Source organism: Limosilactobacillus antri DSM 16041 (genome assembly GCF_000160835.1).
Lineage (GTDB): Bacteria > Bacillota > Bacilli > Lactobacillales > Lactobacillaceae > Limosilactobacillus > Limosilactobacillus antri.
Genome location: NZ_GG700733.1, coordinates 124,367 through 182,037, shown reverse-complemented (window position 1 = coordinate 182,037; position 57,671 = coordinate 124,367). Strand labels below are relative to the sequence as shown.

General features: G+C 53.7%; 53 protein-coding genes, 2 tRNA genes and 1 pseudogene (1 of these 56 cut by a window edge). 38 read left to right on the top strand and 18 right to left on the bottom strand.

Annotated elements, in window-relative coordinates:
• Nucleotides 1-1,241: the 5' portion of a tRNA uridine-5-carboxymethylaminomethyl(34) synthesis GTPase MnmE gene (mnmE, locus tag HMPREF0494_RS04425; protein WP_007123737.1), read on the bottom strand. 151 nt of this gene lie to the left of the window's left edge; 1,241 of the gene's 1,392 nt are visible here — the first part of the coding sequence; it begins with the start codon at nt 1,239-1,241; its stop codon lies beyond the left edge, outside the window.
• 145 nt (nt 1,242-1,386) lie between these two features.
• Nucleotides 1,387-2,181, bottom strand: a complete 795-nt coding sequence (gene jag, locus HMPREF0494_RS04420; protein WP_040458792.1) for an RNA-binding cell elongation regulator Jag/EloR — start codon at nt 2,179-2,181, stop codon at nt 1,387-1,389.
• A 154-nt stretch (nt 2,182-2,335) separates the two neighbouring features.
• Here jag and HMPREF0494_RS04415 point away from each other — a divergent pair, with 154 nt between their 5' ends.
• Nucleotides 2,336-3,061 carry a gamma-glutamyl-gamma-aminobutyrate hydrolase family protein gene (locus HMPREF0494_RS04415; RefSeq protein ID WP_007123735.1) on the top strand — a complete coding sequence of 242 codons (726 nt, stop codon included), beginning with the start codon at nt 2,336-2,338 and terminating at the stop codon, nt 3,059-3,061.
• 103 nt (nt 3,062-3,164) lie between these two features.
• On the opposite strand, the gene HMPREF0494_RS04410 is transcribed toward HMPREF0494_RS04415, so the two are convergent.
• The 4 genes from HMPREF0494_RS04410 to rpmH all read right to left on the bottom strand — a co-directional run bounded on the left by HMPREF0494_RS04410 (nt 3,165) and on the right by rpmH (nt 6,140).
• Nucleotides 3,165-4,505, bottom strand: a complete 1,341-nt coding sequence (locus tag HMPREF0494_RS04410) for a glutamate--cysteine ligase (protein ID WP_007123734.1) — start codon at nt 4,503-4,505, stop codon at nt 3,165-3,167.
• A 178-nt stretch (nt 4,506-4,683) separates the two neighbouring features.
• Nucleotides 4,684-5,463 carry a YidC/Oxa1 family membrane protein insertase gene (locus HMPREF0494_RS04405; RefSeq protein ID WP_050759651.1) on the bottom strand — a complete coding sequence of 260 codons (780 nt, stop codon included), beginning with the start codon at nt 5,461-5,463 and terminating at the stop codon, nt 4,684-4,686.
• A gap of 52 nt (nt 5,464-5,515) precedes the next feature.
• A complete protein-coding gene (rnpA, locus tag HMPREF0494_RS04400) occupies nt 5,516-5,872 on the bottom strand; it encodes a ribonuclease P protein component (protein ID WP_007123732.1) in 357 nt (118 codons plus the stop codon).
• A 133-nt stretch (nt 5,873-6,005) separates the two neighbouring features.
• The gene (gene rpmH / locus HMPREF0494_RS10960) at nt 6,006-6,140 is read right to left on the bottom strand and encodes a 50S ribosomal protein L34 (protein WP_003665227.1); all 135 of its coding nucleotides are present in this window, start codon (nt 6,138-6,140) and stop codon (nt 6,006-6,008) included.
• A gap of 478 nt (nt 6,141-6,618) precedes the next feature.
• On the opposite strand from rpmH, the gene dnaA reads away from it, so the two are divergent.
• From dnaA to aldA, 16 genes are all read left to right on the top strand, one after another.
• Nucleotides 6,619-7,926, top strand: coding sequence for a chromosomal replication initiator protein DnaA (gene dnaA, locus HMPREF0494_RS04395; RefSeq protein ID WP_007123731.1), 1,308 nt, complete (start codon nt 6,619-6,621; stop codon nt 7,924-7,926).
• Nucleotides 7,927-8,101: 175 nt separating this feature from the next.
• Nucleotides 8,102-9,244: a DNA polymerase III subunit beta gene (dnaN, locus tag HMPREF0494_RS04390; RefSeq protein ID WP_007123730.1), complete on the top strand. Its 1,143-nt coding sequence runs from the start codon at nt 8,102-8,104 to the stop codon at nt 9,242-9,244.
• Nucleotides 9,245-9,462: 218 nt separating this feature from the next.
• The gene (yaaA, locus tag HMPREF0494_RS04385) at nt 9,463-9,684 is read left to right on the top strand and encodes a S4 domain-containing protein YaaA (RefSeq protein ID WP_007123729.1); all 222 of its coding nucleotides are present in this window, start codon (nt 9,463-9,465) and stop codon (nt 9,682-9,684) included.
• 9 nt (nt 9,685-9,693) lie between these two features.
• Nucleotides 9,694-10,815, top strand: a complete 1,122-nt coding sequence (recF, locus tag HMPREF0494_RS04380) for a DNA replication/repair protein RecF (protein WP_007123728.1) — start codon at nt 9,694-9,696, stop codon at nt 10,813-10,815.
• Nucleotides 10,815-12,761 carry a DNA topoisomerase (ATP-hydrolyzing) subunit B gene (gene gyrB / locus HMPREF0494_RS04375; protein WP_007123727.1) on the top strand — a complete coding sequence of 649 codons (1,947 nt, stop codon included), beginning with the start codon at nt 10,815-10,817 and terminating at the stop codon, nt 12,759-12,761. The genes recF and gyrB overlap by 1 nt, the downstream gene beginning before the upstream one ends.
• Before the next feature lie 43 nt (nt 12,762-12,804).
• Nucleotides 12,805-15,312 carry a DNA gyrase subunit A gene (gyrA, locus tag HMPREF0494_RS04370; RefSeq protein WP_007123726.1) on the top strand — a complete coding sequence of 836 codons (2,508 nt, stop codon included), beginning with the start codon at nt 12,805-12,807 and terminating at the stop codon, nt 15,310-15,312.
• 193 nt (nt 15,313-15,505) lie between these two features.
• Nucleotides 15,506-15,802 carry a 30S ribosomal protein S6 gene (gene rpsF, locus HMPREF0494_RS04365; protein ID WP_007123725.1) on the top strand — a complete coding sequence of 99 codons (297 nt, stop codon included), beginning with the start codon at nt 15,506-15,508 and terminating at the stop codon, nt 15,800-15,802.
• Nucleotides 15,803-15,837: 35 nt separating this feature from the next.
• Nucleotides 15,838-16,413, top strand: a complete 576-nt coding sequence (ssb, locus tag HMPREF0494_RS04360; protein ID WP_007123724.1) for a single-stranded DNA-binding protein — start codon at nt 15,838-15,840, stop codon at nt 16,411-16,413.
• Between the two features lie 32 nt (nt 16,414-16,445).
• Nucleotides 16,446-16,682: a 30S ribosomal protein S18 gene (rpsR, locus tag HMPREF0494_RS04355; protein ID WP_003665240.1), complete on the top strand. Its 237-nt coding sequence runs from the start codon at nt 16,446-16,448 to the stop codon at nt 16,680-16,682.
• A gap of 226 nt (nt 16,683-16,908) precedes the next feature.
• Complete coding sequence (locus HMPREF0494_RS04350) at nt 16,909-18,930, top strand: DHH family phosphoesterase (protein ID WP_007123723.1); 2,022 nt, start codon at nt 16,909-16,911, stop codon at nt 18,928-18,930.
• Between the two features lie 5 nt (nt 18,931-18,935).
• A complete protein-coding gene (gene rplI, locus HMPREF0494_RS04345) occupies nt 18,936-19,388 on the top strand; it encodes a 50S ribosomal protein L9 (RefSeq protein WP_007123722.1) in 453 nt (150 codons plus the stop codon).
• 32 nt (nt 19,389-19,420) lie between these two features.
• Nucleotides 19,421-20,836, top strand: coding sequence for a replicative DNA helicase (dnaB, locus tag HMPREF0494_RS04340; RefSeq protein WP_007123721.1), 1,416 nt, complete (start codon nt 19,421-19,423; stop codon nt 20,834-20,836).
• 112 nt (nt 20,837-20,948) lie between these two features.
• Nucleotides 20,949-22,148 (top strand): MDR family MFS transporter, encoded by a 1,200-nt coding sequence (locus HMPREF0494_RS04335; RefSeq protein WP_007123720.1) that lies wholly within the window; start codon nt 20,949-20,951, stop codon nt 22,146-22,148.
• Between the two features lie 12 nt (nt 22,149-22,160).
• Nucleotides 22,161-22,469, top strand: a complete 309-nt coding sequence (locus HMPREF0494_RS04330; RefSeq protein ID WP_007123719.1) for a hypothetical protein — start codon at nt 22,161-22,163, stop codon at nt 22,467-22,469.
• Between the two features lie 261 nt (nt 22,470-22,730).
• Complete coding sequence (locus HMPREF0494_RS04325) at nt 22,731-23,852, top strand: NAD(P)-dependent alcohol dehydrogenase (protein ID WP_007123717.1); 1,122 nt, start codon at nt 22,731-22,733, stop codon at nt 23,850-23,852.
• A gap of 59 nt (nt 23,853-23,911) precedes the next feature.
• Nucleotides 23,912-25,363 carry an aldehyde dehydrogenase gene (gene aldA, locus HMPREF0494_RS04320; RefSeq protein ID WP_040458790.1) on the top strand — a complete coding sequence of 484 codons (1,452 nt, stop codon included), beginning with the start codon at nt 23,912-23,914 and terminating at the stop codon, nt 25,361-25,363.
• Nucleotides 25,364-25,503: 140 nt separating this feature from the next.
• Here the strand turns inward: aldA and HMPREF0494_RS04315 are convergent, their stop codons facing one another.
• On the bottom strand, nt 25,504-26,889 hold the full coding sequence (locus HMPREF0494_RS04315; protein WP_007123715.1) for a cation:dicarboxylate symporter family transporter: 1,386 nt from the start codon (nt 26,887-26,889) through the stop codon (nt 25,504-25,506).
• Nucleotides 26,890-27,260: 371 nt separating this feature from the next.
• On the opposite strand from HMPREF0494_RS04315, the gene HMPREF0494_RS04310 reads away from it, so the two are divergent.
• From HMPREF0494_RS04310 to HMPREF0494_RS04290, 5 genes are all read left to right on the top strand, one after another.
• Nucleotides 27,261-28,139, top strand: a complete 879-nt coding sequence (locus tag HMPREF0494_RS04310) for a PPK2 family polyphosphate kinase (protein ID WP_007123713.1) — start codon at nt 27,261-27,263, stop codon at nt 28,137-28,139.
• A 328-nt stretch (nt 28,140-28,467) separates the two neighbouring features.
• Nucleotides 28,468-29,601 (top strand): amidohydrolase, encoded by a 1,134-nt coding sequence (locus HMPREF0494_RS04305; protein ID WP_007123712.1) that lies wholly within the window; start codon nt 28,468-28,470, stop codon nt 29,599-29,601.
• Between the two features lie 11 nt (nt 29,602-29,612).
• Entirely contained in the window at nt 29,613-30,446 is an 834-nt protein-coding gene (locus HMPREF0494_RS04300; RefSeq protein ID WP_007123711.1) for a MetQ/NlpA family ABC transporter substrate-binding protein, read from the top strand.
• A 14-nt stretch (nt 30,447-30,460) separates the two neighbouring features.
• On the top strand, nt 30,461-31,504 hold the full coding sequence (locus HMPREF0494_RS04295) for a methionine ABC transporter ATP-binding protein (protein WP_007123710.1): 1,044 nt from the start codon (nt 30,461-30,463) through the stop codon (nt 31,502-31,504).
• Nucleotide 31,505: 1 nt separating this feature from the next.
• A complete protein-coding gene (locus HMPREF0494_RS04290; RefSeq protein WP_007123709.1) occupies nt 31,506-32,183 on the top strand; it encodes a methionine ABC transporter permease in 678 nt (225 codons plus the stop codon).
• A 61-nt stretch (nt 32,184-32,244) separates the two neighbouring features.
• Here the strand turns inward: HMPREF0494_RS04290 and HMPREF0494_RS04285 are convergent, their stop codons facing one another.
• From HMPREF0494_RS04285 to HMPREF0494_RS04255, 7 genes are all read right to left on the bottom strand, one after another.
• Nucleotides 32,245-32,469: a hypothetical protein gene (locus tag HMPREF0494_RS04285; protein WP_007123708.1), complete on the bottom strand. Its 225-nt coding sequence runs from the start codon at nt 32,467-32,469 to the stop codon at nt 32,245-32,247.
• 76 nt (nt 32,470-32,545) lie between these two features.
• Nucleotides 32,546-32,618, bottom strand: a tRNA-Lys gene (locus tag HMPREF0494_RS04280).
• Nucleotides 32,619-32,722: 104 nt separating this feature from the next.
• On the bottom strand, nt 32,723-33,436 hold the full coding sequence (locus HMPREF0494_RS04275; RefSeq protein ID WP_040458789.1) for a MerR family transcriptional regulator: 714 nt from the start codon (nt 33,434-33,436) through the stop codon (nt 32,723-32,725).
• Between the two features lie 315 nt (nt 33,437-33,751).
• A complete protein-coding gene (locus HMPREF0494_RS04270) occupies nt 33,752-34,744 on the bottom strand; it encodes an aldo/keto reductase (protein WP_007123706.1) in 993 nt (330 codons plus the stop codon).
• 12 nt (nt 34,745-34,756) lie between these two features.
• Entirely contained in the window at nt 34,757-35,710 is a 954-nt protein-coding gene (locus tag HMPREF0494_RS04265; RefSeq protein ID WP_007123705.1) for an aldo/keto reductase, read from the bottom strand.
• A gap of 98 nt (nt 35,711-35,808) precedes the next feature.
• Nucleotides 35,809-36,252 carry a winged helix-turn-helix transcriptional regulator gene (locus HMPREF0494_RS04260; RefSeq protein ID WP_007123704.1) on the bottom strand — a complete coding sequence of 148 codons (444 nt, stop codon included), beginning with the start codon at nt 36,250-36,252 and terminating at the stop codon, nt 35,809-35,811.
• A gap of 57 nt (nt 36,253-36,309) precedes the next feature.
• Nucleotides 36,310-36,382 (bottom strand) — tRNA-Lys (locus tag HMPREF0494_RS04255).
• 206 nt (nt 36,383-36,588) lie between these two features.
• On the opposite strand from HMPREF0494_RS04255, the gene yycF reads away from it, so the two are divergent.
• The 13 genes from yycF (at nt 36,589) to HMPREF0494_RS04190 (ending at nt 50,858) form a co-directional block, all read left to right on the top strand.
• Nucleotides 36,589-37,296 carry a response regulator YycF gene (gene yycF, locus HMPREF0494_RS04250; protein ID WP_003711451.1) on the top strand — a complete coding sequence of 236 codons (708 nt, stop codon included), beginning with the start codon at nt 36,589-36,591 and terminating at the stop codon, nt 37,294-37,296.
• 13 nt (nt 37,297-37,309) lie between these two features.
• Nucleotides 37,310-39,163, top strand: a complete 1,854-nt coding sequence (gene walK / locus HMPREF0494_RS04245) for a cell wall metabolism sensor histidine kinase WalK (protein WP_007123703.1) — start codon at nt 37,310-37,312, stop codon at nt 39,161-39,163.
• Nucleotides 39,156-40,445 carry a two-component system activity regulator YycH gene (gene yycH / locus HMPREF0494_RS04240; protein WP_040458788.1) on the top strand — a complete coding sequence of 430 codons (1,290 nt, stop codon included), beginning with the start codon at nt 39,156-39,158 and terminating at the stop codon, nt 40,443-40,445. Before walK ends, yycH begins: the two co-directional genes overlap by 8 nt.
• A 13-nt stretch (nt 40,446-40,458) precedes the next feature.
• Nucleotides 40,459-41,298, top strand: a complete 840-nt coding sequence (locus tag HMPREF0494_RS04235; protein ID WP_007123701.1) for a two-component system regulatory protein YycI — start codon at nt 40,459-40,461, stop codon at nt 41,296-41,298.
• Between the two features lie 16 nt (nt 41,299-41,314).
• Nucleotides 41,315-42,121, top strand: coding sequence for an MBL fold metallo-hydrolase (locus HMPREF0494_RS04230; protein ID WP_007123700.1), 807 nt, complete (start codon nt 41,315-41,317; stop codon nt 42,119-42,121).
• Between the two features lie 71 nt (nt 42,122-42,192).
• Nucleotides 42,193-43,467 carry a S1C family serine protease gene (locus HMPREF0494_RS04225; RefSeq protein WP_007123699.1) on the top strand — a complete coding sequence of 425 codons (1,275 nt, stop codon included), beginning with the start codon at nt 42,193-42,195 and terminating at the stop codon, nt 43,465-43,467.
• 110 nt (nt 43,468-43,577) lie between these two features.
• The gene (locus HMPREF0494_RS04220; protein WP_040458787.1) at nt 43,578-44,075 is read left to right on the top strand and encodes a phosphatidylglycerophosphatase A family protein; all 498 of its coding nucleotides are present in this window, start codon (nt 43,578-43,580) and stop codon (nt 44,073-44,075) included.
• Between the two features lie 590 nt (nt 44,076-44,665).
• Entirely contained in the window at nt 44,666-45,145 is a 480-nt protein-coding gene (gene rlmH / locus HMPREF0494_RS04215; RefSeq protein WP_007123697.1) for a 23S rRNA (pseudouridine(1915)-N(3))-methyltransferase RlmH, read from the top strand.
• Between the two features lie 293 nt (nt 45,146-45,438).
• Nucleotides 45,439-46,740 carry a YSIRK-type signal peptide-containing protein gene (locus HMPREF0494_RS04210; RefSeq protein ID WP_040458786.1) on the top strand — a complete coding sequence of 434 codons (1,302 nt, stop codon included), beginning with the start codon at nt 45,439-45,441 and terminating at the stop codon, nt 46,738-46,740.
• A 92-nt stretch (nt 46,741-46,832) separates the two neighbouring features.
• On the top strand, nt 46,833-47,390 hold the full coding sequence (locus tag HMPREF0494_RS04205; RefSeq protein WP_040458785.1) for an NADPH-dependent FMN reductase: 558 nt from the start codon (nt 46,833-46,835) through the stop codon (nt 47,388-47,390).
• Between the two features lie 137 nt (nt 47,391-47,527).
• Entirely contained in the window at nt 47,528-48,700 is a 1,173-nt protein-coding gene (locus HMPREF0494_RS04200; RefSeq protein ID WP_007123693.1) for an iron-containing alcohol dehydrogenase, read from the top strand.
• A gap of 145 nt (nt 48,701-48,845) precedes the next feature.
• Nucleotides 48,846-49,754, top strand: a complete 909-nt coding sequence (locus HMPREF0494_RS04195; protein ID WP_007123692.1) for an L-lactate dehydrogenase — start codon at nt 48,846-48,848, stop codon at nt 49,752-49,754.
• 144 nt (nt 49,755-49,898) lie between these two features.
• Complete coding sequence (locus tag HMPREF0494_RS04190; protein WP_040458784.1) at nt 49,899-50,858, top strand: DNA-methyltransferase; 960 nt, start codon at nt 49,899-49,901, stop codon at nt 50,856-50,858.
• 51 nt (nt 50,859-50,909) lie between these two features.
• Here the strand turns inward: HMPREF0494_RS04190 and HMPREF0494_RS04185 are convergent, their stop codons facing one another.
• Complete coding sequence (locus HMPREF0494_RS04185) at nt 50,910-51,332, bottom strand: OsmC family protein (RefSeq protein ID WP_007123690.1); 423 nt, start codon at nt 51,330-51,332, stop codon at nt 50,910-50,912.
• Nucleotides 51,333-51,477: 145 nt separating this feature from the next.
• Between HMPREF0494_RS04185 and HMPREF0494_RS04180 the strand changes: the two genes are divergently transcribed.
• A complete protein-coding gene (locus HMPREF0494_RS04180; RefSeq protein WP_007123689.1) occupies nt 51,478-51,909 on the top strand; it encodes an Rrf2 family transcriptional regulator in 432 nt (143 codons plus the stop codon).
• A gap of 64 nt (nt 51,910-51,973) precedes the next feature.
• Here HMPREF0494_RS04180 and HMPREF0494_RS04175 read toward each other — a convergent pair whose 3' ends face one another.
• From HMPREF0494_RS04175 to HMPREF0494_RS04165, 3 genes and pseudogenes are all read right to left on the bottom strand, one after another.
• Nucleotides 51,974-52,411: a GNAT family N-acetyltransferase gene (locus tag HMPREF0494_RS04175; RefSeq protein WP_007123688.1), complete on the bottom strand. Its 438-nt coding sequence runs from the start codon at nt 52,409-52,411 to the stop codon at nt 51,974-51,976.
• An 11-nt stretch (nt 52,412-52,422) separates the two neighbouring features.
• On the bottom strand, nt 52,423-53,415 hold the full coding sequence (locus HMPREF0494_RS04170; RefSeq protein WP_007123687.1) for a D-2-hydroxyacid dehydrogenase: 993 nt from the start codon (nt 53,413-53,415) through the stop codon (nt 52,423-52,425).
• Between the two features lie 3 nt (nt 53,416-53,418).
• Nucleotides 53,419-54,603, bottom strand: a pseudogene (locus HMPREF0494_RS04165) (aminotransferase class I/II-fold pyridoxal phosphate-dependent enzyme).
• Nucleotides 54,604-55,046: 443 nt separating this feature from the next.
• Between HMPREF0494_RS04165 and HMPREF0494_RS04160 the strand changes: the two are divergent.
• The gene (locus HMPREF0494_RS04160) at nt 55,047-55,289 is read left to right on the top strand and encodes a hypothetical protein (RefSeq protein ID WP_007123684.1); all 243 of its coding nucleotides are present in this window, start codon (nt 55,047-55,049) and stop codon (nt 55,287-55,289) included.
• Between the two features lie 84 nt (nt 55,290-55,373).
• Nucleotides 55,374-57,587, top strand: a complete 2,214-nt coding sequence (locus HMPREF0494_RS04155; RefSeq protein WP_007123683.1) for an ATP-dependent Clp protease ATP-binding subunit — start codon at nt 55,374-55,376, stop codon at nt 57,585-57,587.
• Nucleotides 57,588-57,671: the final 84 nt, after the last annotated feature.

Here is a 57,671-nt window from a genome sequence, read left to right as displayed (position 1 = left end):
TCGTTTAGGGCGGCGTTCGCCTGGTGAAGAAGGCCGATGTGGCGGGCGTTGGTGACCATCACGTTACTCTGACTGCTTTCGATGCCCTCATTAAAGAACATCTTGCTAATCCGCTGACCGAGCTGGTCCATCCCCTCGTGATTCACGATGGAGGTTTCAATTACCGTGTCGCCCGCCGTCAGCTGCTTTAGTTCCGCCAGGTCAACTTGGCGCGGCAGGTCGGTCTTATTGAGAATGACGATCCGCTGTTTCCCCTGGGTCACGGTCAAAAGCTCCCGGTCCTCCGCCGTCAGCGGCGCGGAGCTGTCAATCAGCAGGAGGATCAAGTCGGCGGCGTCGAGAGCCTTCTTGCTCCGCTCAACCCCGATTTTTTCGACCGTGTCATCGGTGTCCCGAATTCCGGCGGTATCAATCAGCTTGAGCGGCACCCCGTCAACGTTGACGTACTCCTCGATTACGTCCCGGGTGGTCCCGGCAACGTCGGTCACAATCGCCTTATCCTCATGCAGCAGGGTATTCAGCAAGCTGGACTTGCCGACGTTCGGCCGGCCAATAATTGCCGTCGCGAGCCCTTCCCGGAGCACCTTCCCTTGTTTGGCGGTCTTCAGGAGTGCCTGAATCCGCTGCCGAATGTCAACGGCCTTTTCCTTTAACATCTTAGTGGTCATTTCCTCCACCGCGTCGTATTCTGGGTAGTCAATATTAACCTCGACCTGGGCTAGGACGTCCAGAATATCTTTCCGCAAGCGGCGAATCAGCCGGGAGAGGTCCCCGTCCAGCTGGTTTAAGGCCACCTTCATCGACTTGTCGGTTTTGGCCCGGATCAGGTCCATCACCGCTTCCGACTGGGAGAGGTCAATCCGGCCGTTTAAGAAGGCCCGCTTGGTAAATTCCCCCGGTTCGGCCATCCGGGCCCCGTAGCTCAGGACCAGTTGTAAAATTCGGTTCGTCGCCAGCAGGCCACCGTGGCAGTTGATTTCAATCACGTCTTCGCAGGTGTAGGTATGCGGCGCCCGCATTACGGAAACCATCACTTCATCCACCTCGGTCCCCGTTTCGGGATCGACGATGTGACCGTAGTTGATCGTATGGCTGGCCACCCGGGCAAGGTCCTTACTGCCCCGGTACAGCTGCTTGGCCACCGCTACCGCGTCAGGACCACTAATTCGAATAATTGAAATGCCCCCCTCGCCAACCGGGGTCGAGATCGCCGCAATGGTGTCATTTTCACTATTCGCCACTGTCTTCTGCTCCTTTCACTAAAAAAAGTGCCAGTCCACGCCGCGAATTCCGCTAACATGGTCAAAGCACTTTCACTACTTTAACAACTCAATTTTTATAATCGCCCATATTCTACGGTCTTCACCGTCAATTGTCAATCAATAACTAATTTTTCGGTGCAATGACCACGCTACGGTAAGGCTCCCGGCCGTGCGAATAGGTCCGGACATGGTCATCGTTTTCCAGTTCCTTATGCAGCTGCTTGCGTTCCCGGGCCGGCATCGGGTCTAAGAAAACGGCCTTGCCACTCGCAACCACTTCCGTTGCCGCCCGCTCTGCAATTTGGTGGAGTGCTTCGCGGCGCCGCTGCCGGTAATTCGACGTATCCAAGACCACGCTCGTCTTCGGGGCACCATGGTAGTTCATAAAGGCCGCACTGATCTGTTCCAGTGCGTTGATCCGTGAGCCATGGCGGCCAATTACCCGACCGGAACTGGCCGTCTTGATGTTGACCGTGATTGCATGAGCCCCGACTTGGCTGAGCTGGGGCTCAGTTTCGATTCCCAAGTCCGCAAACACCTTTTTCAGGTAGGCCGTTAACTGCTGCCCGGCGTTGCGGGTGTGGCGGACGTTGGCTTCGTGACGCGCCTTGACCACCGCCGGATCCTGCTCATCCCCGTTCTCAAGCGGGTGGTGGGGGTGAACAACCATGGCAGCTGGTTGCTGAACCGGAGCTGCCGTTGGCTGAGCAGCTGGGGCGCTTTCCGCCGGTTGCGGGGCCGGGACGGCTTTCGGCGGTTTAATCGTTGCCTCAATCTTTGCCGGCCGGCGGCCAATACCTAAGAAGCCGCGGCGGGGCTGTTCTAGTATTTCAACCTTGAGCGCTGCCTCTGGCCGGTGCAGGGAACGGCTGGCCTGCTGAACCGCATCCTTTACTGTTTTGCCCGTATAGACTACCATGATGGTTCCTCCTGAATTTGACATTATTGTATTAAGAATACCACCCTTTTCGCCGGGATGCCTAGTCAGGGCCGCGGCAATATTTCTCCTTTGCACAAACGGGATTTTAATTTATAATATTGATTAAAATTTAATTAGAACAAGGAGGACTTTTATGCAACCCCGAATCGCTATCCCCGCTGATACCTTAACCGAGGCAACCAATATCATTAACGAACGTAACGCTGCCTTTGCACCCCGGCCGCTCATTGAGGCCGTTGTTAAATCCGGCGGTATTCCAGTAATCTTTCCCAGCGTCGCCCCAGAGCTGGCGGCCAATTACTTGGACCTTTTCGACGGGGTAATCTTTGCCGGCGGAACCGACGTTGACCCAACCTTCTTCAACGAGGAGCCCCACTTAAAACTGGGACCCACCTACTTAAAACGGGACCGGTTTGAAGTCGCGCTGCTTAAAGAAGCGGTGGCCGCCAACAAGGCAATCATGGGTATTTGTCGGGGAATGCAGCTGATTAACATCGCCCTCGGCGGTTCGGTCTACCAGGACCTCTCGGAGGATTCCCGGCAAACCTTAAAGCACTCGCAAGACGCACCCGGCAACCTGCCCTCCCACCACATTAACGCGGTGCCGGGGAGCCGCCTGTTCAAGCTGACCGGGAGCCGCGCCTACGTTAACTCGCGCCACCACCAGACCCTCCACCAGATTGCCCCCGGTCTGCAGGTTACCGCCAGTGCAGATGACCAGGTCCCAGAAGCGGTTGAATCCGTCAACTCCGACCAGATCCTTGCCGTCCAGTGGCACCCCGAAAATATGTTTAAGCACGATCAGGCATCCCAAAACCTCTTTGCCGACCTCCTCCAGCGCGCCGCGGCCCGTCAGTAAATAGACGCTACCCAACGCGGCTGCCGGTTTGCCTAAAAGACAACCACCCCCAATCAGCTTTCCAGCCGATTGGGGGTGGTTTTTTACTTCCTAAATATTTATTTTACCAGGCCAGGGCCGCCCGTAGTTCATCCGCCGTGTAAATCCGGCCATCTTCAAAGCCGCGGAAGGGGTGGAGCGTCTCTAAGGCAGCTTGCTGGTAGTGGCGCGCCCGCCGGAGGGCATATTCGGTTAGCGAACCATCCTTTACGTAAGCCAGCAGCCGGGCACTTGGCGTATTCGAGGGGTTCACAATCCGTTCCTCAAGGTCGTCGAGGACTTCAAGATATTCGGGGCCAAGCTGAATCTGGTTGGCGTAGTGGGCCAAGTGGCGGATTACCGCAAGGGCGGTCGTCTGGTACCGGCTCGGGGCCGTCGGGGCTTCTTCGGCAATCACCTGATTCATGTCATCGGCCCGGGTCAAAAGCGATTGGACTTCACCCTCTCGCATTGCCGGGTGCATGATGAAGTAGCTTGCCAAGAGCCGGATAAAGCGAACCGTCCCCGTCCGTATCCCCACCGCGCTGCTGGGATCGAGGTCGAGCATCCGCAGTTCTAGGTACTCAATTCCATTATTCGCCAGTTTCTTCAGGTCCGGATTTCCTTTAAAGCGGACGGGGCCGTGGAACTCATAATCGGAGGTTAAGATTCCCTGCTTGACCCCCTCCTCAATGCGGTTAATGTATGCCGGTAAACTGCGGTAATCACCGGTAAACTTCGTCCCGAACCCGTAGCGGCTCTGCCGGATACTGCGCACGGGGCGCGCCAGTTCGGCTCCCTGGTCAAAATAGCCGGCTTCCGCTACCGGGCTGGCTCCGAACAGGTAGGTAAGCAGCCAGCGATAGCGGACAAAGCCCTGAGCCACAACCGTATACAGGTGGTTGCGGACCGCCCGTTCGTCTTCAAACTGGTCGCTGAATTTGGCTAATACCAAATCGATCACGTGCTGGTCAATGCTTAAACTAATGTGGGCACCACAGGGCGTCCCCTGGGAATAGCCATGCCGCTTCGCCCATTCCTGCAGGTAAGCTTCCTTTTTGGGACCCATCTTGGCCAGAACCAGCTTTTTCTTATCCTTGGGGAGCCGGGGCGGCATCGATAACGGCCACAGCATTTCCCCCGGCGCCAGCGCGGACCGTAAACAGTTGTTTAGTCGGTACAAATAGTGCATGGCGTCCAGGGAATGGTTGGCCGACGGGGTCACCGTTTCCGACATGGTTTCCAAAAAATCATTGGTAATCCAGGGGTTGGTCCGCTCATCACCAATCCCCGCCGGGTAGGGCTCCTGGCTTAACCGCCCACTCCCGTCAATTCGCTGCATTTCAATCTCCAGTCCGACCGTAAAATCCGAGGTTTTAGCGACGGCCTCATTTTCGTAGATTGTCTGACCAATTCGGCTGAACATTTTCTCTTCCTCCCTGCAAATAATTAGAAAATCCTAATTTTATTTTAATACAATAGCGTGTTCGCCATTATTTGACAAGGGGCCGCCAATGTTCATTAAATAAAAAAATACCACCCGGTCCAATCACCAAGGTGGTAGTTTAAATACTTATTTAAATTAACTCAGCCACGGCCGCGGTTTACTTCCGCCGGCTTTGGTAAGCCCGCCGCTTGGCCTTTTCAATCTTCCGTTTCCGGGCTTTGGCAACCCGCTGCTTTTCTTCCCGTTCGCGCCGAATCTTAAACGGATTCTGCAACAGTAAAGTTTGAACAACTTGGAAGGCGTTTGAAACCACCCAGTACAGCGTGATTGCTGAGGAGAAGCCGAGGGCCATAAAGAAGATCATGATCGGCATAAACCAGGTCATCATCGTTGTCATACTATTCTTCTCTGGCATTGAGGCCATTGATAGCCAAGAACTAACGAAGGTGAAGACCGCCGCAAGAACCGGCAAGACGTAGTAGGGGTCGGTATGCCCCAGCTGCAGCCACAGGAAAGTCCCGTGCCGCAGTTCCGGCGTCCGCCAAATTGCCTGGTACAGCGCCCACATGATTGGCAGCTGGACGATCATTGGCAGCATCGAAGCCATCGGGTGGACCCCCGCTTCCTTATAGAGCTTCTGGGTCTCCTCCTGCATCTTCATCATCGAGTCCCGGTCCCGTGATGAATACTTCTTTTGAATTGCCTTTAGCTGCGGCGCCACTTCCTGCATCCGGACCATCGACTTCGTTTGGTAAAAGGCCAATGGCAAGAGCAATACCCGGATGATGATCGTAAAGATAATGATCCCCATCCCGTAGCCCCCGGTGTGGTTGGAGAGCCAAATAATAAACTGCGAGAAGTTATAAACGATGTAGTGGTCCCAGAAACCGGTACTGTGACTCGTCACGGGCTGATTGGAGCAAGCAGCCAGCAGCATCGTCAAACTGGCAATCGCCGCTAAGCTCAGGGCTTTTTTCTTCTTTTTCACGCTATTCTTCCTCACTTTTTTCCTTAAATAAGTTGGCCCGCTTGAGTGCGTGGACCAAGTTCTTCTTTACTTCTGCCATCTCGAGGCCGTCTGCTGCCGGACGAGCAATCACTAAAAAGTCAACATCCGACCGCAGCTGCGGCTTAACTTCTAACAGGCTTTGGCGAATCCGCCGCTTCACCCAATTCCGGTGGACAGCATTCCCGATTTTTTTCCCGACCGAGATCCCAACCCGAAAATGCTTCTGACCCGGCTTTGCCATCTGATAAATAATGAATTTATGGTTGGCAACAGAATTATGGGTTTCAAAAACCCGCTGAAATTCACTTTCCTTTTTTACTCGGTATGACTTTCTCATGATGTCTAATCTCCAGCCTTACTACGTTAGATATGAAAAAAGGCCCGGCAAACAACAACGCCAACGATCGTTGTTCGCTGAATTGTTTGCCCGCCCTATGCAATAAAAAAAGCCACTGTAAAAGTGGCCGTGGTTATGCAGATAATACTTTTCTGCCCTTTTGACGCCGACGTGCTAATACCTTACGGCCATTGCTGGTGCTCATGCGCTTACGGAAGCCATGGACACGTGCACGGTGACGCTTCTTTGGTTGAAACGTGCGCTTCATGCGTTTGCACCTCCTAGTTGATAGATCGGTTTGTTTCTATTCTTTCTTCAAACATACTTTGGAAGTATAACATACTTTTGCTGATTATTAAACGCCAAAAAAAGATTTAAATTTTTTAGTTATCCACAGAATGTGCAAATTAATCCACAATGTTGTGTAAATCATCCCCAGCAGCCCAGCTTATGCACAGGCTTTTTTCTACGCCATCCCCAAATTCACACCCTGTTATTAAAGTTATCCACAGCCTGGGGTTATCCTGTGCAAAAGTCTGCTATTCCCCGTTTTATCAACATTCAGTTATCCACAGTCACCTGTTAATAGCCTTATTTTAATCGGTGTTTTCCCCTGAATCCACACCGCAGCTGTTAAATTACACACAGAGTTGTGTAAATTTTTTTCGCTTGTCCACTCCCCTGTGGAAAACTAATATCGAGAATGATAGAATATCGGTTGGAATTAAATATTAGGAGGAATTATTTTGACTGAGCTCGATTCTCTGTGGGAAGCGATCCAAAATTCTTTTCGTCAATACACCGGCCAGGTGACCTTTGACAATTTTATTGCTCCGGCAAAACCGATTTCTCTCTCGCAAACACGTCTGGAAATTGAACTACCGACGCCCATGCATCGCGATTTCTGGAATAAAAACCTGACGGAAAAGCTCAAGGAGTACGTCCAGCGTGAACTGGGCCGTGCTGTTGAGCCGCTTTACGTTTTAACGGGAGAACAAAAATCACCAAAACCCCAAGCAACTGCGACCCCCACTTCCAACATCCCTTTAAATCCCTACTATAATTTTGAAACCTTCGTCGTCGGGGACGGGAATAAAATTGCCAACGCCGCGGCACTCAACGCTGCTGAGCGTCCGGGCTACATGAACCCCCTCTTCATCTACGGGGGCGTGGGGTTGGGCAAGACCCACCTGATGGAAGCCATCGGGAATTATATGTTAAAAATTAACCAAAACGCCCGGGTCAAGTACGTCACGAGTGAAGAGTTTACTAATGATTTCATCAACTCAATCCAGAAGCGGACGACCGAACAGTTTCGGGAAGAATACCGGAACCTTGACCTGCTCTTAATCGATGATATTCAATTTTTGGCAGATAAAGAGGGGACCCAGATTGAGTTCTTCAACACCTTTAACACCCTCTATGACCAGCAAAAACAGATTGTCCTGACCAGTGACCGAATGCCAAGGGAGATTCCAGAACTGCAAGACCGCCTGGTATCACGCTTCATGTGGGGAATGCCGGTTGAGATTACGCCGCCAGACCTGGAAACCCGGATCGCCATCCTGCGCAGCAAGGTGGAAGAGGACCATATCGATATCGGCAATGACACCCTCAACTACATCGCCGGTCAAATCGACACCAACGTCCGGGAACTGGAGGGTGCCTTGACCAAGGTTCAAGTCTATGCGGACCTCAATAACGAGATCATCACGCCCCACCTTGCTTCACGGGCACTGAAAGATTTTCGCCACTCCGCCAAACGGCAGATCACGGTTGAAGACATTCAAAAGCAGGTCGCCTCGTTCTATAACATCACGCAGGCCGATATTATTGGTAAAAAGCGGGTTAAGCAAATTGTCATGCCCCGCCAGATTGCCATGTACCTCACCCGGGAACTAACCGACTTCTCCCTGCCGAAAATCGGCAAGGAGTTTGGCGGCAAGGACCACACGACAGTCCTTCACGCAATCGACAAAATCGAAGCCTCGATTAAAGATGATTCGCAATTGCAAAAGGACATTCACAAGCTCAAGGACCAGCTCAACGCCTAGCTGTGGAAAAGTCCGTCGTTTGTCCCCAGAATCATCAACAAGTTATCCACAAGCAAAATGGTATGGTATGATTACCTTTAAGGACTTATCCACAGTTTTAACAGGGCCTATTACTACTACTATTTTAAAACTATAAAAGATCTTTATATATAAATCAGCAAAGGAGTATCATCCTATGAATTTCACAATCAATCGAACTGCGTTTATCAGTCAGCTAAACAACGTGCTTCGGGCTATCTCATCTAAGACGACGATTCCAATCTTGACGGGACTAAAGATGGTAGTTGACACTGACCGCATTGTCCTTACCGGGAGTAACTCCGACATTACAATTGAAAGTGTCATTGACGCAAACAATGAAGACTACGGCTTAACCGTCAAGGAAGCAGGGGCCATTGTGTTACCAGCTCGCTTCTTTAGCGAAATCGTCAAGAAGCTACCGGACAAGCAAGTAACCATTGAAGTTACAAACGGCTTTCAAGCGGAAATCACTTCTGGAACCGCGAAGTTCCAAATCAACGGCCAGGACGCCAGCAACTTCCCCCACCTGCCGGAGATTGAATCGGATAACACGATTACGCTGGCAACGGATGTCCTCAAAGAAGTCATCCGCCAGACGGTCATTGCCGTGTCGAAGCAGGAAAGCCGGCCCATCCTCGCCGGGGTTCACTTTACGCTCAAGGACGGGCTGCTGACGGCGGTCGCAACTGACAGTCACCGACTGGCACAACGGAAAGTGGCCTTGGAAAATGTTGATAACAGCATCAGCTTTGACATTATCATTCCGGGAAAGAGTTTAGATGAGCTTTCGGGAATGATGAGCGACGATAGCGAGGACGTTAAGGTGCAGGTGAGTGAAAACCAGGTGCTCTTTATCTTTGGCAACACCCATTTCTACTCCCGGCTGCTGGAGGGGAATTATCCGGAAACCAGCCAGCTGATTCCAACCACTTCCGATACCACGGTCGAGGTCGAAGCGGGGACCTTCCTGTCCTCAATTGACCGGGCCTCCCTGCTGTCTCACGAAAGCCGGAATGACGTTGTTAAGCTGACGATTCAACCGGCTAACCAGCGGGTCAAGATCAGCAGTGATTCTCCCGACATTGGGACCGTGGAAGAAGAGGTTGCGACCACCGCACTCGAGGGTCAGGATCTGGAGATCTCCTTTAACCCGAACTATATGAAGGACGCCCTGCGTTCCTTTGGGCAAAGCACGATCCGGATTTCCTTTACCTCCGCGCTGCGGCCGTTTACCCTGGTGCCGACGGAAGATACGGAAAACTTTGTCCACCTGATTACGCCGGTGCGGACATTCTAATTCGTGAAATATTGTCGACGGCCCTGGCCACGAAATGTGGTTAGGGCCGTTTTTTACTTGTTTAATCCTAATAAAAGGAATTTATTGGCAAATTGAGCCACTTTACCCCGTTTTTGATAAAAATGGCTCCCAAAGAAGAAAACGGCTGAGATGGCCTAATAAGGGAAAATAGCTTGTGATTGTGATATAATAGACGGAGTAAAGTAGGTGAATTATCAGTGGAAACGAAAAAGATTACGATTGACCGGCCATTCATTACCCTCGGTCAATTGTTAAAAGAAGAGGCCATCATTCCAACCGGCGGGGCAGCGAAGTGGTACCTCAAGGAAAATACTGTTTTGGTCAACGATGAAGCGGATGATCGCCGGGGGCGGAAATTGTATCCAGGCGACCTGGTTACACTACCGGACCACAGCCAGTTAACTATCGAAAGCAAGTAGTGATCATTAATGATTCTGTCGGAGCTACATTTACATCACTTTCGTAATTACGAAGACCAGACCGTTCACTTTGCTCCCGGAGTGAACGTTTTAATTGGTCATAACGCGCAGGGAAAGACCAATATGCTGGAAGCAATCTACGCCCTTTCGCTGACCCGGAGTCACCGGACCACGAATGACCGGGAGCTGATTAACTGGCGGGAAAAGTCCGCCTCGATCAGCGGGGTTGTCCAAAAGACCAGCGGGAAGGTCCCGCTGGAGCTGCAGTTTACCAAGGAAGGCAAGCGGGCTAAGGTCAACCACCTGGAGCAGGCCCGGCTTGCCCAGTACATTGGCCAGCTGAACGCGATTTTGTTTGCGCCGGAGGACTTGTCCCTGGTTAAGGGGGCACCAGCAGTCCGGCGCCGTTTTATGGACATGGAATTTAGCCAGATGAGCAGCAAGTACCTTTACAACGCCAGCCAGTACCGTTCCCTGCTCCGGCAACGCAATAAGTACCTAAAGCAGCTCAAGTATGGGCAGCAGCATGACCAGGTCCTGCTCGACGTCCTGTCAGACCAGCTGGCGGCCTATGGGGCCGAGCTGGTGGTGGCGCGCTTTCACTTCCTCCAGCAGCTGGAGAAGTGGGCGGCCGACCTGCACTACCAGATCTCTCTGAACGCGGAAAAGCTGCGCTTGGTGTACGCTACCCAGCTCAAGGTCACGGCGGAGACAACGGTAGACGATGCCTACCAGCAGCTGCTGACGATCTTTAAAGAAAACAAGGGGCGCGAAATTGACCAGGGGAGCACGATGTTTGGCCCCCAGCGTGACGACATTCGTTTCCTGGTCAATGGCAAAAACGTTCAGTCGTTTGGCTCGCAAGGGCAGCAGCGGACGACCGCCCTGGCGGTAAAGCTGGCCGAGATCGACCTGATGAAGGAACAGACGGGGGAGTACCCGCTGCTCCTCCTTGATGACGTTCTCTCAGAACTCGACACGGTTCGGCAGACGCACCTGCTGACGGCAATTCAAGACAAGGTCCAGACTTTTTTGACGACGACCAGTCTAAGCGACGTTGCCCGGCAGCTGATTAATGAACCCACGATTTTTAACATTAAGAATGGCACTTTGATTAAGGAGGAAGAATAGTGAGCGACGAACAAAAGGAAACCAAGGCGCAGCTTGCTAGTGAATACGACGCTAGTCAAATTCAGGTGTTAAAGGGACTCGACGCTGTCCGGAAGCGGCCCGGGATGTACATCGGTTCCACTTCGGCCCAGGGATTGCATCACCTGGTCTGGGAAATCGTCGACAACGGGATTGACGAAGCACTAGCGGGCTTTTGTACTGAGATTAACGTCGAGGTGAATCCGGATAACAGTATTACCGTCCGTGATAACGGTCGGGGAATCCCGGTTGATATTCAAGGGCAAACCGGCAAGCCGGCGCTTGAAACGGTCTTCACGATCCTCCATGCCGGGGGAAAGTTCGGCGGTGGCGGCTACAAGGTCTCCGGTGGTCTGCACGGGGTCGGGGCCTCAGTGGTCAATGCCCTTTCGACTGAGCTGGACGTAAAGGTTGCGCGCCAGGGGAAAGAATACTACATGGACTTCGACCACGGCCACGTCAAGACGGCGATGAAGGTCATCAACGACCACCTGCCGGAAGACGTCCACGGTACGACCGTTCACTTCAAGCCGGACCCAGCGATCTTCCGCGAAACGACGGTTTACAACATCAAGACCCTGACGAACCGGCTGCGAGAACTAGCCTTCTTGAACAAGGGCCTCAAGATTACCATTGAGGATAAGCGTGATGAGGATTCACAGCGCCAGGACTTCCACTATGAAGGCGGGATTCGCCATTACGTTGACTACCTGAACGAAGACAAGACGACCCTGTTTGAGCCGCCGATTTACGTGGAAGGGAAGGAAAACGGCATCACCGTGGAAGTGTCGCTCCAGTACACCGACTCTTACCGCAGCGAACTGCTGACCTTTACCAACAACATCCACACCTACGAAGGTGGGACCCACGAGACCGGCTTTAAGATGGCCCTGACCCGGGTGATTAACGACTACGGCCATAAGGCCAACATCCTGAAGAGCAACGAAACCCTGTCCGGGGATGACGTGCGGGAAGGGATGACGGCGGTCGTTTCGATCAAGCACCCCGACCCGCAGTTTGAGGGCCAGACCAAGACCAAGCTGGGCAATTCTGATGCCCGGACGGCCACGGACCACGTCTTTGCGGCGACCTTCAACCGCTTCCTGATGGAGCACCCCGAAGAAGCCCGGCAGATTATCGAAAAGGGACAGCTGGCCTCTAAGGCCCGGGTAGCAGCCAAGCGGGCCCGGGAAGTAACCCGGAAGAAGAGCGGGCTGGAAATTTCCAACCTGCCCGGCAAACTGGCCGACAATACCAGCAAGGACCCGAGCATTTCCGAATTGTTCATCGTCGAGGGTGACTCCGCTGGGGGGTCCGCTAAGCAGGGGCGGTCCCGGCTGACCCAGGCGATCCTGCCGATTCGGGGAAAGATCTTAAACGTTGAAAAGGCCACCCTGGACCGGGTGCTGGCCAACGAGGAAATTCGCTCCCTCTTCACCGCCTTGGGGACCGGCTTTGGTGAGGACTTTGACATTGAAAAGGCCAACTACCACAAGCTGATTATCATGACCGATGCCGATGTCGACGGGGCCCACATTCGGACCCTGCTTTTGACCTTGATTTACCGCTTCATGCGGCCAATGATTACCCATGGCTACGTCTACATTGCCCAGCCGCCGCTCTACCAAGTCCGGCAAGGCAAGTTCGTCCGCTACATCGAGTCTGACGAGGAGCTGGAACAGGTGGTCAGCTCGCTGCAGCCGAGCCCTAAGCCAGTAATCCAACGGTACAAGGGGCTTGGTGAAATGGACGCCGAACAGCTGTGGGAGACCACGATGGATCCGGAAAACCGGCACCTGCTCCGGGTACAGCTGGACGATGCCGAGCAGGCCAACGAAATTTTCCCAATGCTGATGGGCACCAAGGTTGGTCCGCGGCGGGACTTTATCGAGCAAAACGCCAAGTTTGTTGAGAACCTTGACTTGTAGTCGGGGCTGAGCGGAAAAAGGAGGAACGACATTGGCAGAAGATATGTCAAATCGGATTACGGACGTCAAGCTGACGAGCCAGATGAAAAACTCATTTCTGGACTACGCGATGAGTGTCATCGTTTCCCGGGCGCTGCCGGACGTTCGTGATGGGTTGAAGCCCGTCCAGCGGCGGATTTTGTACGGGATGAATGAGCTGGGGGTTACCCCTGACAAGCCCTACAAGAAGTCGGCCCGGATTGTCGGGGACGTCATGGGGAAGTTCCACCCCCATGGTGATTCCTCGATTTATGAAGGGCTGGTCCGGATGGCCCAAGACTTCAGCTACCGCTACATGCTGGTTGACGGGCACGGTAACTTCGGGTCCGTGGACGGCGATAGTGCCGCGGCCATGCGGTATACGGAAGCCCGGATGAGCAAAATCGCCTTGGAAATGCTGCGCGACATCAACAAGGACACCGTTGACTTCACCCCGAACTACGACGGGACGGAAAAGGAACCAGCCGTGCTGCCGGCCCGCTTCCCGAACCTACTGGTCAACGGGGCGTCGGGAATTGCGGTCGGGATGGCAACCAACATTCCGACCCACAACCTGGGAGAAGTCATCAGCGCCATTCACATGCTGATGAACAACCCGGACGTGACGATCCCCGAATTGATGAAGGCCTTGCCGGGGCCGGACTTTCCAACCGGCGGGGTCGTAATGGGTAAGGCGGGCATCCGCAAGGCCTACGAAACCGGCCGGGGCAGCATTATCGTGCGGGCCAAGGTTGACATTGAAGAGCAAAAGAACGGCAAGCAGCGGATTATCGTTCACGAAATCCCGTACATGGTCAATAAGGCCAACCTGATCAGCCGGATTGCCGACCTGGCCCGGAATAAGGAGATTGACGGTATCACCGACGTTAACGACGAAACCGACCGGGACGGGATGCGGATCGTAATTGACGTGCGCCGGGACGCTAGTGCCGAGGTGATCCTGAACAACCTGTACAAGATGACCCTGATGCAGACGACCTTCAATTTCAACATGCTGGCGATTGTCAACGGGGCACCGAAGATTTTAAGCCTCAAGCAGATCCTGCAATACTACCTGGAACACCAGGAAGACGTTGTCCGGCGGCGGACTGAATTTGACCTGAAGAAGGCCCAGAGCCGCCTGCACATCGTCGAGGGGCTGCGGATCGCCCTTGACCACATTGATGAAATTATCAACATCATCCGCCAGTCCCAGACGAGTGAGGTCGCCAAGGGTGAGCTGATGGGCAACTACGGCCTTTCCGATCGGCAGGCCCAGGCCATCCTCGATATGCGGCTGGTGCGGCTGACCGGCCTGGAACGGGAAAAGATCGAGGCTGAGTACCAGAAGCTGACCGAAGCCATCGCCGACTACAAGGACATCCTGGCCCACAAGGAACGGATTAACCAGATCATTTACGATGAGCTGATGGAAATCCAAAAGAAGTTTGGCGACAAGCGGCGGACGGAGCTGCAGGTCGGCGACATCACCAACATTGAAGACGAGGACCTGATTGAAGAGCAGGACATTATCGTCACGCTGACCCACAACGGCTACATTAAGCGGCTGCCGGTCGACGAGTTTAAGTCTCAGCACCGGGGCGGTCGTGGTGTTAAGGGGATGGGCGTTCACAATGACGACTTCATCGAACAGCTGATTTCCAGCTCGACCCACGACCTGCTGCTCTTCTTCACCAACTCCGGGAAGGTCTACTCGATGAAGGGCTATGAGGTGCCGGAATACGGCCGGTCGGCCCAGGGGATCCCGATTATTAACCTCCTGAACATCGACAGTCAGGAAAAGATCAGCGCGGTGATTAACGTTTCACATGAAACTAACGATGATGACAAGTTCCTCTTCTTTACCACCAAATACGGGACGGTTAAGCGGACGCCGGTTCCGGAGTTTAAGAACATCCGGAGCAACGGTTTAAAGGCCATCAACCTCCACGACGATGACGAACTGATGGACGTCGACGTGATTGAGGACCAGCAGACGATGATTATCGGGACGCGCAACGGCTACGCCCTGAGCTTCAACTCCGCAGTTGTCCGGTCAATGGGCCGGGGTGCGGCCGGGGTACGGGGAATCCGCCTGCGCGATCACGACTTCGTAATCGGCGCGGCACCTCTTCACCAGGACGACAACGTCCTCGTAATCAGCGAAAACGGCTTTGGCAAGCAAACGCCGGCCGCAGAGTACCCGATCAAGGGCCGGGGCGGTCTTGGGGTGAAAACCGTCAACGTGACGAAGAAGAACGGGCCGCTGGTCGGAATGACGACCGTTGCCGGGGATGAAGACATCATGCTGGTGACCGACCAAGGTGTGATTATCCGCTTTGGCATTGAGAGCGTTTCGCAGACCGGCCGTTCTGCCGTCGGTGTCCACCTGATCAAGATGGATGACGGGGCCAAGGTCGCAACGATGGCCAAGGTCGAAAAGGAAGACGACGGGGACGATGCCCCGGCCGCCGGTGAAGCAAGCACTGCTGAGCCAGCTAATGCGGAGCAATCCACGGAAAATCCAGAATAGTTAAGTGCAAAATCCTGTGGGGTGCGTATATATTAAGTAGCCGCAACCCGCAGGATTTCTCGTTATCTGTACCTTGTTTTAAAGCGTGCTTTATGCTATATTTTATATCTGTGAGTATACGTACAGACGTCTACTCTCCTTGTTCTTCTTCACTGGTAAGAAGAACCAGAGTCCATAAGGAGGTGTAACATTCATGGAAACACGTAAATATGAAATTACTTACATCATTCGTCCTGACATCGAAGAATCAGCAAAGAGCGAACTGGTAGAACGGTTCGACAAGGTTTTAACGGACAATGGTGCAGACATCGCTGAATCAAAGGACTGGTCGACTCGTCGTTTTGCTTACCCAATCGACAAGTACACTGAAGGTACTTACCACGTAGTTACTTTGACTACTGACACTGACGAAGCATTAAACGAATTTGACCGTCTTTCAAAGTTCAGTGACGATATCCTACGTCACATGATCGTTAAGCTTGATGCTTAATTAGATTGTCAATTTAATAGAGAGGAGAACGATCAATGATTAATCGTGCAGTCTTAACTGGGCGTTTAACGAGAGATCCTGAGTTGCGGTACACGACGAGCGGGACAGCGGTAGTGTCATTTACCCTGGCCGTTGACCGGCAATTCCGGAACCAGAATGGGGACCGGGACGCCGACTTTGTCAACTGCGTCATCTGGCGTAAGTCCGCGGAAAACTTCAGCAACTTTACCCACAAGGGTTCCCTGGTTGGCATTGAGGGCCGGATTCAAACCCGGAACTACGAAAACCAGCAGGGCAACCGGGTGTACGTCACTGAGGTTGTCGTTGATAACTTCGCATTGCTTGAACCCCGGCAAAATGGCGGGATGAACCAGGGCAGCCAGCAGCAACCATTTAACAATGGCAGCAATCAACCGTTTGCTGGTCAGTCCCAACAGCAATTCGGTGGTAATCAGCCACAGACTAACAATGCTCCTCAAGGGAATCCATCATCAAACAACGGCTTTGGTGGCAACACCCCTGCTAATAACGACGCGCCGTTCTCCGCCGGCAATAGCAATAATGACGGCGAACAAAAGATTGACGTGTCGGATGATGAATTGCCATTCTAACTAAATTTTTACCAAGATAGGAGGGTAATTTCATGGCACAACAACGTCGGGGCGGTCGTCGTCGTCGCAAGGTCGACTTCATCGCCGCTAACCACATCGAATACATCGATTACAAGGATACTGACTTATTACGGCGGTTCATTTCCGAACGGGGTAAGATTTTACCACGCCGGGTCACTGGTACCAGTGCTAAGAACCAACGTAAGTTAACTATCGCTATTAAGCGTGCACGGATTATGGGTCTTTTGCCATTCGTCGCTGAAGACTAGTTCGTGATTAAGGAGAGTGAAGCGGGGCCGCTATGGCCGACGCTTCACTCTTTTTTGTTTGCCTAATAACGGTCGAATTAATTCAGCGCTCCCGCGTGCAGTGCGCTGCCTTGTTGAAATCTGCCGGGTTGATTAGCGCTTTGGTAGGGCTTGTTGTCGCCGGATGTGATATGATAGGTTTATCCAAGAAAATTGGGAGAAACGATTCCCTTTTGGGAGGATTATTATGCACAAGTTTTTCAGTCGTGAAAACTGGCTGTTTTATTTTAAACACCCAGCGGTCCGCTGGAACGTCTGCTATTTGTTATTATTGACCATCCTGAGCCTGTGCTTTGCCTTCACTCTCAACTGGGTCGTGGGCATTGTCGTGCTGGTGATTGCCTTAATTGGCGGCTTCACCAGTGTTAAACAGCTGCGGCGGCTGGTCATCGACGCGAACGAGTACCTAAACCACCTGGTCTACCAGATTAAGCAGGGGCAGCAAGAGGCCCTCTTGGAAATGCCGGTGGGTTTAATCATGCTCAACCGGCACCAGGAAGTGGAGTGGATCAACCCCTACATGGCCCGGTATTTTCCTCTGAAGCGGGTCGTCGGCAAGTCGCTGGCGGAAGTTGATGAAGAATTAGCGCGGCTAGTCCAGCAGCATGCGGATGAAACGAAGCCTCAAGTAGTGACCTGGCGGGACCGGCAATTTGACTTCCTGGTGCAAAAGCAGCACCAGGTGATTTACTTGATGGACGTCACCAAGTATGAACAAATCAGCAAACGGTTTAAGCAGGAGCAGATCTTCCTCGGCAACATCTACCTGGATAACTATGACGAGCTGATCCAGGGGATGAACGATTCTGACGTTTCAAACCTGCACAACTACGTCACGTCGGAAATCAGCAAGTGGGCCCAGGAAAACCAGTTATTGATGAAGGTCATCGATGATGATAACTATCTGATCATCGGTCACCAGAGCGCACTCCAGGAGTTAGAGCAAAAGAAGTTCAAGATCCTGGATATTATTCGGGAGAATACCTCCCAGCAAAACTCCCCGGTCACCCTGAGTGTCGGGATTTCCTATGGGGAAAATAACCTGATTAAGCTGGCGGACACCGCCCAGGATAACCTTGACCTGGCATTAGGCCGGGGTGGCGACCAGGTCGTTGTCCGGGCCCAGGACCAGCCGGCTCGCTTCTACGGTGGGAAGACCAACCCGATGGAGAAACGGACCCGGGTGCGGGCTCGGATGATTAGCCAGGCCCTGAAGGAGTTGATTGACCAGGCGGACCAGCTCTTTGTTATGGGCCACAAAAAGCCCGACATGGATTCATTAGGGGCCTGCCTGGGGATTCGTCGGATCGCGGAGATGAACGGCAAGGAGTGCTGGATCGTCGTTGACGACGAGCACCAACATTCCGACATCCAGCGCCTGATGCGGGAAGTTGATAACTACCAGAGCATCAAGGACCACATCATTACCCCCAGCGCGGCCCTGGAAAAGGCGACTGACAACAGCCTCCTGGTGATGGTTGACCACGCCAAGGAGAGCATTACGATCTCGCCGGCCCTGTACGAAAAGCTGCAAAACCGGCTGGTCATCATTGACCACCACCGGCGGGGCGAGGAGTTCCCCGAAAATCCGCTGCTGGTCTACATTGAGCCGTATGCCTCGTCGACCTGTGAGCTAATTACCGAAATGTTTGAGTACCAGCCGCGGGAAGGCGAAGGGCTGAACAAGCTCGAAGCGACCACCATGCTGACGGGGATTCAGATCGATACCAAGTCCTTTACCAAGAGCGCGGGGACGCGGACCTTTGACGCGGCCAGCTATCTCCGGTCGGCCGGTGCTGACGGGATGCTGATCCAGTCCTTTATGAAGGAAGATTCGCAGAGCTTTATGCAGCGCAACCACCTGCTGGCCCGGGCGGAGATCAACGACCAGACCGCCATCTGTACCGGTGAAGAGGACCGCTACTATGATTCAGTCACGGCGGCCCAGGCGGCGGATATGCTCCTGCAGATTGCCAACGTTGACGCGTCGTTTGTGATTACCAAGCGCGCTGATGGCAAGGTCGGGGTTTCGGCCCGGTCGATGGGGGACCTTAACGTTCAAGTAATTATGGAAAAAATGGGTGGCGGTGGCCACTTAGCCAACGCCGCAACCCAGATTAGCGGGAAAACCGTTGCGGAGGTCAAGCAGGAACTGTTGGACCTGCTCCACCAGCGGGCCGCTAAGGATGACGAAAAGACAGAGGAGTGACAAGAATGAAAGTTATTTTTACTCAAGATGTTCGCGGACGCGGCAAGCGGGGTCAAGTGAAGGACGTTCCTGACGGTTACGCCCAAAACTACCTCATTAAGCGGGGCCTGGCCAAGCAGGCCACCAAATCAGCCATGAGCCAGCTGGCGGGCCAAAAGCGGGCCGAAGAAAAGCACGCCGAGGAAGAGTTGGCGGAGGCCCAGCAGGTCAAGAAGGTCTTGGAAAATGACAAGACCGTCGTTGAATTGAGCGGGAAGGCCGGAACTGATGGCCGGATGTTTGGCTCCATTTCCACCAAGCAAATCGCGACGGCCCTGGAAAAGCAGTACCAGGTCAAGATTGACAAGCGCAAGATTGAGTTGGCAGCACCAATCAAGGCCTTGGGCTACGTCAACGTGCCAATCAAGCTGCATCCCGAGGTCACGGCAGAAATCCGGGTACACATTGCGGAAAAGTAGTTTGCAATTAACGTCAAAGGAGCGGTATTGCTATGGATAATGCACCCATGCAAGAAGAGCCCCGCGATCTTGAAGCTGAAAAAGCAGTTCTGGGAGCTGCTTTTTTAAGTAAAAACGCGCTGGCCGATGCAATGGAATATTTGGAAGCCCCCGATTTTTACCGCCGGGCCCACCAAATTATTTTTGAAAAAATGGTCGACCTGTATGAGAACGACCAGCCAATTGATCCGATTACGATGAATAGTGCCCTGATGAAGGACAAGCAGTCGGAAAACGTCGGCGGCCCTGCCTACATCGCGGAGCTGGCCTCGTCAGTGCCGTCCGCGCGCGACGTCAGCTACTACGCCAAAATTGTTCATGATAAGGCGACCCGGCGCCGGCTGATTGAAGTGGCGACGAAGATTATCAACGATAGCTACGCTGACAACCAGCAGCTCGGCGACCTGCTTGATACGGCCGAGCGGGACGTGATGCAGGTATCTGAGGGGAGTAGTCAGACCTCCTTCAAGAAAATCAGCACGGTCCTGGATGAATCCCTAAGCCACATTGACGAGCTGTCCCAGCAGCAGAGCGACGTTACCGGCCTGAAAACCGGCTACCAGCAGCTGGACGAGATGACGACCGGCTTACATAAGGATGAGCTGGTCATCATCGCTGCCCGGCCGGCCGTGGGGAAGACCGCCTTCGCACTGAACATTGCCCAGAACGTCGCCACCCGGACCGAGGACGGCAAGCGAACCACGGTGGCAATCTTCAGCCTGGAAATGGGGGCGGAGTCACTGGTTAACCGGATGCTGTGTGCCGAGGGCAACATCAACGCCAACCACCTGCGGACGGGGCAGCTGACCCCGGAAGAGTGGGAGAGTATGTACATGGCGATGGGGACCCTGTCGAACGCCCAAATTTACATTGACGACACGCCCGGGGTAAAGGTGGCCGAAATCCGGGCCCGGTGCCGGCGCCTCGCCAAGGAAAAGGGTAACCTGGGCTTGATCGTGATCGACTACCTTCAGCTGATTGAAGGGAGCAACCCCGACAACCGTCAGCAGGAAGTTTCCGAGATTTCCCGGCAGCTCAAGAAGCTCGCTAAGGAATTGGAAGTACCGGTCATTGCCCTTTCCCAGCTTTCCCGGGGAGTCGAACAGCGACAGGACAAGCGGCCGGTGCTGTCCGACATTCGTGAATCCGGGTCGATCGAACAGGATGCCGATATTGTCAGCTTCCTCTACCGTGACGATTACTACGAGCACGAGGGGGATGATGACGAGGACCAGCAGGGCGGCAGTCCGGCCCAACAGGAGGACGATGCCGACGCGGCCAACGTCAGTGAAGTTGAAGTCATTATTGAAAAGAACCGTAGTGGCCCGCGGGGGACGGTCAAGCTCTTGTTTGCCAAGTCGTATAACAAGTTTGCGTCCGTCGCTTACGTCCCGGAGGACCACCAGTAGGGAAAAAACAAACTCTAAATTGACTAGCGGTTAGTCGATTTAGGGTTTATTTTCGCGGAATACAAATAACGCAAGTGCTTGTGGCGAAGAATCTATCCTGGAGGTGGCGAGGATGCAAACGCAGAACGCGGTGAAGTTAAAGTGGTTGTTAATCAGTATGTTTATCAGCAGTCTCGGCAACAGTTTTGTCTGGCCGCTGACCACTATTTACATGCACGAGCAGCTCCACGAAACACTGACGATGTCTGGAATCGTACTGCTCTGTTATTCCGGTGCGAACGTGGTCGGCAGCTATTTAAGCGGCAACCTCTTTGACCGGCATAACCCGCACTGGCTGCTGTTTGGCGGGACCGTCGTGGCGACCATCATTATCGCCCTGCTGATCTTTTTCAACGGCTGGCCGATCTACGCCATCTTACTGACGATGATTGGCTTCTTTAACGGTTGGATTATCACCATGATTAATTCCTACGCGACCAAGGTCGGCCGCGACGGCCGCTATGTTTTTAATATGCTGTACTTTGCCAGCAACCTGGGGATGGTGATTGGGACAACGATCGTGGGTCCGCTTTACCAGTACGCTCACGGCAGTGTGGGCCCGCTGTTTGCCTTTACCACGGTCTTCTATACGCTTCTGGCGGTAATTACCCTGACCTGCTTTGGCAACGGCAGCCCGGTCCCGGCAGGTACGCCTGCTGCGGCAGACAAGGAACCGACGGGCAAGGTCAGCATTCCCCGGGCCAACCTCTGGATCTGCTGGACCTTCTTTATCAGCCTGTGCGTGATCTGGACGATGTATGAGCAGTGGTCGAGCAACCTCTCCGTCTTCATGACCGAGCAGGGGATTTCGATGACTAAGTACAGCCTGTTGTGGACGATCAACGGGGTGCTGATTGTCGTGGCCCAGCTAGGACTGTCCTGGCTGGACCGCTGGCACCTTAGTCCCTACCTGCTGGTTTACGTGGGGACGCTGACGATTGCCCTATCCTTCGTCCTCCTGCTGGTGGCCAAGTCCTACGCCTGGTACATCCTGGCGATGGTCGTCCTGACAATTGGTGAGGCGACGGTGATTCCAACGATGCCGGCGATTGTCAACAGTCTCTCGCCGGCAGCCGTCAAGGGCAAGTACCAGGGGATTTTGAACGCCTACTCTTCGCTCGGCAAGGCCTTTGGACCGCTCTTTGGCGGGGTGGTAATCGGCTTGAGTTCGTACCAGGCGCTGTTTATTATCTGTGCGCTGGCAATTTTTGCCCTCGAACTGGTGATTTTCTTAGTAGTCCGGAGCAAGGGGCCGGCGACCAAGGAGTATTAGGAAGGCGGAATAATGTTTTACAATAACTTTGACAATGTTTATGGCGAGGACCGCTACGGCATGGTCGGCAAAACCGGGGATGGTTTTCGTGAGGACCGCCAGCTGGCAATTCCGTGCTACCGGTGCCACCGGGAGCCATTAATCATTGCGGAACGCAACTGGATGGACACCAACCGGGACGACTCCCAGCGCTACCAAATTATCGTCTGTTGCGCTCACTGCGGGGCAACTGACCAGTTTATCGTCAACGACGGCCGGGAAAAACAAATTGGCCGTTTGCGGCACGCCCACGTGCGGCCCAGTGAACAACAATTAGGTTAAATGAACTTCGGCAGCGGCCTTGATGGTCACCGCCGATTTTTTTGTGCGGTAAATTAGGCTTGCTAGACGGATATATGAAATGGTTAACATACGACAAGTAAAAAAGTTTCACAAAATTTTAGCGGCGGTCCAGTATACTCTAAGTAGGTGTGTAACAATTATCAGCAGTGAAGCGGTGCCAAAATCTTCTAACCATTCGCCAACTTTGTGATACTTTAAACATTGTAAAGCGATTGGATATTTCTAAGGAGATGGATTGTTATGAAAATCAAAGCTGCTGTTGTAGATAAGAAAGGCGCTAAGTTTGATATTCGTGACGACGTTGAATTGGCAGAGATGCAACCAGATGACCTCCAGGTTCACATGGTGGCCACTGGGATCTGCCACTCCGATGAAGCCCTGCGGAAGGGTGATGCTGAGATCGGCTACCCAATTATCTTGGGCCACGAAGGTTCCGGGATTGTTGAAAAGGTCGGCTCCGAAGTCAAGGACTTCAAGCCGGGTGACCACGTTATCCTGTCCTTCTACGGCTGTGGCAACTGTATCAACTGTTTGAAGGGGAAGCCAACCAAGTGCCTGAACTACGCTGCCAACAACCTCTCCGGGGTTCGTCCTGACGGCAGTGCCCACTTCACCGAAGATGGTCACCAGGTCGACGATATGTTTGACCAATCATCATTCACCACGACGACCGTGGTTCGGGAGCGGAACGCCGTTAAGGTTCCAAAAGACCTTGACCTGCGGAAGCTTGGACCCCTGGGCTGTGGTTACGTCACCGGTTCCGGGACCGTCTTCAACACCCTGAAGCCGGAACCAGGCTCGACCATCGCGGTTACTGGGACCGGTGCCGTTGGCCTGGCCGCCATGATGGCTGGTAAGATTTCCGGCTGCACCAAGGTGATTGCCATTGACCGGGTACCAGAACGGCTGGAACTGGCGAAGGAGTTAGGCGCGACGGACGCTATCAACACTAACGACCGGGATATGGTCAAGGCTGTCCAAGACTTGACCGACGGCAAGGGCGTTGACTACATCGTTGATACTACCGGTGTTACCAAGGTAATGGAAGACGCCATCCAAGCCTTGGCTCAAGGTGGGGTTCTGGCTGCGATTGCCGTTACTGCCCAGCACATTGACGTCAACACCTGGAACGATCTTTGCCCAGCCGACCGGACCATCGTTGGGGTCAACATGGGTGACTCGATTCCACAGGTTGACATTCCACGGCTGATTGAATTCTACAAGCTCGGTATGTTCGACTTTGACAAGACCGAAAAGTTCTACGACTTCGACCAGATCAACGAAGCCAACGCTGATTCAGTATCTGGCAAGACCATCAAGCCAGTGCTGATTATCGATAAGGACTACCAGCCCGGTGACTAATTAATTCTTGGTATGAAGAGAAGTTTGGTTTAGCAAGTGCTTGAAAGGAAGCAATAAAATTGGCTGCACCACACTACAAGATGTACATTAACGGCAAGTTTGTTGATACGGACTCTGGTGAAAAGATCACGGTCATCAGCCCAAACGATGAAGCGGTTCTCGGGACGGTTCCAAGCGCCACGGTTGAAGAAACGCGGGCGGCAATTGACGCCGCTACCGAAGCCGAAAAGTCCTGGCACCGGGTTCCCGCACCGACCCGGGGGATGTACCTCCACAAGCTGGCCGAGGAAATTCGCAAGGACCCCGAACCATGGATCAAGAATTTGCAGGTTGAACAAGGGAAGATTCGCTCCCTGGCCGAAACGGAAGTTAACTTCACGGCCGACTACTTTGACTACATGGCCGCCGCTGGCCGGACTTACAAGGGTGAAGTTATCCAATCCGACAACAAGGACGAGACGATCCTGCTCAAGCGGATGCCAATTGGGGTCATCGCCGGCATCCTGCCGTGGAACTTCCCATTCTTCCTGATTGCGCGGAAGATGGCGCCAGCTCTGGTTACTGGGAACACCATCGTCCTGAAGCCAAGTTCTGATACGCCAATTGGTGCCTTGGAATTTGCTAAACTCTGTGATAAAGTCGGCATCCCAGCCGGGGTTGTCAACTTCGTCACCGGACCGGGTTCCGTGGTCGGCAACGAATTGTCCAAGAACCCGAAGATCGGGATGGCGAGCCTGACCGGTTCCGTTAACGCCGGAAAGCGGATTATGTCCGCCGCTGCGGAACACGTTGGCGAAGTTTCCTTGGAATTAGGTGGGAACGCGCCAGCAATCGTTTGTGACGATGCCGACATCGACGAAGCCGTCAAGGACATCATCGGCTCGCGGTTCGACAACAACGGTGAGCTGTGCAACAACGTTCAGCGGGTTTACGTCCAGGAAGGCGTGGCTGACGAGTTCATGGAGAAGCTGACCGCGGGCGTTAAGGCCATTACTACCGGTGACACCGTTAAGAACCCGGACATCGGCATGGGCCCGCTGATTAACAAGGCGGCCCTCGAAAAGGTTGACAGTCAGGTCAAGCAGGCCGTCAAGGAAGGCGCCAAGGTCGTTGTTGGCGGGAAGCCAATGGACGGCAAGGGCTTCTTCTACGAACCAACCATTTTGACCAACGTCACTCAGGAAGGTTCCGCAATCCAAGACGAAATCTTCGGTCCGGTCCTGCCGGTCATGACTTTCAAGAACCTCAAGGATGCCGTTGAAATGTGCAACGACAGCACGATGGGTCTGACCTCCGGGATCTTCACCAAGAGCCTTGACCGGGCAGCCTACGCCATTAACGAAATTCAGGCCGGTGAAACCTACGTTAACCGGAACTACTTCGAGGCTATGCAGGGCTACCACGCCGGAGTTAAGGAATCCGGGATCGGTGGTTCTGACGGGATGCACGGCATTCTGGAATGCACTGACACCAAGGTTTGCTACATCCAGCGGCACCCAGAAGACATCTAATAACAAAACGCTAAGTATCTCCTAAAGAAGCGGGAGGATGGCAGAGCTCATCTTCACGCTTTTTCGGCATAAAAACGCCAGCTCGTAAGAAGGAACTTACGGCTGGCGTTTGTATACTGAATAAATGTTGTTAGGGTCAATTAAAGTTCGTTGGCAACAATGTTCTTACGGTCGCCGAGCTGCTCGTAGTCGAGTTCCCCCATGTTCTTGGCGGTCACCACGCCCGCAAGGATGGAATCGTTGACGTTGAGGGCGGTCCGGGCCATATCGATGATCGGGTCGATAGCGATCAGAACCCCCATAATGGCAACGGGCAGGTTTAAAGTGCCCAGCACCATCAAGGTAGTGAAGGTGGCCCCACCGCCGACGCCGGCCACCCCGAAGGAGGCGATCACGTCAATTGCCATCAGGGTCAGGATAAACTGCCAGGAGAGGACGTTAATTCCCACAGTTGGGGCGATAATCGCCGCCACCATTGATGGGTAGATTCCGGCACAGCCGTTCTGACCGATCGTCAGACCGAAGCTGGCGGCAAAGTTGGCGACGGGACTGCTTACTCCCAGGGAGTCACGCTGGATTTTGACGTTCAGCGGCAGGGTTCCGGCGCTGGTCCGGGAGGTGAAGGCGAAGACCAGTGCTGGCCAGGCCTTCTTGTAGTAGGTGACCGGGTTAATCCGGTTGGCCAGCAGGATCAGGGTGTGAACGATAAACATCGCGATGATGGCGACATAGGCGGCAATGATAAAGGTTCCCAGCTTTGCAATCGAGGCAAAGCTGCTCGTGGCGGTGGCCTTGACCATCAGGGCAAAGATACCGTAAGGGGTGAGTTCCAGGACCATCTTGACCAGGCGGCTGACGATTCCTTGCAGTGCCGCGATGCCCTTGGCAAAGATCCGGGCTTCTTCGGCCTGGTTGTCACGCAGCCAGAGGTAGGCAATCCCGACCATCAGGGAGAAGATCACCACGGCGATGGTGCTGGATGACCGGGTCCCGGCAAAGTCGGCGAAGATGTTGGTGGGCAGCAGGTTGGTGATTTGCTGCGGCAGGGTCAGATCCTTGAGCGTTTCCTGGTGGGTCTTGATCGCCTCAACCGCGGTCGAGTTGGCCGCCATCCCCTTGATAAAGCCGGCTCCCTGGAGGTTAAAGGCAATCACGCTCATGATGCCCAGGAAGGACGCGATGGCCGTGGTGGACAGCAGGATCCCCAGGACGTTGGCGGTCATCTTCTTTAAGTTGGTCTTCGCCTTGAGACGGGTAAAGGCACTGACCAGGGAAACGAAGACCAGCGGGATGACCAGCATTTGCAGCAGGGCGATGTAGCCGTTGCCGACGATGTTGATCCAATCAATCGCGTTTGTGACCGTCTTGCTGGTCGGCCCGTAAAGCAGTTGGATTGCGCTACCACCGATAATCCCCAGCGCGAGGGCCAGGAACACCAGCTTATTAAAGCCCCAGTGGCGGCGGTGCAGGTAAACCATGCCGGCCATAATAATGGCGGCGATGATGACAATGATGAATGTTTGCATTTTTAATGCTCTCTTTCTTTAGGTGGAATGATGGCAGTTTAGCAACAAAAAAAGAGTTCCCAGTGCGCGCACTCTGAGAACTCTTCCGTGGGTAGTAGATTTAAACCTGGTAAAGCTGCTAATCAGCTTTGCCGGCCCCGTGATGAGTAATCATAAGGTAACGCAAATAGCATGTTGGCGTTCGCACAACATGCACAACAAGCTGCTGAATTGGTAAAGATTGCGTTAGTCATTATGATTGCTCCTTTCGTTTCTAAGCTTGGCATAACTATACCGGCATTCTTACTTTTTGTCAACCCAGGAGTTTAAATTAACCATTTGCCGCGCTTTGGTATAGGATTGAAGTAATACCAAAAAGGAGGACTTCAGCAATGGACACGAAACAGTACCGGTATCGCGATGATAATTTTAAGATTAAGCAGGCGCCAACCTTTGTTCAGGATTCAAGTGATGAACTGAAGAAGATTAAAAAGCAGATCAAAAAGAACCTTAAACACATCCGAAAAGCGCAGAAGAAGATGTACGCCCGGCGCCATTACGGCGTGTTGGTGGTTTTTCAAGCGATGGATGCTGCGGGCAAGGACAGCATGATCGCGCACATCTTTTCCGGGGTCAACCCGGTGGGGTTCAAAGTTGCCAACTTTAAGCAGCCGACCTCCCAAGAGCTGCGGCACGACTACCTCTGGCGGATTAACAAGGAGCTGCCGTTGCGGGGCGACATCGGGGTGTTTAACCGTTCCTACTACGAAGACGTCCTGGTCTCCCGGGTCCACCCCGAACTAATCCTCAACAGCAACCTGCCGGAAATCAGCTCGCTGGCGGACGTCAATGACCACTTCTTTAAGAAGCGTTACCAGGATATTCGGGAATACGAGAAGTACCTGACCCGGAATGGCTACGTGGTGCTGAAGTTCTTCCTCCACATCTCCAAGGAAGAACAAAAACGCCGCTTCCTTGCCCGGATTGATACGCCAGAAAAGAATTGGAAGTTCTCCTCTGCCGACATTCGGGAACGGCAATACTGGGATCAGTACCAAACGGCTTACGAAAAGGCAATCAAAGCGACCGCCACGAAGGAAAACCCCTGGTACGTCATTCCGTCTGATGATAAGTGGTACTCGCGCCTGATTGTTTCCGATATTTTGACCAAGCGGCTGGAGAAATTACCACTGGCCTACCCAACGCTAAGCCCGGCCGAACAGGCCAAGCTGGGGGCGGCCCGTCAAGAATTGCTCAACGAAAATAAGTAAATTTGAAATTGCGGGTTGACAAAGGGCCCGCTTCCGCTTACTATTAGTCACAACTTGTAATTGCGAAAAGAAAGGAAGTGCTGTAACCATGTTGCGTTTGGATAAAACCCTTTGTTGTTGTACTCAAAAGACGAACCGAACTGACATGGGAGCAGTTGGGGCATTTTGAGTACCCGTTTTTCCTGAAATATTCACGGAGCGGCACTTAAAATTAGCGCCGCCGGTAGCAAAAGGGCTATCAACCATGTCGAGTGGTTGGTAGCCCTTTTTGCTGCTTAAATTACGGGTTGCCAGTGAAACAGAGCTTTGCAGAAAGGAAGTAAGTGTAATGACAACAGACTTCACGGCGGTGACGGACGAGGCAATTCAAATTCGTCACTACTTACACCAGCATCCAGAAGTGTCGGACCAGGAAGTAGCGACGAGTGCCTACCTCCGCGACCGCTTGCGCACGCTCGGCTACCGGATTATTACTCCGGCCAAACTTAAGACCGGGGTGGTGGCCGAACTTGGTCACGGTCACCCGGTCGTCGCGTTGCGGTCGGATATTGATGCCCTGCCAATTCATGAAGCCACCGGCCTGGCGTACGCCTCGGTTAACCCCGGAGTGATGCACGCCTGTGGTCACGACTTCCACATGGCATCACTGCTGGGAGCGGCCCAAGCGCTGAAGGATGCAGATTTTGCCGGGACGATCCGACTGATTTTCCAACCGGCGGAAGAAACCCACGTCGGCGCACAGGAAGTGATGGAAAGCGGCGGGGCCGAGGGTATCGACGCCATCATCGGTTTTCACAACAAACCCGACCTGGCTGCTGGCGAGGTGGGAATTCTGGAGGGTGGCCTGATGGCGGCAGTCGACCAGTTTAAGGTGATCCTTCACGGGAAGGGGACCCATGCCGCCAAGCCGGAACTAGGCCGGGACCCGATTGTGGCCCTGACCTCGCTGGTTAACAGCTTGCAAACGATCGTCAGCCGCAACGTCGACCCCCAGGCAGTGGTGGTCCTGTCGGTAACCCACATTAGCGGCGGCAACACCTGGAACGTGATTCCGGAAACCGCCAGCTTCGAGGGAACCGTGCGGAGCTTTAGCACGGCGGGCCGGAAGCTTGCCAAGCAGCGCTTTATGGAAGTTGTCAAAGCGGGCGCGGCGACCTTCGACGTGACCCCTGAGATTGAGTGGATCAAGGGCCCAGACGTGGTGAACAACGATGACCAGCTGACCCCGCTGGTGGCGGAAACCACCGCCAAGTTTGCCCGGGTCGTGCGGCCGGTACCGTCAACTACCGGTGAGGACTTCGCCTACTTTTCCCAGCGGATCCCGAGCGTGTTTGCCTTTGTCGGCAGTCACGGGACGTCTGACTGGCACCACCCCGACCTGAAACTTGATGACCAGGCCCTCACGACCGGGATTAAGTTTTTCTACTACAACGCCTTGAACTTACTAGCTAAATTACGATAGGAGACGAGATTATGAACTGGAAGAAGATTACTAAGACGATGGCCGTGGCTTTAGGAATTACCACTTTGGTTACCAGCAGCTTAGGGGCACTCCAGCCCGGCAAGGTTAAAGCGGCGGATAACAATAAGACGATCCGGCTGGCAACGTCCCCGGGCCCGTACAGCGACTTGTTTGAAAAGGGCGTGGCACCGATCCTGAAAAAAGAGGGCTACACGGTTAAGACCCAGTCCTTCTCCGACCTGAACCATGCTGACCAGGCGCTGAGCGAGGGCAGTGCGGATTTGAACGTCGAGCAGCACACGGCCTGGCTCAATAACTTTAACAAGCAGCGCCATGCGAACTTCGTCGGTTTGACGGCCATTCCAACGGTGCCGATGGGGATTTATCCGGGTTCATCCTCTTCGTTAAAGAACATTAAGCGCGGCGCCAAGGTTGCGATTCCCAACGACCCGTCCAACCGTTCCCGGGCGTACCAGCTGCTCCAGCAGGCGGGCTTGATTAAGCTGAGCAGTGAGGGAGCCACGATTACCCAAAAGGATGTCAGCCAAAATAAGCACCACCTGCAATTCGTCGAGATGAACTCTAGTCAAATCCCCCGCTCCATCAAGGACGTCAACTACGCGGTCCTGCCGGGGAGCATTTCTTACGGGGCGAAGATTCCGTTGACTAAGGCCCTGGTCAAGGAAAAGCTGCAAAAGCAGTACCTGCTCCAAGCCACGGTAAACAAGAAGGACGCCAACAAGCCATGGGCCAAGGCAGTTAAGAAGGCTTACCAATCACAAGAATTTCGTCAGTACCTGCAAAAGCACAATCACGATGGCTACTGGTACGACCCGAATAAGTAAGAGGAGGAATCACAATGAACGAGCGATCAGGGATGCTGGAATTAGAACAGGTTTCAGTCGATTTTCGCAATCGTAAGCAGACCATTGCTGCGGTCCGCGATGTCAATATCACCATTCCAACCGGGACCGTCTTTGGCCTGATTGGCTATTCTGGTGCTGGAAAAAGTACCCTTGCCCGGACGATTAACCTCCTGCAGCGGCCAACTAGCGGCAGCGTAAAGATCGCCGGGGTGGACATCACGACGCTGGGGCAGCGGGAATTGCGGCAGTGGCGGCGAAAAATCGGGATGATCTTCCAGCATTTTAACCTGATGGCGACGCGGACGGTCGAAGAAAACGTTATGCTGCCGCTCCTGCACAGTGGGCTTTCAAAGCAGGAAAAGCGGCAAAAGGCTGACCGGCTGCTCAAACTGGTGGACCTGGCGGACCGTAAGGATGCCTACCCCAGCCAGCTTTCTGGCGGGCAAAAGCAGCGGGTGGCAATTGCCCGGGCGCTGGCGAATGACCCGCAAATTCTCATTAGTGACGAAGCAACAAGTGCACTAGACCCTAAGACGACGCAAAATATTCTTCAATTACTGCAACGGCTCAATAAACAGCTCGGTTTGACGGTTATCCTGATTACGCACGAGATGGAAGTGGTCCGGGAGATTACGAACCAGGTGGCGGTAATGGACCACGGGCAGATTATCGAGCAGGGACCGACGACGCAGCTCTTCCTGAACCCGCAGCAGCCACTGACCCGGGAACTGCTGGTTGATGGCGACCAGGGAACGGAGGACATGGCGGCGCTGATTAAGCAGTACACCGCCGAGGAGCGCAGCTTGGTCAGCTTTACCTACCGGGAACAGCAGACCGACCTGTTTACCCTGCTTAAGACAATTGAGCGGTGGGTCGAACAAATTAAGCTGGTTTACAACAATACCCAGCGGGTAGAAAACCAGCTCTGGGGGACCGCGGTAATTGCCGTCCGTAATGACCAGGTGGCGGAATTACAACAGTACGTAGCGGCCCACCCGGCGGTTGTCGCGAACAAACTACTCAAGGAGGTCGATTAAAATGCAGTGGCTCGCAAACCTTTTCCCGAACGTTGTCAGCAACCAAACCCAGTTTGTGGAATCAATCTGGCAGACGCTTTACATGCTCTTTGCGTCGGGGGTGCTGGTGGGGGTGATCGGCCTAGTCTTAGGGGTGGCCCTGGTGGTTACCGAACCGGGTCAGGTCCTCGCTAACGCTGCGGTCTACCAGGTGTTGGATAAGATCGTCAACGTCATGCGGTCGATCCCCTTCATTATCCTGTTGGCCCTGGTAACCCCGCTGACGAAGCTGCTGGTCGGAACCTCGATTGGGACCACGGCAGCGATTGTGCCGCTGGTGATTGGGTGCACACCCTTTTACGCCCGCCAGGTCCAGGGGGCGCTGGCGTCGGTTGACCAGGGCCTGGTCGAAGCGGCCGTGGCAATGGGCTTGTCACCCGTCGATATTATCTTTAAGGTCTATTTAAAAGAGGGGGCGGCCGAAATTGCCCGGACCTCGATCGTGACCATCATTAGTTTGATTGGCCTGACGGCAATGGCGGGAGCTGTCGGTGCCGGCGGCCTTGGCGACATCGCCATTACCCTCGGCTACAACCAGTTTGAAAATGACGTGACGGTGGCGGCGACGCTGATTATCCTCTTAATGGTGCTGGTTATCCAATTCTTCGGCGACCTGGTCGTTAAACGGCTCACCCATTGATATTGATAAAGTAAAATTCCCCGGGAAATATTTCCTGGGGAATTTTTTGGTATGGTTTATGCTATTTGCCGAGGGCCAACACCAGCAAGAGAATACTTGCTAGCAGGCCGGAAACGAAATAACTTAATCCTAATAGTCGGTGGTGCTTGGCAATAAATTCATCATCCATTCGTGGCCAACGACCATACAGAATTTGGTACCAATCTTCTTTTCCACTAAAAACTTGCCATCCCCAAAAGCTGATTAGGGCTGGGAAGATTAGTGATAGGATTAAAATAACGGACATGGCACGCACCCCCTAGGCGGCTAAACACAAAGAAAAAAGGCGATGAGGAATTTCCCTCATCACCTTTTTGTTAAGATGGGCAGTCAGGGGATCGAACCCTGGACCCACGGATTAAGAGTCCGTTGCTCTGCCAGCTGAGCTAACTGCCCATGTCATTGACAACACAAATAATAATATCAATTTTCAGCGCGGTTGGCAAGGACTTTTTGTGAAGTTTAACGGAGGCGGCAGATTATTTTGGCTGGAGTAGTGGTTATCTGCTTCGGTATTCCTCAATACAGTAACTTTTTTGCTGACAATGGGGGCAGGTTAATTTCCGGGTGTTCGGGGTATGGGCGGCCCAGAGCCAGCGCCTGAATGCTGGGGTGAATTCGGCCTGGCAATGAGGGCAGAGGTAGCTGACATGGTGGTAGTAATTACTGAACATGGGTATCGTGATCAGAACTGTCAGCAGGATGCCAAGGAGGGCCCACCAGGTTGAGGCACCGCGCCAGATAAGGGCGGCCAGGCCCCAGAGAAGGAATTCAATTAAAATTACCCAAATGAGGAGGGTTCGCCGAAGCTGGCGCAGCTTGCCGGGCTGCCTTTGACCATAAAGAATACTCTTTTTCAAACTCGTTGCCGTCACTTGCGAATCCGCCAGCTGCGCTTCTAAAAAATTCAGACTGTCAATTTGCGCTTGTGCCCGTTGCCGGTCGCTCGCCGCCTTTTCTCGCTGCTGGTTAATCAGTGTCCGCAACGGGGCCGAATCATTCTCGTTGTTAAGCAGCTGCCGAATGTCTTTTAACGCAAAGCCGAGCTGCTGGTAGGCCAGAATTTGCTGTAAGCGGGCTAAGTCGGCTTCCTGGTACTGCCGTTGGTTGGTCGAAGTGCGGGTCGCGTGGAGCAGGCCCTGCTGGTCATAGTATTGAACGGTCCGGACGGAAACGCGGCAGCGCTTGGCAAGCTGTCCACTGGTATATATCATAAGGAAATCCTCCTTGTCGAAATGATACCCAAATTTTACAGGATGACGTAACGTAGCCGTCAAGTCCGCTAATAAAAAAAGAGCTGTGACACAACCCACGGTTAGGGACTGTAAGGCTAGCCTAGGACGATCATTGGCACGGCACGGGCCGGTGATTGTCCGTAGGCAAATAGCCTTGCTGCGCATCGCTAGACTCTAAGTCCCTGGGTTGCGACGCGTAGCTAGCCTATCTGGGGTCACGTGATATCTTTAAAATATTCAAAACTAAAACGAGGACCTGCGGCAAAGCATAGTTTTGTCACAGGTCCTCTGAACTTACTTTTCTGCTAAGACCCGGTCAATTGCGGCTAACTCATCCGGGGTAAATGATAAATTATTGAGGGCTTTAACGTCGTCAACGAGCTGGCTTGGGCGACTGGCACCGACGAGGACGCAGGCAATTTCGGGTTCCCGCAGGTTCCAGGCAACCGCCATTTCGGCGAGTGATTGCTGGCGCTCGGCAGCAATTTCGTTGAGCTGCTTAACCTTGCCGATGGTCCGTTCTACCTGGTCCTCATGGAGGAATGGGCTGGTGGACTTGGCCGCCCGCGAGTCGGCCGGGATCCCGTTGAGGTAACGGTCGGTGAGCAGGCCCTGGGCGAGCGGACTAAAGCAGACGGCGGCCTTGCCTTCCTGCTTCAATACTGGCAGCAAGTCGTCCTCAATATGCCGGTCAAACATGTTGTAACGGGGCTGGTGAATGATAAATGGGGTGTGGAGGTCCTTAAAGACCTTGGTGATGGCGGCAGTTTGCTTGCCATCATAGTTGGAAATACCGATGTAGAGGGCCTTGCCTTCACGGACCAGCTGGTCAAGGGCTTCGGCGGTTTCTTCAATTGGCGTTTTCGGGTCCGGCCGGTGGGAATAGAAGATGTCTACGTAGTCGAGCTGGAGCCGCTGTAAGCTCTGGTTAGCACTGGCGATGATACTCTTGCGGGAACCCCAGTTGCCGTAAGGGCCGTCCCACATCTCATAACCGGCCTTGCTGGTAATAATCATTTCGTCCCGGTAGGGCTTCATGTCGGTTGCCATGATGCGGCCGAAGTTTTCTTCGGCACTCCCCGGGACCGGTCCGTAATTATTAGCCAGGTCGTAGTAGGTAATTCCCAGGTCAAAAGCTTGGTGGACGATTGCTTTTTGGTTTTCGTAGGGGTCGACGCTGCCAAAATTATGCCAGAAGCCGAGTCCAATCGCGGAGAGTTTCAGACCGCTCTTGCCGACCCGCTTGTAAATCATCTTTTGGTAACGGTCTGGATTTGCTTGATACATTTGATTAGCCTCCTATGGTAGTTTGTGTCCAGCGGCCAGGTAGAGGTCGTACCACTCCTGGTTGGTCAAATCAACGTCGGCGCCCGTTGCGCTGTCGGCGATGTGGGCGGGGTTCATGGTGCCCATGATTAGTTGAATCTGGGCCGGGTGTTTGAGGACCCAGGCCGCGGCAATCGCGTTTTTGCCGACCTGGTACTTTGCCGCCAACTTTGCCAGTTGGTCATTTAGTTCTGGGTAGTCTGGGTTGTCAATAAAGGTCCCCTCGAAGTTGCCGTACTGGAATGGTGACCAGGCCTGGATGGTAACGTGCTTGCGCCGGCAGAAGTCGAGCAGGCCGCCGTCGTGGTCGGTCCCGTCGGCATTGCTAATGTTGGTGTTGATCCCGAAGTCGACCATCCCGGTGTGCATCAGGCCAAACTGGAGCTGGTTGAACATCAGTCGCTGGGTCACACTGTCTTGAACCATCATGAACTGCTGGGGGTTGAAGTTGGAAACGCCAAAGAAGCGGACCTTACCGCTGGCCTGGAGGATGTCAAAGGCTTCCTTGATTCCAGCCAGGTCCATCAGCGGGTCCGGTCGGTGGAGGAGGACCGCGTCGAGGTAGTCAACGCCCATCCGCCCTAAGACGCCGTCGACCGCTTCCAGGATGTGCTGTTTGGTAAATTCGTAACGGCTGCCAAAGACAAAGCTGCCATGGCTGCGGGCCGGGTCAACGATAATTCCGACCTTCGATTGGATGAAGAGGTCTTCCCGGTCAACCGCCGCCTTTTGCAGGGCCCGGCCGAACACTTCTTCCGACTTGCCCTGACCGTAGATGTCGGCCGAGTCGATAAAGTTGATCCCGTGGTCATAGGCGGTGTCGAGGGCTGCTGCCGCTTGTTCGGGGCTCTTAGCTTCCATCCGCATGATGCCAAGACCCATGGCGGGAATTTTAAGGCTAGTGGCGCCGAGGTTGATTTGTTTCATAAGAAAAAGCCGTCCTTTCGTTTAATCCTAACTAACTACACTTTTGATGATAGCTGGCTAAGGGTTAAACGGCAAGACGGCACATTTTATTGCCTAGGTTACTTTTGGGTACCCGCTTGTTCATCCTCCTGGTCTGAGGCAAATTGGGTATAGAGTTTGTGCAGGCGCGCTTGTTTAACTGCCCGGGTTTCTTCGTTGTATTCGCAGGTCGGGTGCTTGAGCTGGTAATCGGTCTGGTTGAGGTAGCCCCACGCGCACATTACCTCAAGGATCGGGTAAAGTGACTGGCCGTGTTCCGTCACGCTGTATTCGACCTGGACGGGAACGGTGGGGATGACGGTCCGCTTCACAATCTGGTCCCGTTCCAACTCCCGCAGTTGGGCGGTCAGGGTCTTCTTTGGCGCCGTTTCTAGGTAACGGAGGATTTCGCTGTACCGCTTGGTTCCTTCAGTTTGCAGGTAGTGGAGAATCAATGGCTTCCACTTGCCGCCAATTGTGTTGAGCGTAATTTGGATTTCGGTCAATGCTTCCTTTTTCGCCATGGTGACTCTCCTTTGTAAAACAAAAAAAGAGGCTGAGAATCAAATCTCAACCTCTGATGGGCAGTCAGGGGATCGAACCCTGGACCCACGGATTAAGAGTCCGTTGCTCTGCCAGCTGAGCTAACTGCCCATAACGTTGTTAATCAACGTTAATAATAATAGCAAAATCTCAGCCGTTTGGCAAGGGGAAATTAAGAAATTAATTTAGGCTTGGGCGGTGCTGGCTTGAACCGACACTTGGCTGGGAAGTCACCGTGCCTGTGCTATAATAGGAATAGCAAAATTAGAAGAATTGAAGTGAAATCGTCAATTATACCCATTGGAGGGACTATTGAGATGGCAAAAAAGATTTTAGTTGTCGATGATGAAAAGCCAATTTCTGACATCATTAAGTTTAACCTGGAAAAGGAAGGCTACGAGGTCGTCGTCGCCTTTGACGGTGAAGAAGCCCTCGAAAAGGTCGAGGCAGAGGATCCGGACTTGATTATCCTGGACTTAATGCTGCCAAAGGTTGACGGTTTGGAAGTTGCCAAGCGGGTCCGGGCGAAGCACACGACCCCGATTATTATGGTCACCGCTAAGGATTCCGAACTTGATAAGGTCCTTGGCCTGGAACTCGGCGCCGATGATTATGTTACCAAGCCGTTTTCCAACCGGGAATTGGTAGCCCGGGTCAAGGCGAACCTGCGGCGGGAAGCAACCGCTCAAGCCCCCGCTGAAGAAGATAAGAACACCGACATCAAGGTCGGTGACATCACAATCCACCCGGAGGCCTACACCGTTACCAAGCGGGGCGAAAACATCAACCTGACCCACCGGGAGTTTGAACTGCTCCACTACCTGGCCCAGCACATCGGCCAGGTCATTAACCGGGAGCACCTCTTGCAAACTGTCTGGGGCTATGACTACTTTGGCGACGTCCGGACGGTTGACGTAACGGTGCGGCGGCTGCGGGAAAAGATCGAGGATAACCCGAGCCAGCCGCAATGGCTCATCACGCGCCGGGGAGTCGGCTATTACTTGGCAAATCCTGACCAGAATTAGAGGCTGAGCAGTTGTGAATAGCAAGTTAAAGTTTTATCAATCAATTCGGGTAAAAATCGCCCTCGTGTTTGCGTTAATGCTGATGTTAACGCTCGAATGCGTGGGGGCGGTTTTTGTGCGTCAATTGGAGCACCAGAACCTGAACACTTTCAAGCAAACGATTGAACTGCCCTCCTACGTTGATAATTCGCTCAGTGAACAATTATCCCGGTCTAATACGAAAAAGGCCGACCAGGAAATCCGGCAAATCCTGTCGGAGGTCAACAATAACAACATCTCCGAAATCCGGGTGGTGGACAGCAAAGGGGTATTTCGCGGTACCAGTACGGCCGATAACCGGAACATAGTGGGGCAAAAGACGACCGATGCGATGGTCAAGGCGACCCTGTTAAACAACCGATCCCACTCGGAAAACGTCTACGATGGTGCCAATCACAACCGCTACTACGTCAACGTGATCCCCCTCAACGACAGTAACAATAACGTGGTCGGGGCCGTCCTCCTCCGGGCGAGTTTGGAGGGGGTCTACTCCAACATTAACAACATCACGCTGATTTACTTCTCCGCGGCCCTGGTAACGATTATCCTGTCCCTCTTCCTCGCCGTCCTTATTTCCCAGGAAATAACCCGGCCGATTGAGGAAATGCGCAAGCAAACCCTGCGGATCGCCCGCGGGGACTTTTCCGGGCAGGTCCGGGTAATGGGCAATGATGAATTAGGCCAGCTCGCCGGGGCAGTCAATAACCTGTCCGTCCGGGTCGAGGAGGCCCAGGAGTCCTCCGATTCTGAACGGCGGCGGCTGGACAGCGTCCTTTCCCATATGTCCGATGGGGTGCTTGCTACGGACCGCCGGGGCAACATCACGATTGTTAACAACATGGCCCTGCAACTGCTAGGGGTGGACCACGAGGACGACTTGATCGGCAAATCGATAATTGACGCCCTGGACATCCGCCACGACTACACCGTCCGGGAGCTGATCAACAGCAACCAGAAGGAAATGATTATTGATATGTCGGCCGGCGGCAACGACCTGATCCTCAACGCCTACTTCTCGCCAATCCAGCGAGAATCCGGCTTCATTAGCGGACTCGTGTGTGTCCTGCACGACGTTACCAGCCAGCAGAAGGAAGAGCGGGAACGGAAACAGTTCGTTTCCAACGTTTCCCACGAACTGCGGACCCCGCTGACCAGCGTTCACAGTTACGTGGAGGCGCTGAGTGACGGGGCCTGGAAGGATCAGGACATTGCGCCCCAGTTCCTAACGGTAATTCAAAACGAAACCAACCGGATGATTCGGATGATTAACGACTTGTTGAGCCTGTCGCGGATGGATTCCGGGACGACCAAGCTCAACTTGGAGTACGTCAACATCAAGGAGCTGTTCAACTACATCCTGAACCGCTTTGACATGATTATCAAAAAGAACGAGAACAATAAGGACAGTAAAAAGTACACAATTGAACGCTACTTTACTGATAAGGACCTCTGGGTGGAAATTGACACCGACAAATTTACCCAGGTCATCGATAACATTATGAACAACGCGATTAAGTATTCGCCAGACGGCGGGGTCATCACCACCCGCCTGCTGGAAACCCATAATCACGTGATCTTGAGCATTTCTGACCAGGGGCTGGGGATTCCCCGCAAGGACCTTGGCCGAATCTTCGACCGCTTCTTCCGGGTTGATAAGGCCCGGAGCCGGAAGCAGGGGGGAACTGGCCTGGGCTTAGCAATTTCCAAGGAAGTGGTCAACCTGCTTGGCGGGCAGATTTGGGTCGACAGTGTCGAGGGCCAGGGATCGACCTTCTACATTTCACTGCCGTACGTTCCGTATGAAGAGGAGGATGATTGGGATGATTAACAAGCTGAAGACCAACTGGCTCTCAATTGCTTTGGCGATCGTCGTAATCATCAGCCTGGTTTTATCCGGCCTGATCTGGACGAACCCCTTTCAGTATGAGGGGGCGCACCGGGAAAACGTCACCAAGAGCAGCCAGCAGTACACGGCCCAGTCAATGGGCGACGTCTACCTGCCCACCACGATGGTGCGGACGGACGGGCGGGGCAGCCAGACCTTTTTGTACAGCACCCAGATCAGCCTGATGCGGGAAGTGAAGAACAGCATTCGGGGCTGGCAGTTTGGCCGGGTCGCAACGGTGAAGAGCAACAATGGTGACGTTTACCTGAGCTACTTGCGGCGGCACAACGCCATCACGCTCAGCTACCCGAACGCAATTCCGACCCTCGTCTTCAACGAAACCTTTTCGCAGACGGTCAACAGCGACCAGGTGGCCCAAATTAACCACATCGTGATCCCGTTAAAGGGGCCGCGGGAAGTCTACCTGCTGAGCGACCACCGCTACGGGATTTACCGCCTGCAGGTGAAGAAGGGGAGTTTCAAGCAAATTGCCAACCTGACGCGGGGCGCTCGGGGGATCGCGGTTGACCACAAGATTATCAACGGCGAAACGATGCTGACCTACCCGAAGAGCGTTACCCTGCCGGTCTTCGCCTTTCAGGTTGCCAACCAAAACATCGATACCCTCAGTTCCAACCTGCTGAGCAGCAGTCACCGCAGCAACATCACCTCTAGCAAGAATGGCGACCAGGTCGTATACAGCAGCGGCAATAACCAGCGGCTGGTCTATCACCGCAACAACGGGACCGTCGACTATGAGTCCTATACCAACAGCGATGACCACCGGTCGACGGACCAGCTATACTCCTACTTCTATAACCGGCTGGTCAAGACCGGGGTACAGCTGAGCAACATCCGCTTTGACGGGACCAGCAACCACCAGCGCCGCTTTACCTACCGAACGTTTGTCGACGGCTTCCCGATCTTTAACGAAGACGGTTACGGCAGCATCCAGCTGGAAGCCAATACCGGAGCCGAACGTTGCCAGATGAGCCGGTATTCGCTCCAGGTGCCCTTGCCAATCAACCAGCAGGAAGTGAAACTGCCGGCTACGTCTGAGGTCCTAAATGAGCTGCACGCCAGTCCGCATTTTAAGGACATCAAGGGGATCCGGGTCGGTTACCTCTGGCGGTCCGATGACAATAATAAGGTGGTTAAGCTGACGCCGACATATTTCGTGCGGTACCATGGCAACTGGGTTGATTACGAGCAATTGATTAAGTAAGGAGGCGTGCAAGGTGAACTTTAAACGAATTCAGTGGATTTTTCTGGTTGCCTTCATCCTCTTTGACATTATTGTCGGTTGCCAGCTGCTCTTTCAAAACCGGTTTACCATTACCAATAACACGCAGAGCCGGCAGTCGACGGTGCTCAAGGAAATGCGGGCGGATTCGATCAGCTACCAAAACCTATCCAAGCACCAGCCGAACGCTTTTTACATTTCCGGCAGCCGGTCGGGCGATGGCGGGGAGCTGGAGCAGCAAATGGCAAAGCTGCATAACCAGACTTCCCGGTTTGCCGATAGTCAGCTAGTGAGTGAATTCGATTCGCCAATCAAGCTCAATGGTGACCGGCCGCAGTCACGGCTCGACCAGGTTGTCCGCCGGGCCCGCAACGTTCCCCTGGGTGAGCACTACCAGTACAGTGCCCAGCTGTCGAGCCGGCGAGAAGCTGTTTATACCCAGATGGTGAAGGACCAGCCCGTCTTGTCCAGCGATGGGCAAATCCGCTTCCGGATTAACTGGAACAACCAGGTAACGGGCTACACTCAGACCTACCTGGAAGACCCGACGACCCTCCAGCAGCGGACGGCTACCATTAGCCAGCGGCAGGCGGTAGTCTGGCTTTATCGGCACAACCAGATTCCTAACAATTCGCAGATCCGGTGGGCGATTTTGGGCTATACGAAGCTTTTGACAACCAATAACCACAACCGGGCCGTTTATGTCCCGACCTGGGCCGTGGAGATCAAGACGAAGACGGCGGACACGGTTCAGCGACTGAACGTCAACGCCTTTAACAGCACGATCATGAAGTCGTCGCCGGACACCGTCAACATGGACAGTATTAATAAGTGAAAAAGGAGCACTTGGAGTGGCAGAGCAGAATCCATTACGTTACAGCATTCTTGCCAGCGGAAGCACTGGCAACGTTACTTACTTGGAGACCGACCAGCACCGGATCTTGATTGACGCCGGACTGAGCGGCAAGAAAATTGAGGGCTTGATGGCCAAAATCGACCGGTCCCTCGCCGATGTTGAGGCCATCTTCGTCACCCACGAACACAGTGACCACTGTCATGGGGTTGGGGTCTTGGCCCGTCGTTACGGTATGGCAGTCTATGCGAACCGCGGCACCTGGCAGGCGATGGCCAACAAGGTCGGGGCAATTCCGGACGAGCAGAAGTTTATCTTTAACCCGAACAGTGTGCAAACCCTGGGCGACCTCGATATTGAGAGTTTTGCCGTCTCGCATGACGCGGCCGAACCGCAGTTTTACCAGGTCCACCACGATAATAAGACCTTCTGCATTCTAACCGATACCGGCTACGTTTCTGACCGGGTTGCGGGAACGATTCGCGACGCCGACGCCTACCTGATGGAATGCAACCACGACACCGAAATGCTCCGGATGGGGCCGTACTCGTGGCCGCTCAAGCAGCGGATCCTCGGCGATGATGGGCACCTCTCAAACGAAGAGGGGGCTGACGCGCTGATGAGTGTCATTGGGCGGCGGACCAAGGAAATCTTCCTGGGTCACCGCAGCCAGCACAATAATATGCGCTCCCTGGCCCACCTGACCGTGGCCAGTCTGATGCAACAGCATGACTTTGGGGTTGACCAGGACTTTCAGCTGGTGGATGCCGAACCGGAAGAGCCGAGCAAGTTAATGGTCATATAACAGGAATTTCAATCTTTTTTCACAACTATACGTTATGGTTATTAGTGATAACTGATTTGGAGGAATGAAAAATGAGCGATCAAAAACTCCGTAGCAACCGGTTTTGGGCGAAAGTTGCTGGTATCGGCCTGGTCGCCGGCCTAATTGGGGGCGGCGTTGCACTGGGCATCAATGGTGTGATTCAGCACCATGAAGCGGTCGTCAGCACCAAGGTGCCGAGCGGTTCAAACCAGGACGGCGGCACGAAGGTCAACGGCAACAAGGCGGAATTAAACACCGCTTCGACCAAGGCGTACAACGCGGTTCAAGGAGCGGTGGTCAGCGTGATTAACAAGCAGAAGGTCCAACAGAACAACGGGATGCTGGACGTCTTTGGCATCGGTGGCCGGGTCGATGGCAGTAACCAAAGCAGTGATAACAACAAGCTCCAGACGGCCAGCGAAGGGTCTGGGGTGATTTACAAGAAGTCTGGCAACGCGGCTTACATAGTTACTAATAACCACGTGGTCGCCGGCTCCAGTGCGCTCCAGGTAATCATGAGCAACGGCAAGAAGGTCGATGCGGACCTCGTGGGGAGCGATGCGGCAACCGACTTGGCGGTCTTAAAGATTAACTCCGCCAACGTGAAGACGGTGGCGTCATTCGGTAATTCCAATTCCATTACCACCGGTCAGGATGTTTTGGCGATCGGTTCGCCAATGGGGAGCGAGTACGCCAACACCGTTACTAAGGGGATCGTTTCCGCCAAGAACCGGACCCTAAAGGCGGGGACTGACGGTACCTTAACCTCGGTTATCCAGACCGACGCGGCAATTAACTCCGGTAATTCCGGTGGCCCGCTGATTAACATGGCGGGGCAGGTCATCGGGATCAACTCGATGAAGCTGGCTTCGAACAACGACGGTTCCTCAGTCGAGGGGATGGGTTTTGCCATTCCAAGCAACGAAGTGGTCAGCATCATCAACCAGCTGGTGAAGAACGGGAAGATTTCGCGGCCAGCCCTCGGCATTGGGATGATTGACCTGAGCAACGTCACGACTGACCAGCAGAAGTCGGTCTTAAAGCTGCCAAGCAACATCACCAAGGGGGTTGTGATTGCCCAGGTTGCGGATGGTTCCGTAGCCGATAACGCCGGCTTGAAGAAGTACGACGTCATCACGAAGTTAGGGGACAAGACCATCAACAATACCGGTGAACTGCGGGCGGCCCTGTACAAGTACAAGGTGGGCGATAGCGTCAAGATTACCTTCTACCGCGACGGCCAGCAGCAGACGGCCACGGTCCACCTGACCAAGGCAGCGAGTGCCACTGATAACAGCCAGCAACAGCAAGGGGCCGGCGAATAATAACTTTTAATTCTGGCGGGTTTGCGCACTGATTGACGTGCGGGAAACCGCCATTTTTTTGATAAAGTGGTAAAATGCAATTAAAATCTTTGGAACGGAGGAGCACAGAGATGAATAACCGGAAGTTTAAGTACCCTGATACCAAGGCCTATGAATTTGTGGTTGGCCGGCTCAAGGACCGGGGGGTCAACTTAGCCGACCTGGCTGACATTATCTATCATTCACAAATCGAGTTTGAACCGACGCTGACGATGGACCGGGTCAACGAATACCTCCAGGACGCCTTGCATAAGCGGGAACTGCTCAACAATGCGATGGTCATGCTGGAATTGGACCGGCTGACGGAGGCCGGCGCGGTCGCAGAACCGCTGTCGAGTATCATTAAAAATGACGCGGGGGTGTTCGGGGTCGACGAAACCCTGGCCCTGCAAATCGCCAACATCTACGGGACGATCGGGACAACCAATTTTGGCTACTTCGACCGGGTCAAGAAAGGTATCATTGCCAAGTATGATACTGACGCGGGCCACGTGAACACCTTTATTGATGACCTGCTCGCGGCGATTGTTGCCGCCGTATCGGGGAAGATTGCCCATAAGTACGCATGAGATAGAAAGCAGCAATGGCTTGCGGAGGCTTTACCGCCCCGGAAGCCTTTTTTACTTGCCTGTGCAAAAGTCGGGCGGTCCGTTTGGGGAATTGGCGTGGGACAGGGACGGATTTTACCCAAATTTAAACCTTTAAAAACGAATAATTCATACTTTTTGTGGAATAAAATTCATTTTGCCACGGGGTGTTGCACAAATACCACGTGACGTGTTATTTTGGGAAAGATTTATGATAGAATAACCGGCGAAATTAACTGTGGAAAACTCGGTGGATAAGTTATGGGGAAGAGTAGCTGAAATTTCAAAAGTTGATTTACCGGTATTTTTACCAGTTGAAAGTTATCCACAGGCTAACCGGTGACCGGTGGATAAGTGGATAACATTTAGAGATGTGCCCTGATAAACGTTGATTTGACGGCGATTTAACCTTGGGGAAGGGAACGGTTGTTTTTGTGGACAACTGTGGATAAGTTTGCTCTCAGAAAGCGCTTTTCGCGGAAACGGAGAAGCGAACATTCGGAGATCCCTGGTGGGCTTTTAACAGCCTGTGGATAACTTTGTGGAAAACGTGTGGAAAGTGGTGGATAAGTTTGAATATCAAAATAATCGGTGTCGGAAAGCTGAAAGAGAAGTATTTTAAGGCCGGGATTGCGGAGTATGCGAAGCGGCTGGGGCGCTTTTGCAAGTTTGAGATTGTGGAAGTTCCGGATGAGAAAGCTCCTGAGTCCTTGAGCCAGGCCGAAATGGACGAGGTGATGGCCAAGGAGGGAGAACGAATCCTGAGTAAGATCAAGGACCGTGAATACGTCTTCGCACTCGCTATCAAGGGCAAGGAACGGACGTCCGAGGAGTTCGCCAAGGAAATCAACCAGCTGACGACGTACGGCCACAGCGACATTACCTTTGTGATTGGCGGTTCCCTGGGGCTGAGTCCGGCGGTGCTCAAGCGGGCCGATACCCAAATTTCCTTTGGCCGCTTCACCCTGCCCCACCAGCTGATGCGGCTGGTACTGACCGAACAGGTTTACCGGGCTTTTACCATTATTAATGGCTTGCCCTACCATAAATAAACCATCAGTTGCTTGGCGGCTAGTAAGTTCCTGGAAGAGGAAATGCTGGCCGCCTGTTGCTTTTTAAAGGCAGACGTGGTGGGGATGAAAGGGATTTCTAAATTATTTCTCAAGAAGGTTAAGAAATCATATGTAATTTCGCATTATATTGTCCGTGATATGCTCATAATGTATATTTAAATCAGCGAACAATCTGGAAAGCAAATAAGGAAATAGGTTTAACTCCCGCTAACTTGTGCTGGATGGAAAAGCTGCAGATCCAACTTTTTTATGAACACAGGAGGAAGCTAAATATGTTTTCAAAAAATAATCGTTTCGCGATGGAACGCAAGCTGAGCGCCAGCAAACAACGCTTCGGCCTCAGAAAAATAATGGGCGGGGTAGCGTCGGTCCTCTTAGGGCTAACCTTCCTGTACGGAAGCCAGGCTTCAGCTGACGAGCTTACTTCGCCGGCACCAGCAGCGGTGAGCAGTCAACTGGTGACTAACGGGTCGACGGGTGCGGGGGACGTGCCGCCTGCCCCAGGTACAGTGGAATCGACAACCGGGGCAACGACAGTTGATTCAGCTCAGCAGGCGGTAACAGGCACTCCGGAAGCTGGAACCAGCCAGCCGGCAACGGCGGCCCCGACGCAGGCGACAGCGGGAATTAATGCGGAAGGGCAGCCGGAAAACCCGGCGCTTGTTAATCCGACCGCGCAGGCAGAAAAAGCGGATCCGTACCGCGAGGTCTGTGTGACGATCATCTTCAATGATACTGAAAGCAACTGGCGTGACTACGTGCACTTTCATCCTGACTACCACCTTGCCTTTTCCGGAGAAGACCTGAACCGGGATTACCTGCACCAGTTAGGTTTAGAGGTGGTTGATCCACAAGCGTGGTACCATTTTCATTCCTTCGAGGGTGGAATCATTGACCTCGAAATTTCCGTTCGCCACCGGCGGGAACAGCGAACGGAAAACAAGGACGTTGAGCAGGTGATCTGGGGAGTTGATGACCAGGGCAACCGCCATCAGCTGCATTCGCAGAAACAGACGGTGACCCTCCGGTATGAACTGAATCTGCGGACGGGAGAAAAGGTGTACCTGACGGCATTGCCGAAGTTTGATGACCACTACGTTACCGCTCCAGCTGGCTACCAAGCTGCCGACCTGTTTGTTGCGGGAACGATCATCGACCTTGACACCCCAGCACTGGTTGAAAAGACGGTTAATCTAACACCGGTTTTCACAGCCCAACCGGATCAGCCAGGGAGCTCAGACCAGGGCAGTGATGACCAACCAACTGGTCCAGACACCGGCACTCAACCGGGGACTGGTACGACCGGCGGAAATACTGGCAGCACGATTGGTGGTCAGCAAAGTCAACCAGTGCCCGTGCCGACCGCGGTAACGCCAACTGGCGGCGAACAGTCAGTCCAAGCAGCGGCGGGTGCTTCCGCTACCAGCAGTATTAACCAGAAGCAGAACGCGACCCTGCCAGCCACTGGAACTGGCGAAAATCGCGCCGCGACGGTTACTGGAGCGGCCATCCTCGGACTAATGGCCCAGCTGCTGACGTTTGGTTTCCTGCGGCGTAAGAAAGAAAATCAGTAACGAACTTTGGAACTGGCGTGCGAATTGGTGGCCGGTTCCTTTTTATTTGGACTATACTAACCAGTAGCAAGATAAGATTTGGAGGGATTCAGATGAAAAAAGTTGCGATTATTGTCGGCAGCGTCCGGCCGAACCGGCGGAGCACACAGGTGGCTGAATGGTTGCGGACCCAGTTATTGAAGAGTAACCAGGTTCATTTTGACCTGGTCGACCTCGCCAAGGTGAACTTGCCGATGATGGATGAACCGCGGCTGCCGTTTACGGGAATTTACACCCACGCCAAGACCCGGCAGTGGAGCACACTGATCCAATCTTACGACGGCTTCGTATTTGTCTTCCCGCAATACAACTGGGGCTACCCGGCGGTGATGAAAAACGCAATTGACTACCTTGCCAAGGAATGGGCGGGTAAACCGGTCAGCCTGGTAACCTTTGGCGGTCATGGCGGCAGTCAGGCGCAGCTGGCAATGCGGATGGTCGTCGGTGGCCTCAAGATGCAGGTGATGGCGGTAAACCTGGAGATTCGCCTGTCGCCCAATGATTCGCTAGCCGTAGCCGACCGCCGTCTTCACAGCTACGACAGTGATGCAGCGCTTTTGCGGACCGAATTCGAGCGCCGTTTAACGTCGGCGGCTGGTTCGGCTAAGTGAAAGAATACGCAAACCCGGAGGATTGATAGCCGTAAAATGCGACAAATCCGCCGAATTGGTTTGGGGAAATGATTGTAAACTAAGGAAAAGTATGCAATTATAGGACTGTTATAACGTATAGAAAGAGGTTGTGAAGAATGGAACGACAATTTGATTTTCTGATGCCAAGCGTAAACTTCTTTGGCCCCGGCGTGATCGAAAAGATCGGTGACCGGGCCAAGATGCTGAACATGAACAAGGTCTTAGTTGTTACTGGTGGTCACATCGGTAAGATTAAGAATGGTCCCGTGGACCAGACCTTGGCTTCACTGAAAAAGGCCGGTGTAGAATACGTGGTCTTTGACGGTGCCGAAGAAAATCCAAAGATTCGTGATATCAAGAAGGGGAAGCAAATCTACCTTGACAACAACTGTGACAGTATCATCACGGTTGGTGGTGGCTCTGCCCATGACTGTGGTAAGGGAATCGGGATTATCCTGACCAACGGTGACGACATTACCAAGCTGGCCGGGATTGAAACCCTCGACAAGCCGCTGCCGCCACTGATGGCCGTTAACACCACGGCCGGAACCGGTTCTGAACTGACCCGGCACGCCGTAATCACGAACGAAGAAACCCACCTGAAGTTCGTGGTGGTTTCCTGGCGGAACATTCCATTGGTATCGTTCAACGATCCAATGCTGATGCTGGGCATTCCACAGGCGACGACGGCGGCTACTGGTTTGGACGCCTACGTTCAAGCGGTGGAACCATACGTTTCCGTGGACCACAATGACATTACGGACAGCCAGTGTGAAAAGGCCATCAAGCTGATCCAGCAATACCTGCCAGAAGCGGTGGCGAATGGTAACAACGTCGAAGCCCGGACCAAGATGGTTGAAGGGGAAATGCTGGCCGGGATGGCCTTCAACAACGCCAACCTCGGTTACGTTCACGCCATGGCCCACCAGCTGGGTGGTCAGTACGACGCTCCGCACGGGGTCTGCTGTGCCTTAATGCTGCCAGTAGTCGAAGAATGGAACATCATCGCCTGCCCAGACCGCTTCGCTGAATTGGCCAAGATCATGGGCTACGACACGACCGGCATGACCACGATGGAAGCCGCCCACAAGTCGATCGACGGCATGCGGGAACTGGCGAAGTCCATTGGTATTCCGGACTCCATCAAGGCCATCGGTGCCAAGCCGGAAGACTTTGAATTGATGGCAGAAAACGCCCTCAAGGACGGCAACGCCTTCTCCAACCCACGCAAGGGGACTAAGGAAGACGTGGTTAAGCTCTTCCAAAAGGCCTACGACGGAATTTACTAAAAAGGTGAGTACAAACGATTTGTGGTCATTTTGCACGTTATCTTGATAATCTTTAATGAACAATAAGAGACTGGCGAGAAATCGCCAGTCTCTTTATAGTATAATAGAATAGTAAGAAAACGCTTACAGAGAAAGGAGCCTAATCATGCATAAGATTGGAATTATTGGCTTGGGGCACGTCGGGACAACGGTAGCCCATATTCTGCTGCTCAAGGGATTGGCTGATGAATTGGTCATGATTGACCAGGACGAAGGAAAGGTCGAAGCGGAATATTACGACTTTGCCGACTCCTTTGCCCGGACGGAAACATCCGCGGTCCTCAAGTGTAACGATTACGGGGAGCTAGCGGATGCCGACATCGTCATCACCAGCTTTGGCGACATTGAGGCGACGGCAAGGACGGGGGACCGGTTCGCGGAGCTGCCAATTAACAAGAAGAACGCCGCGGAAGTCGGTCAAAAGATTAAGGCCAGCGGCTTTAAGGGAATCCTGCTGAACATCAGCAACCCCTGTGATGCGATTGTCAACGAGTTGCAGAAGGCGACGGGGATGCCCCACCAGCGGATTTTTGGGACGGGAACCTTCCTCGACACGGCGCGCCTGCAACGGGCAGTGGGGGCCCACTTTGGCGAAGCACCGCAAAACGTTAGCGGTTTTGTCCTCGGCGAACACGGCAATTCGCAATTTTCCGCCTGGTCGACGGTTCGCCTGGACGGCCAACCGATCAGTCAATTTGCCGACGCTGGTCAGGTGGACTTGGCTAAACTGGACGAAGAAATTCGCCAGAGCGCTTTTCGGGTCGTAGCGGGCAAGGGCTACACCTCGACCGCGATTGCAACCTGCGCGGTCCGGATTGTCGAGGCGATCTTCAACGATAAGCACGAGTTTATGCCGGCCTCGGTTTACCTGGAGCAGTTCGGCACCTACATTGGCTATCCAGCCGTGATTGGCAAGAACGGGGTAGAGAAGATTGTGCCGGTTAAGCTGCCAGCCGCCGAAGCGGAGAAGCTGGCCGCGTCCGCGAAGACGATTAAGGAGAAAGAAGATGCGTAGCTGAAAATTAGGCTAGCTGCGCGCCGCCGGGGGTGGGATAGCGAACTGGGCCAACTAGTGCTGTCCCACCCCCGTTTGCTGCTTTTTTCCGCCGCCCCCTTTGCGCTATACTAATAGCTAAGAATGAAATGGGATGGTGAAAGAATGACTAAATCGGCCCGCAATAAGACCATTGACTTTGACCTCGACCACGCGCCCCAGGCGGTCTTAGAACAGATTGCCACGCTCCAGCCGGGGCCGGTTTCGCTCGCGGCAATTCGCGACCGAAGCATCAACGGGGATTCGTTTCAGGTGGTGCGGCAGTTTCCCGACCGGTTTGCTGACTTAGCATTGGTCGACCCGCCCTACAACCTGGATAAGCGCTACGACGGGCTGAATTTCAAGCACCAGTCGACCGGCGAGTATCAGGAGTATACCCAGCGCTGGATCGACCTGATTAAGCCGAAACTGACGCCGACCGCCAGCCTCTACGTTTTCGCCGACTGGCAGACCAGCGTCGCCCTCGCTCCGGTCTTGGCGGCTAATTTCACGGTCAAGAACCGGATTACCTGGCAGCGGGAAAAGGGCCGCGGTGCCAAGGGCAACTGGAAAAACGGCATGGAAGATATTTGGTTTTTGACGATGGACGAACGGGAATACACCTTTAACGTCGACCAAGTCAAGCAGCGGCGGCAGGTGATTGCCCCCTACCGGGAAAACGGTCAGGCCAAGGACTGGCATGAGTCCGCGGCGGGGCGGTTCCGCGACACAATGCCATCCAACTTTTGGGACGATATTTCGATTCCTTACTGGTCGATGGCCGAAAATACTGGGCACCCGACGCAAAAGCCGGAAAAACTGCTGGCGAAGCTGATCCTCGCCAGTTCCAACCCGGGTGACCTCGTCCTCGATCCCTTTGCGGGGGCCGGTTCCAGCCTGGTGACGGCCAAGAAGCTGGACCGGCACTTCGTTGGTATCGAGCAAAGCCGCCTCTACACGGCCTGGGGTGTTTACCGGCTCCAGGCGGCTGACCATGACCGGAGTATCCAGGGTTATACGGACGGCGTTTTTTGGGAACGTAATACCGGTGCCCTGCAGCGGCGTTTAAACAAGAAAAAGGGGTAATCGCTTTTCTGAACCATTATAATTGATGGTTCAAAAACGATTACTCCTTTGCTATTCCCGCACAAACCCGGCCGGCTTAAACTTCGTCCCGTGCATCAGTGTGTTTTCAACCGGGCACTTTTTGGCAACGTCGGCGAGGAATTGCTTGATATCCTCGTCGGATTCGTCACTGCGGACGTGCGCCTGATAGCGGATCTCGGTGAACTTTCGTAGTGATTCACCATCAATTTCCTCCCGGCCCAGGTCCCCTTCGACGTCGATCCAGAATGCTTGGAGATCGAAGTGGCGTTTTTGTGCTAGCGCGGTGGCGGTGATTGACTGGCAGGCGCCAAAGGAAGCCAGCAGGATTTCAACCGGGTTCATCCCGGTATTCGTGCTGCCGGGTTCGTCGAAGGTGATTTCAAAGCCCCGCGTACCGGCCGCCACCTGCATTCCCGTGGTGGTTTTACTTGCTCTAACTTTGTAAGTGCTCATTGCTTCAGCCCTCCTGATTTCTTTTCCTTAATTGTAATCGGCCGTCCCGCCATCAGCAACGAAAATGCTCCTTTGACCCGGCTCGTGGTTAGCGCCTATAATAGGGTATTATCTGGTTTAGCGCCGTCAAAGTGAGGAGAATGTAATGAAATATTCGCACCGGTTAAGTGATGCCGTCCACATCTTAGTGTATTTAGAAATTTTAGGGAGCAATAGCAGCTCGGCGATTGCGGAGAGTGTTAATTCTAACCCGAGCCTAATTCGGCGGCTGATTGCCCACATGGTCAAGGCTGGTATCCTTGAGCGGAGCGGCCAGCACGGCGAGATTACGATCAAGCTGACCCGACCCGCTGATCGGATCAGCCTGCTGGATATTTACCAGGCGGTGGAGAGCCACCAGGAATTTTTGGACGTGGACCAGGAGATTAACCGGCTGCACCCCCTAAGCCGGTGTATGCCGGAGGTGCTCGGTGCGGCATACCAGCGGGTCCAACAGGCGGCCGAGCAGGAAATGGCCCAGATCAGCTTGGCGGCGGTTGTCGACCAGGCCCGTGCGCGAATAAACGACACGCAATAATTAAACATAAAGACCTCCAAGCCGGTTGAAGTAAACCGCGGCATGGAGGTCTTTTAGTTTGCGGTCAAAGCGCGGGGTGCGTCATCGTAATGTGTTTTCGGCCGGCTTCGGTAAAGGGGTCCCCGGTCGGCGTGAAACCATACTTTGCGTAGTAGCCCTGAATGTAGTACTGGGCGTGGATGATGATTTCCATCCCTGGGAAAGCCCGGTGAATCCCGGTCAGGAGGCGGGTCATCAAGGACGCCGAGAGCCCGGTCCCCCGGTACTCCCTTTGAATAACGACCCGGCCAAAGCTGACCTGCTTGCCTGCCCGAAAGTAGCGGGCGTACGCGACGACCCGGGAGCCGTCGCAGCAGAAGAGGTGGCGGGCGGTGCGGTCCTGTTCATCGGGATCCGGGTATGAGCTTTCCTGCTCACCGTTGAAGACCTGTGCCCGGAGCTGGTAGATCCGGAACAGCTCGTCCGTAGTGAGCCCCGCAAATGATTTATCAAACCATTCCAATTTAAGGCCCCCTACTTGACTTCGTGCGGGGATGGCTTGCCGGCCAAAACGAGCAGGACGTCTTCGAGGGCGAAGTCAACCATGTTCTTAACGGCCAGGTTGGTAAAGAAGGCGATGTGCGGCGTCAGGATGACGTTGGCCATCGCGTGCAGCTCTGCCACTAGCGGGACGTCAGCGAGCCCCTTTTCCCGGCGGTCGGTCATGACGACCTCATTTTCCCCCTCGAAGGTGTCGAGGGCCGCGGCGGCCAGCTGGTGATCCTTTAATGCGGCAACCAGGTCGGCGGTAACCACGACCGGACCCCGACTGGCGTTAACCAGGCCGGCGGTCGGCTTCATCAGGGCCAGGTCAGGGGCCGCAATCAGGCCGGTCGAACTGGGGTTGAGGTCCACGTGGAGGGAAACCACGTCGCTTTGCTTGAGCAGGTCCTCCTTAGAAACGTATTCGACGATGCCAGCCATCTCTTCTCGGGGCTGCACATCAAAACCCAGCACCCGGGCACCGAGGGCCTTGAGGAGCTTAGCGAGGGTACCGCCAATCCGGCCGACCCCGATGATGCCGATGGTTGCCGTGTGAATTTCCATGGCCTGCTCATCGCTGAACCAGCGGAAATCGTTCGCGGCCACCTGCTGGTCAAACCGGTAGGACTTCCGCAGCAGCCGGAAAATCTGCATGAGGGCGTGTTCGGCCACTGAGCGCGGTGAGTAGGCCGGGACGTTGGTAACGGTCAGGCCGTTGTCATGAGCTGCTTGGATGTCTACCATGTCAAAGCCGGCGGTCCGGGTGGCAATTTGTTTAAGCCCGTGCGCCTTGAGCTGGGGGTAAACAGCTGGGTCCACGGGGCTGCGTTGCTGGATTACCAGGCCGTCGACTCCGGCCGTCAGCTCGACCGCGTCGTCAATCAGCTTGGGGGTGGTAATGATTTCAACATCGTGTTCCTGGGCAAACTGCTTGATGGCGGCTTGTTCGTCGTCCCGAACACTGGTCATCAGGATTTTAGTCATAAGTTAGTCCTCCTTGAGAAAGTCTGCAATTCGTTCGACCGCGGTTTTCAGGTTTTCCATGCTGGTGGCGTAACTGAGCCGCAGGTAGCCCTGACCGCCGGCGCCAAAGTATGAACCGGGGATGACGGCGACCCGGCCCTGCTTAGCTAACGCGGTGGCGAAGGCAACGTCGTCGGTGCCAGCGCTGGCGGGAATCTTAGCGAAGACGTAGAAGGCGCCGTTCGGGGTGGCCAGTTCAAAGCCAAGCTGGCTGAGGGCGCCAACGAGGTAGTCACGCCGCTCCTGGTAGGCGCCCTTCATCTGCTGGGTGGCCGCTTTCCCTGCTGGTGAGCCAAAGGCCGCGGTGGCCGCCGCCATTGCTGAGTCCGTCGCGGAGGTAATCATCATTCCGCTAAGGGCGCTGACCGGCCCCATCAATTCGCGGGGTCCGGCGATAAAGCCAATCCGGTAGCCGGTCATAGCGTGGGACTTTGAGGCCCCGTTCAGGATCAGGGTCTGCTCGGGGATGAATTAAGCGATGGAAGTGTGCTGCCCATCATAGACCAGCTCGGAGTAAATTTCATCCGCAATTACTACCAGGTTGGTGTCTTTGACCGCTGCTGCCAGCTCCTCAACCTGCTGGGCGGAGTAGGTCACCCCGGTTGGGTTGGAAGGGTAGTTCAGGATCAGGGCCTTGGCGTGGGGGTGCGCGGCAATGGTTTCTTTAAGCTGGGCCGGGGTTAGCACAAAGCCGTGGTCGCTGGTGTTGATTTCGACCGGCTGGCCGCCCAGCATGGTGGTAACTGCCATATAGAGTGGGAAGGTCGGTGTGGCAACCAGGACCTCGTCGCCGGGATTAATCAGGGCTGACAGTGCTGCATAAATTCCCTCAGTCGCTCCGATTGTCACCGCAATTTCACCGTTGGGATCGTAACCGAGCTGGTAGCGGTCTTGGAGGAAGTCGGCAATCGCCGTTCGCAGGGCGCTGGTACCGACCGCCGGTGCGTAGTGGGAATCGTTATTGTTGATGCTGTCGATGGCGGCCTCTTTCATGGCGTCCGGCACGTTGAAGTCCGGTTCGCCGAGGGTCAGCTTGACAATTCCCGGGACGGCGCTGGCCTGGGCGTCGAATTCCCGGATTCCAACTGGCTTGAGGCGGGCAAAGTTACGGTTGAGGTGGTTCATAATACTAGCTTTAGTTGTGGGCATGGTTAATTCCTCCTTAAAGTACAAAAAAGACCCGGACAGCGGTTAAGCATATCCGGGTCTTTTCATCAGATTGGAATGAGTATGATGAAGGAGTATTCCGGATACTTGGCAATTATCCGGAAGTCCCAATGATAAAATCACTGCTGGCTAGCGGATCTTAGGGCGCTAAACCAGAAGTAGTATGCACGATTTGATTGTTGCATAACTGATTTCATCATTACGGTCTCCTTGATTAACTGATTATTAATTATTCTAATTTAATTTTAATTATTGTCAAGAGAAAATTTAAGCTATCGTCGGTATAAATAGGAGCGGATTCCATCTGACAATGAACTGGCAGTATTTAAACAATATTAAATAATTTGATTTATATTTTAGGTATATTACACTTGTGTTATACCACAGATATGTTATAATAATTAGTGTGAAGGAAGTGAATAGCGATGCAGATCGACATTAAGAGATACTTAGAAGTCCACAATTTAACGATTTACCAAGTATCAAAGCGTTCTGGCTATGGCTACACGACTTTGCATAAATCATTTAATAAACCACAATCGAGTTCTACGTCGCTAAATCTACGCGACCTTGATGCTTTAGCTCGAGCCGAGCACAAGGCGATGTGGGAAGTCCTTCGTGATTTAGAGAGTCATTATCTGAAACATGATGATGGCCAGTCGTTGTAGCCAGTCCGCCCGTGTGGCGGCCAAGAATGTTAATTCTGACTACAATCTAACCTTTGAAACTAAAGCTTAAGGAGGTACTGAGTAATGGCACAAAATCCAATGGATCCATTTAACAGTGATATGAATGACATCTTCAACCAATTGATGGGTGGAATGAATGGTTCTGCAAACCGTCGTTACATGATCAATGGTCAAGAGGTAACTCCAGAAGAATTTGCTCAATATCGGCAAAACGGTCAGCTGCCTGGCGGTGCAATGCCGCAGCAGGGCGGCCAGCCTGGTCCACAGCCAAATGAAGGCAAGGAAAGCGTCCTGCACAAGCTGGGCCGGAACCTGACGGAAGAAGCCCGGCAAGGCGAGCTGGACCCCGTAATTGGGCGGAATAAAGAAATCCAAGAAACCGCTGAAATTTTAAGTCGGCGGACAAAGAACAACCCGGTCCTGGTTGGGGACGCTGGTGTTGGTAAGACGGCCGTTGTCGAGGGCTTGGCACAAGCGATCGTTGACGGCAACGTTCCGGCACCAATCAAGGATAAGGAAATCATCAGCATCGACATTTCCGGCCTGGAAGCAGGAACCCAATACCGGGGCAGCTTTGAAGAAAATATGCAGAAGCTGATTGATGAAGTCAAGAAGGCGGGGAACATCATCCTCTTCTTCGATGAAATTCACCAAATCATCGGCGCCGGTTCTACCGGATCCGACAGCGGCTCCAAGGGGATGTCCGACATCATCAAACCGGCATTGTCCCGGGGTGAAATCAGCGTCATCGGTGCGACTACCCAGGATGAGTACCGGAACACCATCATGAAGGACGCTGCCTTAGCTCGGCGGTTCAACCCGGTAACGGTAAACGCCCCAAGCAAGGCTGACACGGTTGCCATCCTGAAAGGAATTCGGGACCTGTACGAACGGCATCACAACGTTAAGCTGCCAGACGACGTTTTGCAGGCAGCGGTTGACTACTCCGTTCAATACATGCCGCAACGGGCTTTGCCTGACAAGGCGATTGACCTGATCGATATGACGGCCGCTCACCTGGCAGCAAAGCACCCGGCTCACGATGCTAAGCAGATTGAAAAGGAAATCAAGGCGCAGGAAAAGAAGCAGAAGGAAGCAGCAAAGAAGGAAGACTACAAGGCTGCCCAAGCTGCTAAGGACAAGATTGCTGACTTGAAGAAGCAGCTGAGCCAGAATTCCGAAGACGAAAAGGTAACGGCAACGCCAGAGGATGTTGCTAACGCCGTTGAACAAATGACTGGGATCCCGGTTTCTAAGATCGGTGCCAGCGACGTGGAACGGCTGAAGGACATGGACAAGCGCCTTGAAGGCAAGGTTATCGGCCAGGACGAAGCCGTTGAAGCCGTTGCCCGTGCTATTCGGCGGAACCGGGCCGGCTTCGATGAAGGGGAATCACCAATTGGCAGCTTCCTCTTCGTCGGCCCAACCGGTGTTGGTAAGACTGAACTGGCAAAGCAGCTGGCCCTTGATATGTTCGGCTCCAAGGATGACATTATCCGCCTGGATATGTCTGAATACTCCGACCGGACCGCTGTTTCCAAGTTAATCGGAACGACCGCGGGTTACGTTGGTTACGACGACAACTCCAACACCTTGACGGAAAAGGTTCGTCGGCACCCGTACTCCATTATCCTGCTGGATGAAATTGAAAAGGCAAACCCACAGGTAATCACCCTGCTGCTTCAAGTGCTGGATGACGGCCGTCTGACGGATGGTCAAGGCAACACGATTGACTTCAAGAACACCGTCATCATTGCTACTTCTAACGCCGGCTACTCCAACGACGCACCGGTTAAGCTGGGCAATGACAACGACGAAGAAGACCTGATCAAGAAGCTGACCAACTACTTCCGGCCAGAATTCTTGAACCGGTTCAACGCTATCGTTGAATTCCACAGCCTGACCAAGGAAGACCTGGAGAAGATTGTTGACCTGATGCTGGCTGACGTCAATGCAACCCTGGCGAAGAAGGGGATGGACGTTCAAGTTACCCCAACGGCACGCAAGTACCTGATTGACGAAGGTTACGACGAAGCCATGGGTGCCCGGCCACTGCGGCGGGTAATCGAACGGGAAATCCGTGATAAGGTTACTGACTACTACCTTGACCACTTGGACGCTAAGCACTTAGTTGCTGAAATGCAGGATGGCAAGCTGGTTATCGTTGACGCTAAGGACGCCGCCAAGGATGACAGTGACCAATACAAGTCCGCGGAAAAGCAAAGTGACGAAGACAAGAAAGATGACGAAGCTAAGGACGACAAGGAAGACAAGTAGTCGTTAGCGGGAACATCGTAATTAATAAAACCGGTTGGTGAAAACTTCACCAGCCGGTTTTTTCTATGGGGCAGCATTTTTGTT

Excerpts from the sequence above, each read along its gene's own strand:
- yycH (WP_040458788.1), top strand. The coding sequence starts at position 39,156 with ATGATTAACAAGCTGAAGACCAACTGGCTCTCAATTGCTTTGGCGATC.
- HMPREF0494_RS04330 (WP_007123719.1), top strand. The coding sequence starts at position 22,161 with ATGTTTTACAATAACTTTGACAATGTTTATGGCGAGGACCGCTACGGC.
- rpmH (WP_003665227.1), bottom strand. The coding sequence starts at position 6,140 with ATGAAGCGCACGTTTCAACCAAAGAAGCGTCACCGTGCACGTGTCCAT.
- jag (WP_040458792.1), bottom strand. The coding sequence starts at position 2,181 with ATGGTAGTCTATACGGGCAAAACAGTAAAGGATGCGGTTCAGCAGGCC.
- HMPREF0494_RS04350 (WP_007123723.1), top strand. The coding sequence starts at position 16,909 with ATGCACAAGTTTTTCAGTCGTGAAAACTGGCTGTTTTATTTTAAACAC.
- ssb (WP_007123724.1), top strand. The coding sequence starts at position 15,838 with ATGATTAATCGTGCAGTCTTAACTGGGCGTTTAACGAGAGATCCTGAG.
- dnaN (WP_007123730.1), top strand. The coding sequence starts at position 8,102 with ATGAATTTCACAATCAATCGAACTGCGTTTATCAGTCAGCTAAACAAC.
- HMPREF0494_RS04220 (WP_040458787.1), top strand. The coding sequence starts at position 43,578 with ATGAATAACCGGAAGTTTAAGTACCCTGATACCAAGGCCTATGAATTT.
- yycF (WP_003711451.1), top strand. The coding sequence starts at position 36,589 with ATGGCAAAAAAGATTTTAGTTGTCGATGATGAAAAGCCAATTTCTGAC.
- HMPREF0494_RS04410 (WP_007123734.1), bottom strand. The coding sequence starts at position 4,505 with ATGTTCAGCCGAATTGGTCAGACAATCTACGAAAATGAGGCCGTCGCT.
- HMPREF0494_RS04200 (WP_007123693.1), top strand. The coding sequence starts at position 47,528 with ATGGAACGACAATTTGATTTTCTGATGCCAAGCGTAAACTTCTTTGGC.
- HMPREF0494_RS04335 (WP_007123720.1), top strand. The coding sequence starts at position 20,949 with ATGCAAACGCAGAACGCGGTGAAGTTAAAGTGGTTGTTAATCAGTATG.
- HMPREF0494_RS04315 (WP_007123715.1), bottom strand. The coding sequence starts at position 26,889 with ATGCAAACATTCATCATTGTCATCATCGCCGCCATTATTATGGCCGGC.
- HMPREF0494_RS04155 (WP_007123683.1), top strand. The coding sequence starts at position 55,374 with ATGGCACAAAATCCAATGGATCCATTTAACAGTGATATGAATGACATC.
- rplI (WP_007123722.1), top strand. The coding sequence starts at position 18,936 with ATGAAAGTTATTTTTACTCAAGATGTTCGCGGACGCGGCAAGCGGGGT.
- recF (WP_007123728.1), top strand. The coding sequence starts at position 9,694 with ATGATTCTGTCGGAGCTACATTTACATCACTTTCGTAATTACGAAGAC.
- HMPREF0494_RS04190 (WP_040458784.1), top strand. The coding sequence starts at position 49,899 with ATGACTAAATCGGCCCGCAATAAGACCATTGACTTTGACCTCGACCAC.
- HMPREF0494_RS04405 (WP_050759651.1), bottom strand. The coding sequence starts at position 5,463 with ATGCTGCTGGCTGCTTGCTCCAATCAGCCCGTGACGAGTCACAGTACC.
- HMPREF0494_RS04185 (WP_007123690.1), bottom strand. The coding sequence starts at position 51,332 with ATGAGCACTTACAAAGTTAGAGCAAGTAAAACCACCACGGGAATGCAG.
- rpsF (WP_007123725.1), top strand. The coding sequence starts at position 15,506 with ATGGAAACACGTAAATATGAAATTACTTACATCATTCGTCCTGACATC.
- HMPREF0494_RS04180 (WP_007123689.1), top strand. The coding sequence starts at position 51,478 with ATGAAATATTCGCACCGGTTAAGTGATGCCGTCCACATCTTAGTGTAT.
- gyrA (WP_007123726.1), top strand. The coding sequence starts at position 12,805 with ATGTCAAATCGGATTACGGACGTCAAGCTGACGAGCCAGATGAAAAAC.
- HMPREF0494_RS04290 (WP_007123709.1), top strand. The coding sequence starts at position 31,506 with ATGCAGTGGCTCGCAAACCTTTTCCCGAACGTTGTCAGCAACCAAACC.
- HMPREF0494_RS04275 (WP_040458789.1), bottom strand. The coding sequence starts at position 33,436 with ATGATATATACCAGTGGACAGCTTGCCAAGCGCTGCCGCGTTTCCGTC.
- HMPREF0494_RS04170 (WP_007123687.1), bottom strand. The coding sequence starts at position 53,415 with ATGACTAAAATCCTGATGACCAGTGTTCGGGACGACGAACAAGCCGCC.
- HMPREF0494_RS04300 (WP_007123711.1), top strand. The coding sequence starts at position 29,613 with ATGAACTGGAAGAAGATTACTAAGACGATGGCCGTGGCTTTAGGAATT.
- HMPREF0494_RS04415 (WP_007123735.1), top strand. The coding sequence starts at position 2,336 with ATGCAACCCCGAATCGCTATCCCCGCTGATACCTTAACCGAGGCAACC.
- HMPREF0494_RS04210 (WP_040458786.1), top strand. The coding sequence starts at position 45,439 with ATGTTTTCAAAAAATAATCGTTTCGCGATGGAACGCAAGCTGAGCGCC.
- HMPREF0494_RS04295 (WP_007123710.1), top strand. The coding sequence starts at position 30,461 with ATGAACGAGCGATCAGGGATGCTGGAATTAGAACAGGTTTCAGTCGAT.
- HMPREF0494_RS04285 (WP_007123708.1), bottom strand. The coding sequence starts at position 32,469 with ATGTCCGTTATTTTAATCCTATCACTAATCTTCCCAGCCCTAATCAGC.
- HMPREF0494_RS04310 (WP_007123713.1), top strand. The coding sequence starts at position 27,261 with ATGGACACGAAACAGTACCGGTATCGCGATGATAATTTTAAGATTAAG.
- HMPREF0494_RS04260 (WP_007123704.1), bottom strand. The coding sequence starts at position 36,252 with ATGGCGAAAAAGGAAGCATTGACCGAAATCCAAATTACGCTCAACACA.
- HMPREF0494_RS04305 (WP_007123712.1), top strand. The coding sequence starts at position 28,468 with ATGACAACAGACTTCACGGCGGTGACGGACGAGGCAATTCAAATTCGT.
- HMPREF0494_RS04270 (WP_007123706.1), bottom strand. The coding sequence starts at position 34,744 with ATGTATCAAGCAAATCCAGACCGTTACCAAAAGATGATTTACAAGCGG.
- rnpA (WP_007123732.1), bottom strand. The coding sequence starts at position 5,872 with ATGAGAAAGTCATACCGAGTAAAAAAGGAAAGTGAATTTCAGCGGGTT.
- HMPREF0494_RS04325 (WP_007123717.1), top strand. The coding sequence starts at position 22,731 with ATGAAAATCAAAGCTGCTGTTGTAGATAAGAAAGGCGCTAAGTTTGAT.
- rpsR (WP_003665240.1), top strand. The coding sequence starts at position 16,446 with ATGGCACAACAACGTCGGGGCGGTCGTCGTCGTCGCAAGGTCGACTTC.
- HMPREF0494_RS04195 (WP_007123692.1), top strand. The coding sequence starts at position 48,846 with ATGCATAAGATTGGAATTATTGGCTTGGGGCACGTCGGGACAACGGTA.
- HMPREF0494_RS04225 (WP_007123699.1), top strand. The coding sequence starts at position 42,193 with ATGAGCGATCAAAAACTCCGTAGCAACCGGTTTTGGGCGAAAGTTGCT.
- dnaB (WP_007123721.1), top strand. The coding sequence starts at position 19,421 with ATGGATAATGCACCCATGCAAGAAGAGCCCCGCGATCTTGAAGCTGAA.
- HMPREF0494_RS04160 (WP_007123684.1), top strand. The coding sequence starts at position 55,047 with ATGCAGATCGACATTAAGAGATACTTAGAAGTCCACAATTTAACGATT.
- HMPREF0494_RS04205 (WP_040458785.1), top strand. The coding sequence starts at position 46,833 with ATGAAAAAAGTTGCGATTATTGTCGGCAGCGTCCGGCCGAACCGGCGG.
- HMPREF0494_RS04265 (WP_007123705.1), bottom strand. The coding sequence starts at position 35,710 with ATGAAACAAATCAACCTCGGCGCCACTAGCCTTAAAATTCCCGCCATG.